Source organism: Pseudomonas sp. QL9 (assembly GCF_041409665.1).
GTDB lineage: Bacteria > Pseudomonadota > Gammaproteobacteria > Pseudomonadales > Pseudomonadaceae > Pseudomonas > Pseudomonas knackmussii.
On the sequence record NZ_CP166971.1, the window covers coordinates 2,024,670 to 2,078,568 of the forward strand.

General features: G+C 65.1%; 65 protein-coding genes (2 of these 65 only partly in view). 18 read left to right on the forward strand and 47 right to left on the reverse strand.

The annotated features are described in order from the left end of the window. The 8 genes from ACA097_RS09595 to ACA097_RS09630 all read right to left on the reverse strand — a co-directional run. Nucleotides 1-128, reverse strand: partial view of a P27 family phage terminase small subunit gene (locus ACA097_RS09595; protein ID WP_371369968.1) — the 5' end (the start) only. 397 nt of this gene lie to the left of the window's left edge; only the first 128 of its 525 coding nucleotides appear in the window; its start codon is at nt 126-128; its stop codon lies beyond the left edge, outside the window. A gap of 173 nt (nt 129-301) precedes the next feature. Continuing rightward, the gene (locus tag ACA097_RS09600; RefSeq protein ID WP_371369969.1) at nt 302-685 is read right to left on the reverse strand and encodes an HNH endonuclease; all 384 of its coding nucleotides are present in this window, start codon (nt 683-685) and stop codon (nt 302-304) included. Beyond that, the gene (locus ACA097_RS09605) at nt 660-998 is read right to left on the reverse strand and encodes a phage holin family protein (RefSeq protein ID WP_371370501.1); all 339 of its coding nucleotides are present in this window, start codon (nt 996-998) and stop codon (nt 660-662) included. The genes ACA097_RS09600 and ACA097_RS09605 overlap by 26 nt, the downstream gene beginning before the upstream one ends. Before the next feature lie 611 nt (nt 999-1,609). After that, nucleotides 1,610-1,984, reverse strand: a complete 375-nt coding sequence (locus ACA097_RS09610; protein ID WP_371369970.1) for a hypothetical protein — start codon at nt 1,982-1,984, stop codon at nt 1,610-1,612. Beyond that, nucleotides 1,981-4,203, reverse strand: a complete 2,223-nt coding sequence (locus tag ACA097_RS09615; RefSeq protein WP_371370502.1) for a VapE domain-containing protein — start codon at nt 4,201-4,203, stop codon at nt 1,981-1,983. The genes ACA097_RS09610 and ACA097_RS09615 overlap by 4 nt, the downstream gene beginning before the upstream one ends. Before the next feature lie 20 nt (nt 4,204-4,223). Then, the gene (locus ACA097_RS09620) at nt 4,224-4,433 is read right to left on the reverse strand and encodes a TraR/DksA C4-type zinc finger protein (RefSeq protein WP_371369971.1); all 210 of its coding nucleotides are present in this window, start codon (nt 4,431-4,433) and stop codon (nt 4,224-4,226) included. After that, a complete protein-coding gene (locus tag ACA097_RS09625) occupies nt 4,426-4,935 on the reverse strand; it encodes a phage regulatory CII family protein (RefSeq protein WP_371369972.1) in 510 nt (169 codons plus the stop codon). Before ACA097_RS09625 ends, ACA097_RS09620 begins: the two co-directional genes overlap by 8 nt. Nucleotides 4,936-5,218: 283 nt before the next feature. Beyond that, on the reverse strand, nt 5,219-5,446 hold the full coding sequence (locus ACA097_RS09630) for a transcriptional regulator (RefSeq protein WP_371369973.1): 228 nt from the start codon (nt 5,444-5,446) through the stop codon (nt 5,219-5,221). Between the two features lie 75 nt (nt 5,447-5,521). Between ACA097_RS09630 and ACA097_RS09635 the strand changes: the two genes are divergently transcribed. The 14 genes from ACA097_RS09635 (at nt 5,522) to ACA097_RS09700 (ending at nt 12,905) form a co-directional block, all read left to right on the forward strand. Then, complete coding sequence (locus tag ACA097_RS09635; RefSeq protein WP_371369974.1) at nt 5,522-6,316, forward strand: S24 family peptidase; 795 nt, start codon at nt 5,522-5,524, stop codon at nt 6,314-6,316. A gap of 233 nt (nt 6,317-6,549) precedes the next feature. After that, nucleotides 6,550-7,377, forward strand: coding sequence for a Bro-N domain-containing protein (locus tag ACA097_RS09640; protein ID WP_371369975.1), 828 nt, complete (start codon nt 6,550-6,552; stop codon nt 7,375-7,377). Next, nucleotides 7,374-7,967 (forward strand): hypothetical protein, encoded by a 594-nt coding sequence (locus ACA097_RS09645; protein WP_371369976.1) that lies wholly within the window; start codon nt 7,374-7,376, stop codon nt 7,965-7,967. The genes ACA097_RS09640 and ACA097_RS09645 overlap by 4 nt, the downstream gene beginning before the upstream one ends. An 8-nt stretch (nt 7,968-7,975) precedes the next feature. Continuing rightward, nucleotides 7,976-8,299: a hypothetical protein gene (locus tag ACA097_RS09650; protein ID WP_371369977.1), complete on the forward strand. Its 324-nt coding sequence runs from the start codon at nt 7,976-7,978 to the stop codon at nt 8,297-8,299. Nucleotides 8,300-8,307: 8 nt separating this feature from the next. Continuing rightward, a complete protein-coding gene (locus ACA097_RS09655) occupies nt 8,308-8,601 on the forward strand; it encodes a phage antirepressor KilAC domain-containing protein (RefSeq protein ID WP_371369978.1) in 294 nt (97 codons plus the stop codon). Next, nucleotides 8,591-8,794 carry a hypothetical protein gene (locus ACA097_RS09660; RefSeq protein ID WP_371369979.1) on the forward strand — a complete coding sequence of 68 codons (204 nt, stop codon included), beginning with the start codon at nt 8,591-8,593 and terminating at the stop codon, nt 8,792-8,794. The genes ACA097_RS09655 and ACA097_RS09660 overlap by 11 nt, the downstream gene beginning before the upstream one ends. Nucleotides 8,795-8,797: 3 nt before the next feature. Continuing rightward, the gene (locus ACA097_RS09665) at nt 8,798-9,250 is read left to right on the forward strand and encodes a hypothetical protein (protein WP_371369980.1); all 453 of its coding nucleotides are present in this window, start codon (nt 8,798-8,800) and stop codon (nt 9,248-9,250) included. Next, on the forward strand, nt 9,247-9,564 hold the full coding sequence (locus ACA097_RS09670; RefSeq protein ID WP_371369981.1) for a pyocin activator PrtN family protein: 318 nt from the start codon (nt 9,247-9,249) through the stop codon (nt 9,562-9,564). Before ACA097_RS09665 ends, ACA097_RS09670 begins: the two co-directional genes overlap by 4 nt. Before the next feature lie 66 nt (nt 9,565-9,630). After that, nucleotides 9,631-10,305, forward strand: a complete 675-nt coding sequence (locus tag ACA097_RS09675; protein WP_371369982.1) for a hypothetical protein — start codon at nt 9,631-9,633, stop codon at nt 10,303-10,305. Next, complete coding sequence (locus ACA097_RS09680; RefSeq protein WP_371369983.1) at nt 10,302-10,844, forward strand: phosphohydrolase; 543 nt, start codon at nt 10,302-10,304, stop codon at nt 10,842-10,844. Before ACA097_RS09675 ends, ACA097_RS09680 begins: the two co-directional genes overlap by 4 nt. A gap of 376 nt (nt 10,845-11,220) precedes the next feature. Beyond that, nucleotides 11,221-12,228, forward strand: coding sequence for a DNA cytosine methyltransferase (locus tag ACA097_RS09685; protein WP_371369984.1), 1,008 nt, complete (start codon nt 11,221-11,223; stop codon nt 12,226-12,228). Beyond that, on the forward strand, nt 12,225-12,578 hold the full coding sequence (locus ACA097_RS09690) for a hypothetical protein (RefSeq protein ID WP_371369985.1): 354 nt from the start codon (nt 12,225-12,227) through the stop codon (nt 12,576-12,578). Before ACA097_RS09685 ends, ACA097_RS09690 begins: the two co-directional genes overlap by 4 nt. Further along, nucleotides 12,571-12,693 (forward strand): hypothetical protein, encoded by a 123-nt coding sequence (locus tag ACA097_RS09695; protein WP_371369986.1) that lies wholly within the window; start codon nt 12,571-12,573, stop codon nt 12,691-12,693. The genes ACA097_RS09690 and ACA097_RS09695 overlap by 8 nt, the downstream gene beginning before the upstream one ends. Beyond that, nucleotides 12,690-12,905, forward strand: a complete 216-nt coding sequence (locus tag ACA097_RS09700; RefSeq protein ID WP_371369987.1) for a helix-turn-helix transcriptional regulator — start codon at nt 12,690-12,692, stop codon at nt 12,903-12,905. The genes ACA097_RS09695 and ACA097_RS09700 overlap by 4 nt, the downstream gene beginning before the upstream one ends. A gap of 335 nt (nt 12,906-13,240) precedes the next feature. Here the strand turns inward: ACA097_RS09700 and ACA097_RS09705 are convergent, their stop codons facing one another. The 26 genes from ACA097_RS09705 to ACA097_RS09830 form a co-directional block, all read right to left on the reverse strand. Continuing rightward, entirely contained in the window at nt 13,241-14,005 is a 765-nt protein-coding gene (locus tag ACA097_RS09705; RefSeq protein ID WP_371369988.1) for a hypothetical protein, read from the reverse strand. A 38-nt stretch (nt 14,006-14,043) separates the two neighbouring features. Continuing rightward, the gene (locus tag ACA097_RS09710) at nt 14,044-15,225 is read right to left on the reverse strand and encodes a tyrosine-type recombinase/integrase (protein ID WP_371369989.1); all 1,182 of its coding nucleotides are present in this window, start codon (nt 15,223-15,225) and stop codon (nt 14,044-14,046) included. A 585-nt stretch (nt 15,226-15,810) separates the two neighbouring features. Continuing rightward, the gene (locus ACA097_RS09715; protein ID WP_371369990.1) at nt 15,811-16,335 is read right to left on the reverse strand and encodes a hypothetical protein; all 525 of its coding nucleotides are present in this window, start codon (nt 16,333-16,335) and stop codon (nt 15,811-15,813) included. A gap of 92 nt (nt 16,336-16,427) precedes the next feature. Then, the gene (locus ACA097_RS09720; protein WP_371369991.1) at nt 16,428-17,870 is read right to left on the reverse strand and encodes a tail fiber domain-containing protein; all 1,443 of its coding nucleotides are present in this window, start codon (nt 17,868-17,870) and stop codon (nt 16,428-16,430) included. A 4-nt stretch (nt 17,871-17,874) separates the two neighbouring features. Continuing rightward, the gene (locus ACA097_RS09725) at nt 17,875-18,390 is read right to left on the reverse strand and encodes a hypothetical protein (RefSeq protein WP_371369992.1); all 516 of its coding nucleotides are present in this window, start codon (nt 18,388-18,390) and stop codon (nt 17,875-17,877) included. A 3-nt stretch (nt 18,391-18,393) separates the two neighbouring features. Next, a complete protein-coding gene (locus ACA097_RS09730; protein ID WP_371369993.1) occupies nt 18,394-18,927 on the reverse strand; it encodes a hypothetical protein in 534 nt (177 codons plus the stop codon). Nucleotides 18,928-18,934: 7 nt separating this feature from the next. Next, on the reverse strand, nt 18,935-19,507 hold the full coding sequence (locus tag ACA097_RS09735; protein ID WP_371369994.1) for a hypothetical protein: 573 nt from the start codon (nt 19,505-19,507) through the stop codon (nt 18,935-18,937). A gap of 110 nt (nt 19,508-19,617) precedes the next feature. After that, nucleotides 19,618-20,256 carry a glycoside hydrolase family 19 protein gene (locus ACA097_RS09740; protein WP_371369995.1) on the reverse strand — a complete coding sequence of 213 codons (639 nt, stop codon included), beginning with the start codon at nt 20,254-20,256 and terminating at the stop codon, nt 19,618-19,620. Between the two features lie 13 nt (nt 20,257-20,269). Continuing rightward, the gene (locus ACA097_RS09745) at nt 20,270-21,298 is read right to left on the reverse strand and encodes a phage late control D family protein (RefSeq protein ID WP_371369996.1); all 1,029 of its coding nucleotides are present in this window, start codon (nt 21,296-21,298) and stop codon (nt 20,270-20,272) included. Nucleotides 21,299-21,344: 46 nt separating this feature from the next. Next, nucleotides 21,345-21,554, reverse strand: coding sequence for a tail protein X (locus ACA097_RS09750; protein ID WP_371369997.1), 210 nt, complete (start codon nt 21,552-21,554; stop codon nt 21,345-21,347). Beyond that, nucleotides 21,538-22,386, reverse strand: coding sequence for a phage tail protein (locus tag ACA097_RS09755; protein ID WP_371369998.1), 849 nt, complete (start codon nt 22,384-22,386; stop codon nt 21,538-21,540). The genes ACA097_RS09750 and ACA097_RS09755 overlap by 17 nt, the downstream gene beginning before the upstream one ends. A 64-nt stretch (nt 22,387-22,450) precedes the next feature. Beyond that, nucleotides 22,451-24,418 carry a hypothetical protein gene (locus ACA097_RS09760; RefSeq protein ID WP_371369999.1) on the reverse strand — a complete coding sequence of 656 codons (1,968 nt, stop codon included), beginning with the start codon at nt 24,416-24,418 and terminating at the stop codon, nt 22,451-22,453. Between the two features lie 158 nt (nt 24,419-24,576). Then, nucleotides 24,577-24,888, reverse strand: a complete 312-nt coding sequence (locus tag ACA097_RS09765; RefSeq protein ID WP_371370000.1) for a phage tail assembly protein — start codon at nt 24,886-24,888, stop codon at nt 24,577-24,579. 10 nt (nt 24,889-24,898) lie between these two features. Further along, a complete protein-coding gene (locus tag ACA097_RS09770) occupies nt 24,899-25,402 on the reverse strand; it encodes a phage major tail tube protein (RefSeq protein WP_371370001.1) in 504 nt (167 codons plus the stop codon). A gap of 12 nt (nt 25,403-25,414) precedes the next feature. Continuing rightward, on the reverse strand, nt 25,415-26,572 hold the full coding sequence (locus ACA097_RS09775) for a phage tail sheath subtilisin-like domain-containing protein (RefSeq protein WP_371370002.1): 1,158 nt from the start codon (nt 26,570-26,572) through the stop codon (nt 25,415-25,417). Nucleotides 26,573-26,664: 92 nt separating this feature from the next. Continuing rightward, a complete protein-coding gene (locus ACA097_RS09780; RefSeq protein WP_371370003.1) occupies nt 26,665-27,186 on the reverse strand; it encodes a DUF4376 domain-containing protein in 522 nt (173 codons plus the stop codon). 2 nt (nt 27,187-27,188) lie between these two features. Beyond that, on the reverse strand, nt 27,189-28,757 hold the full coding sequence (locus tag ACA097_RS09785) for a phage tail protein (protein WP_371370004.1): 1,569 nt from the start codon (nt 28,755-28,757) through the stop codon (nt 27,189-27,191). After that, nucleotides 28,748-29,362, reverse strand: coding sequence for a phage tail protein I (locus tag ACA097_RS09790; protein ID WP_043248870.1), 615 nt, complete (start codon nt 29,360-29,362; stop codon nt 28,748-28,750). The genes ACA097_RS09785 and ACA097_RS09790 overlap by 10 nt, the downstream gene beginning before the upstream one ends. Next, a complete protein-coding gene (locus ACA097_RS09795) occupies nt 29,355-30,245 on the reverse strand; it encodes a baseplate J/gp47 family protein (protein WP_371370005.1) in 891 nt (296 codons plus the stop codon). Before ACA097_RS09795 ends, ACA097_RS09790 begins: the two co-directional genes overlap by 8 nt. Continuing rightward, nucleotides 30,242-30,568: a GPW/gp25 family protein gene (locus tag ACA097_RS09800; RefSeq protein WP_371370006.1), complete on the reverse strand. Its 327-nt coding sequence runs from the start codon at nt 30,566-30,568 to the stop codon at nt 30,242-30,244. Before ACA097_RS09800 ends, ACA097_RS09795 begins: the two co-directional genes overlap by 4 nt. Before the next feature lie 103 nt (nt 30,569-30,671). After that, nucleotides 30,672-31,235 carry a phage baseplate assembly protein V gene (locus tag ACA097_RS09805; RefSeq protein WP_371370007.1) on the reverse strand — a complete coding sequence of 188 codons (564 nt, stop codon included), beginning with the start codon at nt 31,233-31,235 and terminating at the stop codon, nt 30,672-30,674. Beyond that, nucleotides 31,232-31,762: a hypothetical protein gene (locus tag ACA097_RS09810; RefSeq protein ID WP_371370008.1), complete on the reverse strand. Its 531-nt coding sequence runs from the start codon at nt 31,760-31,762 to the stop codon at nt 31,232-31,234. Before ACA097_RS09810 ends, ACA097_RS09805 begins: the two co-directional genes overlap by 4 nt. A gap of 32 nt (nt 31,763-31,794) precedes the next feature. Beyond that, nucleotides 31,795-32,142 carry a phage holin family protein gene (locus ACA097_RS09815; protein ID WP_043248859.1) on the reverse strand — a complete coding sequence of 116 codons (348 nt, stop codon included), beginning with the start codon at nt 32,140-32,142 and terminating at the stop codon, nt 31,795-31,797. A 284-nt stretch (nt 32,143-32,426) separates the two neighbouring features. After that, nucleotides 32,427-32,909 (reverse strand): GNAT family N-acetyltransferase, encoded by a 483-nt coding sequence (locus ACA097_RS09820; protein WP_043256847.1) that lies wholly within the window; start codon nt 32,907-32,909, stop codon nt 32,427-32,429. 75 nt (nt 32,910-32,984) lie between these two features. Next, entirely contained in the window at nt 32,985-33,344 is a 360-nt protein-coding gene (locus ACA097_RS09825) for a hypothetical protein (protein ID WP_371370009.1), read from the reverse strand. An 18-nt stretch (nt 33,345-33,362) separates the two neighbouring features. Further along, nucleotides 33,363-33,572 (reverse strand): TraR/DksA family transcriptional regulator, encoded by a 210-nt coding sequence (locus ACA097_RS09830; RefSeq protein WP_371370010.1) that lies wholly within the window; start codon nt 33,570-33,572, stop codon nt 33,363-33,365. Between the two features lie 401 nt (nt 33,573-33,973). Here ACA097_RS09830 and ACA097_RS09835 point away from each other — a divergent pair, with 401 nt between their 5' ends. Both ACA097_RS09835 and ACA097_RS09840 read left to right on the forward strand, forming a co-directional pair. After that, nucleotides 33,974-34,744 (forward strand): XRE family transcriptional regulator, encoded by a 771-nt coding sequence (locus ACA097_RS09835; protein WP_371370011.1) that lies wholly within the window; start codon nt 33,974-33,976, stop codon nt 34,742-34,744. Nucleotides 34,745-34,875: 131 nt separating this feature from the next. Then, nucleotides 34,876-35,187: a pyocin activator PrtN family protein gene (locus tag ACA097_RS09840; RefSeq protein WP_371370012.1), complete on the forward strand. Its 312-nt coding sequence runs from the start codon at nt 34,876-34,878 to the stop codon at nt 35,185-35,187. 130 nt (nt 35,188-35,317) lie between these two features. On the opposite strand, the gene trpE is transcribed toward ACA097_RS09840, so the two are convergent. From trpE to ACA097_RS09890, 10 genes are all read right to left on the reverse strand, one after another. Next, nucleotides 35,318-36,811 (reverse strand): anthranilate synthase component I, encoded by a 1,494-nt coding sequence (gene trpE / locus ACA097_RS09845; RefSeq protein ID WP_371370013.1) that lies wholly within the window; start codon nt 36,809-36,811, stop codon nt 35,318-35,320. A gap of 71 nt (nt 36,812-36,882) precedes the next feature. Further along, nucleotides 36,883-37,707: a phosphoglycolate phosphatase gene (locus ACA097_RS09850; RefSeq protein ID WP_371370014.1), complete on the reverse strand. Its 825-nt coding sequence runs from the start codon at nt 37,705-37,707 to the stop codon at nt 36,883-36,885. Continuing rightward, nucleotides 37,707-38,381: a ribulose-phosphate 3-epimerase gene (gene rpe, locus ACA097_RS09855; protein WP_371370015.1), complete on the reverse strand. Its 675-nt coding sequence runs from the start codon at nt 38,379-38,381 to the stop codon at nt 37,707-37,709. Before rpe ends, ACA097_RS09850 begins: the two co-directional genes overlap by 1 nt. Nucleotides 38,382-38,535: 154 nt before the next feature. After that, complete coding sequence (locus ACA097_RS09860; protein ID WP_043248850.1) at nt 38,536-39,363, reverse strand: ABC transporter permease; 828 nt, start codon at nt 39,361-39,363, stop codon at nt 38,536-38,538. 13 nt (nt 39,364-39,376) lie between these two features. After that, nucleotides 39,377-40,624: an ABC transporter permease gene (locus ACA097_RS09865; RefSeq protein ID WP_043248848.1), complete on the reverse strand. Its 1,248-nt coding sequence runs from the start codon at nt 40,622-40,624 to the stop codon at nt 39,377-39,379. Nucleotides 40,625-40,801: 177 nt separating this feature from the next. Then, complete coding sequence (locus tag ACA097_RS09870; protein WP_052355156.1) at nt 40,802-41,860, reverse strand: ABC transporter substrate-binding protein; 1,059 nt, start codon at nt 41,858-41,860, stop codon at nt 40,802-40,804. A gap of 41 nt (nt 41,861-41,901) precedes the next feature. Beyond that, nucleotides 41,902-43,011, reverse strand: coding sequence for an ABC transporter ATP-binding protein (locus ACA097_RS09875; RefSeq protein ID WP_371370016.1), 1,110 nt, complete (start codon nt 43,009-43,011; stop codon nt 41,902-41,904). A gap of 202 nt (nt 43,012-43,213) precedes the next feature. Next, complete coding sequence (locus ACA097_RS09880) at nt 43,214-44,254, reverse strand: ABC transporter substrate-binding protein (RefSeq protein ID WP_371370017.1); 1,041 nt, start codon at nt 44,252-44,254, stop codon at nt 43,214-43,216. 128 nt (nt 44,255-44,382) lie between these two features. After that, entirely contained in the window at nt 44,383-45,012 is a 630-nt protein-coding gene (locus ACA097_RS09885) for a response regulator transcription factor (RefSeq protein ID WP_043248845.1), read from the reverse strand. A 52-nt stretch (nt 45,013-45,064) separates the two neighbouring features. Further along, a complete protein-coding gene (locus tag ACA097_RS09890) occupies nt 45,065-47,491 on the reverse strand; it encodes a PAS domain S-box protein (protein WP_371370018.1) in 2,427 nt (808 codons plus the stop codon). A 151-nt stretch (nt 47,492-47,642) separates the two neighbouring features. Here ACA097_RS09890 and ACA097_RS09895 point away from each other — a divergent pair, with 151 nt between their 5' ends. Beyond that, nucleotides 47,643-48,638, forward strand: a complete 996-nt coding sequence (locus ACA097_RS09895; RefSeq protein ID WP_371370019.1) for an alpha/beta hydrolase family protein — start codon at nt 47,643-47,645, stop codon at nt 48,636-48,638. 7 nt (nt 48,639-48,645) lie between these two features. Here ACA097_RS09895 and ACA097_RS09900 read toward each other — a convergent pair whose 3' ends face one another. Genes ACA097_RS09900 through ACA097_RS09910 form a run of 3 tightly spaced genes read right to left on the reverse strand, consistent with a single transcriptional unit; the run spans nt 48,646 to nt 51,092 of the window. Further along, on the reverse strand, nt 48,646-49,404 hold the full coding sequence (locus ACA097_RS09900) for a DnaJ domain-containing protein (protein ID WP_043248841.1): 759 nt from the start codon (nt 49,402-49,404) through the stop codon (nt 48,646-48,648). After that, nucleotides 49,405-50,079: an N-acetylmuramate alpha-1-phosphate uridylyltransferase MurU gene (gene murU / locus ACA097_RS09905; protein WP_043248839.1), complete on the reverse strand. Its 675-nt coding sequence runs from the start codon at nt 50,077-50,079 to the stop codon at nt 49,405-49,407. Beyond that, nucleotides 50,076-51,092, reverse strand: a complete 1,017-nt coding sequence (locus ACA097_RS09910; protein WP_043248837.1) for an aminoglycoside phosphotransferase family protein — start codon at nt 51,090-51,092, stop codon at nt 50,076-50,078. Before ACA097_RS09910 ends, murU begins: the two co-directional genes overlap by 4 nt. Before the next feature lie 128 nt (nt 51,093-51,220). Here ACA097_RS09910 and ACA097_RS09915 point away from each other — a divergent pair, with 128 nt between their 5' ends. Then, on the forward strand, nt 51,221-53,899 hold the 5' portion of the coding sequence (locus ACA097_RS09915) for an LPS-assembly protein LptD (protein ID WP_371370020.1). It continues 111 nt past the right edge of the window; the window shows 2,679 of its 2,790 coding nt (coding positions 1-2,679); the start codon lies at nt 51,221-51,223; its stop codon lies off the right edge, out of view.

Genomic DNA, 53,899 nt, shown 5'->3' on the forward strand with positions numbered 1-53,899 from the left:
TGTACCGGGATAGCCGGCGCCTGAGCCTCGGCCTGCAGCGCAGCCATGCCCCGCTTACTGGGGTCACCGCGCAGGATGTGGACCGTCGCCGGAAGGGCTGGCCGGCCCGAGTTGGCATTCCCAGCCATGGGCACCTCCTAGAAACGCAGAAGCCCGCGAAATACGCGGGCTCCAGGCTGGTTTAGATGGGTGAAATGAGGTAAAAAATTGAACCCCCACCCCCTCCATTTTTCCCGGCGATGCACACCGAGTTCCATACGTCGTTCGAGGGTGATGCGTCCTAGGAGTTTTTCACCCCCCCCTACCCCTGGCCCGCACGGTTCCAGTGGTGACCGGGGTCCAGCGGGCGGCCATCGCTCCCGCATCCCAGGACCCGACCGGACTTCTCCATCCGCTGCTTGGTCGAGTCGTGGCAGAGCTTGCACAGCGACTGCCAGTTGTTCCGATCCCAGAACAACCGCCGCGCCTGAGCGATTCGCTCGGGGTCCCCACTCACTATCGCGTCGCCCAGCCGGTGCGCGATCTTGTGGTCTACCAACACCGCCCGAGTCTGCCGCTGCTCCAGCAGGCAGAACACGCAGAGGGGATTACGCCGCAGGTGATCGGCCCTCGCCATCTTCCAGCGGTAGCCGTAACCCTTGGCCGCCGAGCTGAGCGGCTTAGCCTTCGGCGCTTGGCGGGACATCGCACACACCAATGCGCTTGGCAGCCCAGCGCTCATACAGACCGACCGCCACTTCCGCACCAGCGGCGGCAGTCAGACTGCCGATGGCCGCAGCCAGCAGCAGGGCGGCGCCCATGGCCATGGCCAGGAACATCACCGCCACGCCACAGGTGATCGATGCACCCGAACGCAGGGCTAGGCGCTTGATCAACGCCCAGCCACCGAGGCCCGCCTTGTCCGCGCGCCACATCTCGCCACTGATTCCGCCCGCAGCAGCGAGCAGGATCAGGACCCACACCGGCATCTCCGCCAGGGCCTGCTGTTCGTTCGGCATCATGCCACCTCGAAGAAAGCGCCCCGGCTCAGGGGCGGAACCGGTGGGCTATCAGCCGACCGGGGATAGGTGCCGGCTGACGCCGGCGCGGCACCGTTGACCTGGGCGGGGAACCCACGGCGCCAGAAACGAAAAACCCGGCGCAGTGGCCGGGTTCGGAGGAGGCTCGCTGCTCGCGCACCTCTGTGAAATTAGCGACTTTGTACCCCTGTTTTCGCATGGCAACAAGGCGCCCCGGCTGCCATACACGCAATGCGCAGGCAATGCAGCGGGAATGCACCGGCAATCCGCCGGCAATAGTTCAATCTGGCTTCCAGCGCCTCCGGCGCTGTGTCTCACCTGACTCACCAGTTTTTGCAGGTGAGTCACCCTCAAGCCCTACTCCCTCTAAGTGTGTCCCACCTACCCCACCTAAATGGAAGATTTGTATATATGCACGCGCGAGCGCGCGGACACACGCTGCGCGCACCTCTGCGCGCCTCAGGTGCGCCTAGCGCGCCGAGCTTGTGGACAAGTGAGGAGGTGGGACACAGCGAGGAATGACGCGGGGTTGCCGTGCCCCACGTCAAAAGCGCGGGTGAGGCAAGTGGGACACAAACAAAAAGCGCGCCTCATGCGGCGCGCTTCCGTTGGATCAGGTGCCCCTCGATGAGGAGGTGCGCCCGGTGGAGTCGTCGGTAGAACTGCGCGGCACTGCATCCGCACGCTTCCCACCGCTGTCGCTCCAGGCTGTCGTAGTTCGTGTAGCGTTCGATCACGACCTGGCGTTCCCTATCCGGCAAGAGCTTGAAGACGATCAGCTCGATCTCGGCCGACTCGTCTAGCAACACTCGGCTGCCGCGTGTGCTGCGAATCAGCTCACCACGGCAGGCGATCAGGGTAGCAAGCATGCTGCCGCCACCGCCACCCCCAAGCGCTTCCACTCCCTCCGGCGGATGCAGCTCGGCCGCCCACAGCTCAAGCGCTTCGTCGATGTACTTGATCATAGGACAGGCTCCCTTGCGGCCAGGGCCATCTGGCCCCTGGGCTTCCAGCTCTCCGGGCGAATGTAGGCGTAGGGCCGTACACCGTAGCGCCCCTGCGGTGCCATACGCCGACGCTTCCAGCCAAGGCGGTGCATCACCTGGCCGATCCGCGTCTGCTCCGGCTTGCCCCAGTGGCTTGCCTCGATGTTCAGCGCCTTCTCCAGCAGCACGTCGCCGCTGATGCTCTCGCACAGGTTGTCCTCCAGGTACTTCACGATGCGAGGCTCCCAGGCGTCGCCGGTGAAGCGCGCGTCCTGCTCGGCCTCGAACATCGCTTTCTCGCCGTCCTGCGGCCACCAGGGCTCGCCGTCCTGATACAGCGCATAGGCCTCCGCCCACAGCTGATCGCGCACCTCGCGTAGGCCAGCCAGATCCACCCGCGTGCAGAGGATCGGCCAGTACCGGCGGTTGCCGGTCGGGTCGCGCAGATACTCGTCCTGGTTGGTCGTACCCGCGAAAACACACTGGCGTGGCAGGCGGATTGTTCTCCGCCCATAGCTGGGCCGGAAGATGTCCACCGAGGCGCCGAAGAACGACTTGGCTTTGGTGCTCTCCACCTTGTTCAGCGCGTCCAGCTCGGCCAGCTCGACAATCCACATGCCCTGAATCGACTGATAGGCGTCCTTGTCGCCCAGCGGGATCGGGGTGTCCATGAACCATTCGCCGCCGAGCACGGCCAGCGAGCTGGACTTGCGCAGGCCCTGGTCGCCCTCAAGAATCAGCACGCAGTCCGCCTTGGCCCCCGGGTCCATGACCCGCGCAACCGCCGACACCAGGTAGCGCATCCCCATGATGTCAGGGTATTCCAGGCAGTCGGACAGCGTCTGCGCGCCCATGTAGTCCCGCAGCCAGGAGCCGAGGCGCGGCGTGCCGTCCCACTTAAGCCCCTTCAGGTAGTTCTGGACCGGGTGAAACTGGTTGTCGTGCGCTACGACCGATACGGCCTCCAGCACCTGCACGGACTTCACCAACAGCCCGTACTTCTCGGCCAGCCAGTTGGCCGTGCGCGTGTCGTCCAGATCGCTCCACTCGCCGACGCCACCCCCATAGGGCGTGGCCTTGCGCTTCATTGTGCGCGCAGCGAAGGTGTCCTCACCGATGACGCCAGCCCACTCTTCATCGTTCTGCAGGATCAGCGTGACGTTGTAGACGTGCGACATCAGGGCGCCCTTCGGCGTGCGCTGCAGGAAGAACATCCATTCAGCGTCCGCCGGCGGCTTCACCATCGCCATGACCTGGCGACGCACTGCGTCCAGGCCCTCGCTCACGTGCAGGTCGTTGAAGTCGGTCCACTTCTCGCCCCGCTCGCCCGAGAACACCGGCACCACCACACGGCCACCCACCAGGTGCGCGGCGTGCTCGGCCTTTTCCACGCCCGGGTTCCAGGGCTCGCCCTTGTGGTTGGTAGTCTTCCAGTCGTCGTCGGCGCAGAACACGAAGCGCCGCGCCGGGAAGCGCTCGCGCATGACTTCGGTCACCGGCAACAGGTTGCCGGCGTCGAAGCACACGACCACGCAAAGCCCCGTCGCCATGTGCAGGCTTGCGCCGGTGGCGTAGCCCTCACAGATCAGCAGCGTCTCACCCGGACCCGGCTCAGGGCCGAGCAGGTGGAAGGCGCCCTGCTTTTCCAGGCCAGGCGGCCAATAGCGCTTGGTCAGGCCGTCTTCATCCGGCTGGCCGAGCAGCACTTGCAGGCCGACCAGCTTGCCGGTCACCGTGACCATCGGGACGAGCGCGGTGTCAGGCTTGCGCCCGAAGCGCAGGCCCACCGCGACCACCTGCTTGCGCTCCAGGTAGCTGCATCGCCCACGCTCCGACAGCGTCTTCCAGATACCCTGTGCCCGGCGCGCGGCCGAGGCCTGACGGCGCGCACGCTTCGCCAGCTCGGCCTGTTGGGCCGCCTCGACCCGGGCGCGGATCACCTTGCGGTCGTCTTCGCTCATCCGCCCACCGACGGGCTTGAGCTTGTGGAAGGAGCCCTTCTCACCCTCGCGCCAGGACCCGAAGGCCCCGGCGTAGAAGGTGCGCCCCTCGTTGACGTGCTCGTAAATGACGTAGAAGCCGGTCTTGGCCTTGCCCTTGTCGCCAGCCGCACGACACCGGACGCGCTTTCCGGGGATCAGCGGCGTCTCCGGTTCAAGGCCTCCATCCACCAGCTGGGCAAGCACGTCATCCATCAACGTGTGCTTGTCCACCATGGTCACCTCCGCTGTGCTTCGAGGATGGTCTGGCACTCGACGCAGTGCACGCAGCCCTGCCCAGCCAAGGCAACCAGGCGGGCCGGCGGGATAGGATCGCCGCACTGGTGGCACTCTTCGGAGATCTCCACTACGGCAGGCTTGCGCGCGGCGAGCCGCTGCTCCTGCTGCTGCAGCACGTGGTCGTTAGCGATGTCAGCGATATCAGCCATGGGCGCAGTCCTCCGCATGCTTCTTGCGCACGGCGGCGCCGAGCTTGAACACGGCCTGCACCAGGCGCTCGGTCAGCGCCTCGAACTCGCCCAGTTCGTCATCGGTGAGCACATCGTCATCCAGGCTCTTCGAGAGGTGCTGGGTCAGCTCACCCTCTCGGCTGAGCATTTCACTGATGCCGGCCAGCAGGGCCTTCGGGGTGTCGGTTTCGCGCAGGTCAGAGACATCGATCCCCACCCAGCCGATGGGGTGCAGGATCGCCTCGACGATGCGCGCGTCGCGCGTCGCGTCCAGGATCAAGTCCAGGTCGCGGATGTTCGGTGTGTGGGTGGTGTTGGTCAGGCTGAGCTTGTGGCTCAAGGTGGTGGCACTGGTGCCGTCGATGGCGGCCAGGGCGGTGGCCCCGCCTGGGTAGCTGTTCGCCGCGTGGTACAGCGCTTGCGGGAGGGTCAACAGAGTCCGGCGCGCACGCTCGGTCTGTCCAAATCGGGCTCGGCCCATGGCAATCACTCCTAAAGTCTGCCAGTGACCGCGCCGCAGCCTGTTGCTACAGTTGCGGCGTGGTCACTCGTCAGGTGGTCACTTGCAGCGGTTGATCTGTGATGGAGAGACCGCCGCACCCCAGGCAAGGCCCTCGCTCCGCGAGCACCCTGCCGAAACAGCCTGCTTATCTGTGGTGGAGAGTCAGGCAACCCAGGACATCCGTGTCTTGGTTCGGGGAGGCAAGACCGGCTGGCAGTGATGTCAGCCGGTTTTGCTACCCCACCCTCGGTGGTGACGAGGGCTAAGCAGCTTGCGGAACCGGGAACAGGTCAGGCAGATCAGGGCGCAACTCATATGCCTGTACAGCGCCCCCGCAGGCCTTTACCACGGAAGGAACGCGCTCTACTGGAATGCCACGTTTCTTCCACTGAGAGATCGTCATGGGGCTTACCCCAAGCATTTGCGCCAGTGCCCGACCGCTCCCCACTGCGGCGATGGCTTTTTCGAGTGCTTGCGAGTCCATATACATACCGTTTAGCAAGGGAGTGCGAATAGACAATACGTTTATTTAAACGTCCTGTCTACGCCTGTAAACTTCTCGTTTATGGAAAACTCAGGAAAAAGACTGCGCGACGTCCTCGACGACCGCAGCATCCCCTACACCACATTCTCTTCAGCCCTAGGGATTGATCCTCAGCGCCTGAACAACTGGTTCAAGCGCGGCATCCCCAAGGAATTCCTTTTCCAAGCTGCCGATGAGCTCAACGTCAATGCGCGGTGGCTGTATGACGGCACACCTCCAGCGCCAGACGAGGCCGAAGTCGTCTATGAGGATCGCCTCCGCAAGGAGGACGTCCTGGCCGTGATGCGGCATGGCGAAGGGAACTCTCCCGGCATAATTCTGGAGCCTCTCCACCCGTGGGATGACTCCACCCCTCTTGACGAAGACGAGGTTGAACTGCCGTTGTACAAGGAAGTAGAGCTAGCAGCCGGGGACGGCCGGACAGCAGTGCAAGAAGTGCCCGGCCGAAAGCTGCGCTTCTCCTACGCAACGCTGAGGGCTGCCGGGGTAGATCCATCCGCCGCGGTGTGCGCCACGTTGACCGGGACGAGCATGTCCCCGTTGATCATTCCCGGCGCCACCATCGGCATAGATCGAAGCAGCACCAATATCATCGATAGCGAGATCTATGCCCTCGACCACGACGGCATGCTCCGCGTGAAGTTCGTCTATCGCTTGCCCGGCGGCGGCATCCGGCTGCGCAGCTACAACTCGGAAGAGCACCCGGACGAGGAGTACACGCGCGAAGAGATCCAACAGAAGTCCATCAAGATCCTTGGCTGGGTTTTCTGGTGGTCAACAGTTCGTCGAAAAGGACAGCTAAGCCTGGTCAGATAAACATTTTGTATTGACCGAGCTTTATACAAATGGTTTATTTGCCTCGACTCTCCACCACAGAGCGAGGCAATCATGCATACCAGCACCCTGCACGCACTCCCGTCGTGCACTCCTACCCGGGTCTTTGAACTCCGTCGCGCCGCCCTGGCCATGGGCGTCCGCTATATCCCTAGCAAGCCGCGCCTGACCAGCACTAAGGCCGCACCCTCCACCCCATTCGGAGGTGACGCGGCATGACTCTCCCCATCCAGTACGCCTTTGAAGGCACTCAGGTCCGCATCGTGATGGTCCAGGGCGAGCCGTGGTTCGTCGCTTCCGACGCGTGCGAAGCCCTTCAGCTCGACGGTCGCTCCCGCGACTATCTCCGCATGCTCGATGACGACGAGAAGGGGGCGCACATTGTGCGCACCCCTGGCGGTGATCAGCAGGTGCAGATCGTCAGCGAGTCCGGCCTCTACTCCCTGATCTTTAAAAGCCGCAAGGAGGAAGCCAAGCGCTTCAAGCGCTGGGTGACGCACGAGGTGCTGCCCGCAATTCGCAAGCACGGCGCCTACGTTATGCCGGAAGCCCAGTCGGAGGCACCAGCCCAGGAAGCACCGCTTGCCGCCCACGTCGAGGCCGACCAGATCGTCAGCGCAGGCCGCGCCTTCCGTGCCCTGTTCACCTCCGCGCGCGCCATGGGCATGGGCCGCCGCCTGGCCGCCACTCGCGCAAACCAGGCGGCCCTGCGCGCTACCGGCGTCGACCTGGTGGCCGAGCTGGGCGCGAGTAGCTGGCTGGACGGCGCCGACCTCCCCACCGCTACGCGCCGCCAGTACGACCTGCAGCAGCAGATCCGCGAGCACCTGGCCTCCCACGACTGGCCACAGGGCTTCACCAGCCAGCAACTGATCGAGGCCCTTGGCCTGGAACATACCAAGGCCGTCCAGACCGCCGCCGGCCAGTGCCTGCAGTTGCTCGGTTACCGCCGCGTGCGCATCAGCAGCGCAGAGAAAGGCGCAATCCGCCCTTACGTCTACGTGCTGCAGCAACGCGGCCTTTCCCTGGAGGCATCGGCATGAGCCAGGCATTCACCCTCTCCGACCAATCGCTCGCCCTCATGGCCGAGCAACTGAACTTCAGCGGCACCTTCAATCACACCTGCCGCTCGGCCTATAGCCGCCACCAGATCCAGCTGAAGATGAAGGTGGAGCGCGCCGTAGCCGAAACCGCGGTGACCATCACCATGGGCGGCGAGAAGCACAGCATCACGCTGACCACCGGCGCCGCCGGAAACTCGCAGACCCTCGCCGACTTCGTCGAAGCCATCGCCAACGGGCGCGTTGACTCAGCAGAGCCCACCCCGCCGCGCCTGCAGCTGGTTCAGTCCGAGCCCGAGTCGGCCCTGGACACCGCCCAGCAGACCGCCATCGCCCTGCTGACCCGCAAGGGCGGCCACCTCCAACTCGATGTCGGCTTGGAGAACCCAATTCATGTGGCCGTGCATCGCACCTACACCTGCGAAGGGATCACCGTGATCACCAGCATCGGCGAGCGCAAACCGCGCACGGCTTGCTGGACCGCACGCGGCGACCATCAGGAGGTAACCAAGCGCCTGCTGCAGTCCATCGAGCACCTGGTGCTGCTCGCCACCCCGAAGAAAGTCGCGTGAGGTGCGCCATGAAACGCAAACCGGTCACGAAACAGGCCGTCAAGAACGTCCTGGCATACATGGTGAAGCGGGAATGCCTGGCCGCACGGGAGGCGACCTCCGACTACTGCCGCGACAGCGCCGCCAACCGCGCACAAGGCGCAATCACGCTTGCCTACCTATCGGACGCCATTGACGACACGGCCTACAGCGCTCTTTGGGATCTGGCCTCGAACGCGCGCAGCCAGCGATCCACGGAAATGCTCTACGCCCAGCCGCCCTACACCGGCGCTGCCTTTGCGAAAGCGAAGCGCTACCCCGAGGCTGGCGACCCAGCCCCGGCAGCGGCGTGAGGTGAGCCATGAAGGACCTGACCCTGCAGGAAACCGCCAAGCAGCTGAAGACGACCCGCCCGAAGCTGATCGCCCTCATGCGCGACAAAGGGCTGCTGAACGACCAGAACCTGCCCACCCACCCGGTGCGCGACCGCCTTTACCTGAGCATCCACGAGGGCAGCTGGATGCACGACAAGCTCGGCATGCAGTACAGCCGCAGCACTCGTGTACGCCAGGCGGGGCTGCGCTGGCTGGAGGAGAAGCTGGGCATCCAGCGCGACCTGCCTCCACCAACGCCAGATCGCCGCGATGTTGCATAAGCCCTTCCTGGTGATCGACGGCGTGGCGCTCTACCCACGCCGTCCGAGGGAATACGTCGCCGCCATCATCCAGCTGAAGACGCTGGAGGAGCGCCGCGCCGCCCTCGCGGAATGCCCGGAAGAGTGGCAGGACCTGATCCGCACCCAGCTGGTGATTGCCTGGGACCACCCACAACGCAACAAAGCAGGCTGACCTATGAAGGACATCAAGCTACTCGACGACACCCTGATCTCGCTCCTGCGCATGCCCGAAGACCAGCGCACCGCCGAAGTGATCAAGGGCCACCTGACCCTCGCCACCGTCGCCGCCGGCCTGAAGCCGGAAGGCCTGACGGACCTGCAGCTGGAGCAGATGCAGCTGGCCAGCGCCACCGCCCTCCTCGCCAACCAGCTCGGCGACGGCTTCACCTACCGCACCAACCTGCGCATCGGCCCCGGCCTTGCCGGCGTGGAGCTGTTCGCCTCCATCGAGGCCGGCGACACCCGCTTCACCGGCTTCGGCTGTTCGGCGGCCGGCGTACTGGCCAGGCTGCGCGAAGCCATTGCCGCCCACGGCCTGGCCCCCGCCTCGAAGCTGAAGCCGCCGCGCGAAGCCAATCGCAGCCCGCTTCGACACCTCCCCCGCCATCGACATAAGGAGAATGCATGAGCCCACCCGACCAGCAACAGCTGCGCCTTCCAGTCCAAGCCCGGCAGGCAACTGTGGAACTACTGTTCCGCACCTTCGGCACGGTACTGATCCCCCTGGAAGACCTCCGCGCACGCTACTTCCGCAACCTCAACAGCGAGCGCTTCGAGCGCGTCATCGGCACCGAACGACTGCCCATCCCAGTCACCACCCTGGACGGCAGCACCAAGGCCCAACGCTTCGTCGAGATCCACCAGCTGGCCGCGCACATCGAGCAGTGCTCAAGCCAGGCCGACGCGGATCTGGAGCGACGCCTGAATAAGCAAGACGAGTAACGGACAACCACCTGACAACCGCAGCAGCTGCCACCACCAGCCAGCGGAACCATGAGGAGAACCACCATGGAATTCACCACCACGCAGATCATCGCCACGGCGATCATCCTGGCGTTTATCGCCATCGTTGCCGGCATCGCCTACTGGTCCGGCCACCGAGCCGGCAAAGAAACCGGATACAGCGAAGGTCGCACCACTGCCACCAACTACTGGCGCCCGCTGATCGCGACGAAGATCGCCCAGCGCGACGAGGCCCAGCGCCTGCTCGACTGCCGTAACCGCGAGCTGAAGGCCCTGCGCACCAACATCGAGATCGAGGCCGACGACCACGCCGAGGTCGTGCGCGGCCTGCAACACCGCCTGGCCGCCGCTACCACGCTGACGCCGGAGGACCGCGCCGTCCTGCAGGCCATCGCCTCGAAGTTGAACCTGGCGGCCGACACCTGGGCAGGCTTGCGCGCCAACGACCACGCAGGCGCCGCACGAGTTCAGGCCGAATACGCCGCCGCTCTGGCCGAGCGTGCCGGTACTGAACCTCAGGATCACCCTGACACCCTGCTGATCGAATGGCTGGACCTGGAAGCGACGGTCCATGCAGACCACGAGTGCGCCGAGCTGCGCTTCATGGTCTGCACCCGCCCCGCAGGAAATGCCCACGTGCGCGACATCATCCGCCTCGGTATGCAGCAGGCCGCCGATATCGAGCAGAACCACCAGGCAACCCTGGAGGCCTCGGCATGAGCTGGATTCTCACCCGCACCGGCCGCCGCTTCGACCTGCTCGAACCGGCCGCCCACATGATCGAGCCCGCCGACATCGCCCACAGCCTTGGCCGGCAGTGCCGCTTCAACGGCCACACCCTGACCCACTACAGCGTCGCCCAGCACTGCTACATCGTCGCGGACCTGGTGCCCGTCGAGCACCAGCTGGCCGCGCTGCTGCATGACGCGACCGAGGCTTACGTCGGCGATCTGGTCAGCCCGCTCAAGCAGGTGCTGCCGGAGTACCGCCAAATCGAGCTGCGGATCTGGCACGCCATCTGCGCTCGATTCGACCTCGACCCTGAGCTGCCACCCAGCGTGCACGACGCCGACCTGATCGCCCTGGCAACCGAGCGCCGCGACGTGATGCCAGCCCACGGCGACGCCTGGATCTGCCTCGCCGGCACCCAGCCGATGCAAGCCCGCATCCGGCCCTGGAGCGCCGAAGAGTCGTCCCAGCACTACTTCACGCGCCTGCAGGATCTGCTGGCCACCACCCACCGGAGGGCCGCCGCATGACCCCGCGCATCCCGGCTCGCCGCGTAGCGGCACAAGACCAGGGCGGCGCCCTGGCAGCCGCCACCCTGAGCACCCAAGCCCCGGCCGCGCGAAAGCGCGGCGGCGGCCTGGCACAGCGCGTCCTGCTGACACTGAGTCTCGCGGGCCGCCCCTCGATGCTCGAGGGTGGCGCCATAAAAAGCCTCTGCTGCGCAGCAGCAGGCATCATCCATCCCCAGCATCAAGCCCACGCAGGGGTCACATACCCCTCCGCATGCGTGCGCCGAGGCGCAAAAGATGCTGCATCGCTTCGCTCCCCCACTGCGCCGCACGCGCAGCCTGTCGAGGGGTATAAGCACCTGCGGCAGGCCGCGCACCAGGTAGCCGGGGGTGAAGCATGAAGGCCGCCTATTACAACGAGAATGAGGCCTATGCGGCCCAACACCTCCGCAATCTGATCGCAGCCGGCCATATCGCGCCAGGCGACGTCGACGAACGCTCGATCGAGGACGTACACCCCGATGACCTCCGCCCTTATACCCAGTGCCACTTCTTCGCAGGCGTTGGCGTCTGGTCCTATGCCCTTCGCCGCGCCGGCTGGCCAGATAGTCGACCTGTTTGGACCGGTTCCTGTCCTTGCCAACCTTTCTCCTCGGCAGGCGAAGGAGCTGGGTTTGATGACCCTCGCCACCTCTGGCCAGCGTTCGCCTGGCTCATCCGCGAGCGCCGCCCTGGAGAGCTGCTTGGTGAACAGGTTGCAAGCAAGGATGCAGAGCCTTGGCTCGACCTTGTACAGGCTGACCTGGAAGCGATGGGTTATGCCTTCGGGGCTGTCGCGTTCCCGTCTGCGGGCGTCGGTGCTCCGCATATCCGCGACCGGGCCTACTGGGTGGCCAACACCAACAGCAAACGCCAAGGATCAGCCGGAAACGCTTCGCGGACTCGAAACTCTCGCAGGCTGCTCGAAGCTGGCCGGCTGGACGACGCCTATGTCCCGCGACTGGCGGGGCACCGGAGAGGTGAAACCCAGAGTCGAGGGCCTGAACACCGTATTTGGACAGCGAGCGGACCAGTTGGGGAGGCAGGCAGTACTCGCGGGCTGGCCGACGCCAACGGCAACGGATGCGATCAAGCAGGGCAGCGTCTCACCTCGTGCGGGCTGTATGGGCTTGAGCGAGACGGTCTCGATGCTTCGGGGCAACCCGCAGCCGGCCCGGTTAACGGCCTCTGGCGAGATGCTGACTGGCTCCTCTGCCGGGATGGAAAGTGGCGGCCAGTTGAACCCGGCACATTCCCGTTGGTTGATGGGGCTACCGCACGAGTGGGACGACTGCGCGCCTATGGGAACGCCCTCAACGCTGAAGCAGCGACGCAGTTCGTAGGCGCGTATATGGAGGCAGCATGACCACCACCACCCAAACAATGGCTCAGGCATGGCTCGACGTGCTTGCAGAACGCCGCCGGCAGGTCGAGGCTGAGGGCTGGACCCTGCAGCATGACGACGAGCATCCCGCCGGCGATCTTGCAGCAGCGGCAAGCGCATACGCCCTGTTCGCCTCCGACGAGCTGAATCCAAAGTCCCTTGGCTCCTGCGAATACGACCAGGTTGCCCCGTTCATGTGGCCTTTCCACATCAAATGGTGGAAACCCAACCTGGTGCGCCGAGCGCTCGTGAAGGCCGCCGCGCTGCTGCTGGCCGAGATCGAACGCCTGGACCGCGCAAAGCTGCAGCGCAAGGAGGCGAGTGATGCTTAAAGCCCTGCTCTACACCGGCGGCGCCATCGCCCTGGTCTTCGCCGTGATCGGCCTCTGCATCATCGTGCCGGTGGTTCCGGCGTTCATGTACTGGGAATGGGGGTGCCACCTGTGAGCCAGCAAAATCAGCCCAACATCGACACCCTGATCAAGCTCCCCGAGGTCTGCCGTCAGGCAGGCTTCGGGAAGAGCGCGATCTACGACATGATCACGGCCGGCACCTTCCCCGAGCCCATCAAGCTGGGGTTCGCCTCCCGATGGTCGCAGCTGGAAGTGCAGGCCTGGATTGAGCGCCAGAAAGCGACGCGGAAACCTGAGGCGGCCTAGTAGCCGCCCTCGCTGGCAAGGGCAAGGTCATACGCCGCTATGACCGTTGCCTTTGCCGACGCCGAGTCATAAGAGTCGTTGTCGTAGATATAGGCCAACTCGGTGCTTGGATTGTTGTAGGTGCTCAAGGCGATAACATGGTCGTGCCCAGCTGCCTCCGCCATATCGTGCACTTGTCTGAGCAGAAGACGCACACTCAGTCGACCACCGCTGATTCCTGCGACTCCGTCCTGAAGCGCGCAATCAAGAACGTCCCCAGCCGCATCGGTGCACTTAAAAATTCGAACCACTGGTTAAATCCAAAGCTGATATAGCAGAAAATTAGGAAGGCCAGCCTAGTGGGCAGAATTTAGCAAAGGCTTACTTTCAAAGTCTATCGCACTCACAAATCTTGGCATTGTCTTCGTCTTCAACTCAAGATCATTGATCTGAGCAATCTTCAGCCGAAACCCCCTATTGGACGCAGGCTCCTTGAATTTAACAAGCACCGCCTGACCAGAGCTTATTCCAACAAGATACCAGTCCTTGTTATCCCCGGAAACAACTAGCGGCAAATAAGATTCACCACCCGAAATAATGGAGTCAGCATTAATTCTCGCCGTCATCTGCGGAAGATATAACAAAATCAAAACAAGCGTACCAAACCCAATAAAAATTGATCCAGTGTCAATTCCAGCGACAACCCGTTTTGCAAATACTACAACCCCAATCGTACAAACACCAAACATCCACCAAATACAGACACTTGAGAGTTTAAGCGTGAGTGACAAGTTAGACTCCAAACCCTTGTTCACTAGAGTATCGAGAGCAACAGCACTAGCAATACCGACGCCAAAGAGTATAAGCAATAACTTATCAATAAACAGATGCATTTTAGAAAGGAAATACAATGTAGCCGAAAATATCACCAAAATAACAATATCGCGCGCCCCAAATATGGCCATGGACGACACCGAAAGTTGCTCAACATACCATGCAACCCCAAAGCGGGCATAATAGATATATAAATAACTATATCCATAAAAGAAAGCCATCGCCGCAACGCATGCCACAGCAGCCGCAAGCTGCTCTAAATTCAGACGAAGATGATTCGAGCTCAACAAAAACTCCTCCTTGAATAGCAAACCAATTTACAAATTTAATTAGAAAACTCTCGGCATTGCTCAATCCAATCCGCCCAAACCTGCATCATCTCCCGGCGCTCTTCCAGGTAGACCGCATGGTTGTACGCGGCACGAGTCTTGTCCTTTTCCTTGTGCGCCAGCTGCACGTCGATAACTCGGGGACGAAATCGCCTCATCTCGTCCAGGTGCGTATTGGCGGTTGCACGGAAGTCGTGGCAGTGCCACCCCTTCAGCCCCATGTACTCCATCGCCCTGTTCAGGGTGGTCGGGCTAATAGGCCGCGCCGGATCCTTCAGCCCAGGGAACAACAGATCGCCTCCGGTTATCTCTCTCAGCGACCTCAGCAGAGCTACCGCCTGGGTAGACAATGGCACCAGGTGAATCCGCCGCATTTTCATGCGCTCAGCCGGAACGGTCCATATGGCCTCATCCAGGTCGAACTCAGACCAACGCGCCTCACGTAACTCGACGGTACGCGTGAACAACATGGGCAGCAGTCGTAACGCGATCACGGTGCCGCGAAATCCCTTGTATCGGTCAACGGCCATAAGGTAGGCGCCCAACTGCTCTCGCGACATCGGCTGACTGTGATTGATCTCACCGCGCTCCACGGCTCCCTTCACTGCAGCCGCAGGATCTGCATCCGCCCGAAGGGTCACCACGCCGTAGCAGAAGACGGCACTGATCCACTGCCGCACCTGCAGCGCGTACGCCGAAGCTCCGCGGCCATCCATGCGACGCATGATGTCCAGTATCTGGGCGGCAGTGATCTCGCGCATAGGAAGGCGGCCAATTGCCTGGTATACGTTGCCATCGAAGGCACGCCGGATCTGGTCGCGGTACTTCTCCGTTCGCTTCGACAGCCGCTGTTCGATCCACTCTTCCGCAACCGACTTGAAGGTATTCCGGTTCTCAGCGAGCTGCCGTGCCTTCTCGGTCTGCCGCACATGGGAAGGATGGCGCCCGGCCTTCACGTGGGCGCGCGCCGTATCACGCTCGGCGCGAGCATCGGCCAGGGTTACGGCGGGGTAGACGCCGATGGCGTAGACGTTCTCTTTACCGCCAATGCGGTAGCGATACCGCCATAGCTTCGAGCCGCCCGGCTTCACCTCCAGGTAAAGGCCGCCACTGTCGGACAGCTTGATGGGGGTATCGCCAGCCCTAGCCTGGCGGATCTTCACGTCGGTGAGAGGCATGCGGGTATGCGGGTATCGGCTGATTGATACCCACAACGATACCCGCAATTTTTCAGGATGTCAGCGCAACGACGCGGAAGGATGCGGACGGATAACCCCCGGCAGTACGGGCAATCCAGGGCAAGTCAGGGAGAAATGCGGAAGAATGCGGAAGGCCATGCTGCTTATCGATCATCAGCAGCATGTCTGCTCGAACCTCGTGATTGCACTGCTTTCGATTCGCGCCATCGGCGTGCCCGGTAAGGACCAGAGGGTAGCTGGTGCAGTCCGGCATTATGCCAGGGGACGGTGGAGACGCGGGAAAAGGACCGGCGCAAAGCCGGGAAAGAAGGAATCAGGCGCGCCAGCGCCAGCGGGCGAATGCCTTGAGGAGGGAGGTGATGATGCTGCGGAGGTGGATCACTGTAGCTGTCTCGTCTAGCTCTGGGCGGAACAGTAGCCCACCGGGCATGCCAGGCGCAACATCACGCCGTCTCCGGGCTCCAGGCGGTTGCAAAGGCTCACCGCACAGAACGTAAAAAAGGCCCACCGCCCTGGACGTACCCGGTGGCGGTGGGCCTTGCACTTCTATATGGATAAGGTTCGTCATTTGGCGGGTAAGGAACTCGCCAGCAGCTCGGTCTTCCGCGCGCTGTCCGAAGTCGTCCCGAACCAGAAGGCCATGACCACACCCCAGGCGGTGGAGAGGCTGCCCAGCATCAGCAGCAGTGCCTGCGAATCGGCGACATGCAGAACACCCAGCATCATGCCGGCCAGGATGGCGAAATAACCGAAGGTCACGATGATCGACAGCGCGGCAGGCACCCAGGAGCGCTGGGCGATCTGCATGGCCCTGGCGTCCTTGCGGTCGCCAGCGGCCAGTGCCTCCAGGTCGCTCACCTGCTTGAAACCGAGGGCCTGCATCTGCAACGCGAAGGCCTGGTCGGCCTGTTTCACAGCCAGAAGCTGATCGGGGGTTGCACCGGAAAGGGCATGCTTCACGGCATCCACAGTCCGGTCGGAAAGCCCCATTGCGCTCGCTGCTGCGTCGACTGCGAGGCCGCCGAGTGGGCCGCCGAGGGCGGTGCCGATCCAGGGGGCCAGTGTTTTCAGCACGGATTGCCAGTCCATATCTCCCCTCCTCTGGCTACACGGCATTGGGACAACAATTGCTCGAATCAGTAGGGCGGGCTGCTCATTTGGCCTATCCGCATAGGTAAGAGCTAATGGGCTCGTGCCTCAAGAGCAGTAACGCGCTCATCGATCAGACGCTGGTTTTCAAACAGACCACGCATGATGAACATCGACAGACCGTCGTAGCGAAGGGAGTAGCGGTCACTAGCCGGGATAGCAGGTCGAGCCACATTGCCATCCGGATCCAGCAACTCAGGCATACCTTCAAACACGTCCTGGCAGATGAACGAGTAACGGTGCCAATCGAGACCGGCTTCAGTGAACTTTTCGATCACCCATTGCACAGTTTGACCGCAGAACAGGCGCGCCCCATCGATGCCCTTCTCTTCGATTGATTCGAGCCACTGAAAGATGCCGATGTCCTTGGCAAGGACCTTCGCGACTGACAGCTCAGTTTCGTTCAGCGGACGTACGGGGGTCTTTTCTCGGGCATCCGACGTTTGGATTGCTCCGGTAACCGACCACACTGAGCTCCATCGCCCGTATACCCAACCGCATGGGGTAGTGTTGTCACCAGACGGGGAAAAAACCTGACCTCCGGAGGCTGCACCCAACAACACGATTCCGACACCAATTTGCGAGTCCGTAAAGCTGGCAAACTTGTTGTTGCTGGCGTCCACAGTGCGGTAGATGCTGATCTGCCCGGATGTCCCGGTTGTGCATTGAAGCGCACCTGAACAGCTGATGTTTCCCGTATCGCCAAAGGTATGAGTTATTGCCGATTCGGCTTGGTTCAGTACCTCCAGCCCATTGCCGCTGTTCACCCGAAAGGCCCGTCGCTGAGACGCCGACGAATTCTGCATACGCAGGTAGCCCGCGTATGTCGAGTTGGTGCTGATCGCCTTGAACGTACCATCCGTAGAGACCGCAGCACGCAGGGCTCCGTTGAGATAGAACCCGATATCACCTGGCGTTCCAGTGCCTACGACCGTATTGGAAATACGAGTCTCGGCCCCGACCTGCTGGAACTGGCCAATCGTGGAACTATCCGGATTGGACGAGCTATAGGCGTTGAGCCCGGAAGCCGAAGCAGTTCCGGTTGGAATAGTGCCGACTACGGTGTTGCTGTTCGCAGCCGAGCTCTGCAACAGCGTTCGCGAGGAGTGCGTCGCGTTGATGAAGTCACCGTAGATGCGGCCACCAGTTCCCCAGCTCGCTGTTGCAAGGGCGTTCAGGTTGGTGATGTCGGCGTTGCTGCCTGACGCCGCCTTCCCGTTCAGCTGGGCCTGCAATTTGCCCAGCGCCACCAGCACGCTGTCAGTAGCCGCGACAGCCGTGCTCACGGCAGTGCTCAGTCCTGTCAACACCACTGTGCGCACTGCTGTCGCAAGGTCCTGCCAGGTCTTGTCGCCCTGCCAGAACTGAGCCGTCGTGCCCGCGGTGATGGGCGGCTCGGCGCCAGCGAGGGTGTCACCGCTTGGCAGTTCGGCGGGCGTGCCGCCGTTGCTGTAGAGGGGTCTGCGCTGGGCCATGTCGTTACGCCAGGATGATGGGTTGACCGAGCTCGACGTTCACCGAAGTGGCCGCCACCGCAACACCGACTTTCTGTTGAATGTTGCCTGTCGCCGTAGGCGGAGTAGCCACGCCCTTGCCGGGAGTGGCGGCGCTCAGCCAGACGTCACCCGGTGTCATCCCGCTGACTTGAGTATTGGTGCCCTCGAAGTACACGGTCGCGGCCGTGCCAGAAGTCACGGCGGCCAGAACGAAGCCATGCGCCTGCTTGGCGACGCCGCCCGAGGCATCGGCCTTGCGCACTGCAAAGGCCGATGCGTTCGACCAGATGTTGACGTAGTCGCCAGCGGCCAGCGCTTCGCTTGCGGTGACCACTGCGGTATCGGCGCCCAGGCCGACCGGCATCATCGAGGTGTCGAGCCGGCCGCTGGCATCCAGCGCCGGGATGTCCCCGGCGTTCGCGGCGCCGGCGGAGATCTGGGTGGCAGCGACCTCTTGCAGGTTGCCGTTGTTGTTCATCAGGAATTTGTCACCAGCCATCTTTTAAGCCTCCAGCGTGATCGCCACGCCCATGTCGAGAAAAACAGTCGTCGCATTCATGGCGAAGCCGACGACCAGGGAAAATGCCGCGTCCTGCGGCAGGGATTGGGTGAGTTGGCCGTCGTGCCCGAGAAATACCGGCCCGTCGTTCCACGACCAGCCCTCGAACAGCACCTCGCCGGAGCGCTGGATATCCACCGGATCACCGGCTTCTGCCGCCCCCAGCGTCATGCCTAGCGTGTTGCCGCGATTGGCCAACTGGCCGCAATCGGCGTACGTGACAGCGGCGCCATCGGTCGAGAAGACGAGACGGTGGCCACTCAGCGCAACCGCCGCGACCTTCTGCAGCGCACTTCCGCCGGCAGGCCCGGGAATGCCTTTCGGCCCAGGTGGCCCCTGCTCACCCACAGTCACCACGAGCGCTTCTGCGCCAGCAGCAACCGTCACCGCGTACTCATTGATCTGCTCGAGCACGAGCGCGGGCGCGTTGCCTTCGACGGCCACCGCCCAGGGCTCGATCTGCTCCACGTCGCTCATGCTCACCTCACTGTTCGACCGTTACCGGCCCGCGGAAGAACCGCGACACCGAGCCATCCGGGAAGGTGACGTCCAGGTGGTACCAGCCCGCGGTCCAGCTGAATGCCGTGGTGTCCTCGGCATCCAGTTCCACCAACAGGGTTCCTGGCGCGCCGGCACTGATGCCGTGGCCCGTAGCGAGGCTGAGCAGCTCGTTGCCGCCGTCCTCGCGCTCGCGGATCACCAGGCGCGCCGTGGCGCCGCTGAGGTCCACCGGCGGCTGGTAGATCAGCTGCCCGCCGGCTGGCGAGAGGCCAATGCCGCTCAGGCTGTTGATCTCCAGCGTGTCCGCGTCGATCACCTCGGCACGGTGGGCGAGCTGGCGACCGGGTACGCGATTGAGGTCCGGGAATCCGGAAACCCCGGCGACCCAGACCAGCCAGTCGCCGAGCAATTGGTGCCCCGGCACGGTGAGGCGCAGGGGCGCGCTCGGGGCGATGGCTGAGATGTCGCGGTACTCACGACGAGGCTGCATGAAGCGCCGGGTGTCGCGGTAGGTCGCCCCACGGATCAGGTTCAACGGCATCAGGGCCGGTTGCATATCGGTTGACTCCTCGAGTGAAGGGCTGCGCCACGGGCGAGCACGGCCGCCGGCGTCACCCTTCGGTGGCCGGTTCGTGATCGCGGATTGCGCAGCGGAAGATTCGTTGCCTAACGCGCTGGTGCCGGCGGGATCGCCAGCAGCTCTTGCGCTCTTTTCCACAACTTCAGGCGCTCCGCCTGGCCGGTCAGGCCGCCATTGATGCGCCGGGTGATGTCCTCGAAACGCCCGCCGTCAGCCAGCTCATTGAGCCCGGCAGCGGACCACCACCAGGCCGCCGACTCGCAGGCCCAGCGCGGCTCCGCGAGCAGTTGCGGCGCGGCCTCGAACGGCTGGCCCAGGCCATCGCCGACGCGCCGGTAGTTGGCCCGGCCGGTGACCTGCAGCAGGCCGCGACCGCGGTAACGCCAGCCGTCGCCGGAGGCTTCGTCGCCGTTGCCGTTGCGCCCGGCGTACACCTGGTTGGCGATGGCTGGCGGCTGATACGCCAGTTGATTGGCCAGGGCCGTCGGCTTGCCGGCGGCGTTGCGAAAACGCCGCGGCCAGGTGTCGGCCAGGCCCTGGGCGCTATAGGCGAGGCTTTCCACCCAGCGCGTCAGGCCGGCGCTTTCGCGGCCGACCTGGGCGAGGAAGGCGGCCTGGCGGATCGCCGTGTCCACTCCCCTTGCCTGCATTGCCGGCAGCAGCCAGGGCAGCAGTGGCGTCGCCTTGGGGAAGAGTTGAAGCAGTTGCTCCGCGGTAATGCTCATGCGTTCGCCTCCCTCATTGGCCGCTCGCCTGTTTCGGCCGGGTCGCGCCCGCCAGCGCCTTGCCATCGGCGCCGCCGTTGCAGGTGACGCTGGTGCGCCAGCCGCCGCCGTCGAACTGGTGCTCCACCGACTCGCAGAGGTAGTCGCCGTCCAAGCCGTTCTTGAAGGCGCTGAGCCGCAGCTTGCGCTCGGCGAACAGGTCGGCGCGTCCGGGCATCTGCAACTGCACGCTGGCGCTGGCGCGATTCAGCGCCGCGAGGCGGGATTTCGCGGCCTGTACGGCAGCGGCGCGATCGGCGTAGGGATGGCGCTCGGTGTAGATGGCCGTGACGTCCTCGGGCACCTTGGGGTTCTTCAGCTCGAATTGGCGCGTACCCCCGCTGGCCAGGTCCGGATAGAGGGTGCGCACCGCCTTGTAGACGCTGCGGTCGTCGAAGCGGATGGAATAGCTGCTGACATCCATCGGCATCAGCACCAAGGGTTCGATCGGCTGGCCGCTGGCGCTTTGCCCGGACTCGCGGGGCAGGACCAGCAGCTGGCCGTCGGCAACCTTGGCGGTGCAGTCGTACTGCTTGGCCAGGCGGGTGATGAAGTTGTAGTCCGACTCGATCAACTGCTCGGCACGGGCGATGGACACCTGTACCGGGCAATGCGCGCCCCAGCCGTTGCGCGCAGCCAGTTCGCTGACGATGTACGCCAGGCTCACGTCCTCCCAGGCGGCGCAGCGGCCGCTCTTGGCCTCGCCACGCATGTCGCTGGCGCGGCCGCTGAGGGTCAGTTTCCTGGGCGGCCCCGAGCAGGCGACAGTGTCGACCTTGTAGCGACCCATGGGCGTCAGCTCCTGGCGCTGGTAGCCGAGGAGTACATCGAGCAGCGCGCCGCGCCGGGGCAGCTCGATCTTGCCGTCGCGGTCATCCAGGACCAACTCCAGGGTGTCGGACGTCTGGCCCGTCTTGTCGCTCAGCGTGAGGCTGAGCAGGCGCGCACTGAGCAGCTTGGTGATGTCGTTGCCGTCGGCGATCAGGCGAAAGGTCGGTTGCACGTTCGGGCCTCCGGAAAGAAAAGACCCCGCCGGGGCGGGGTCGGGGTCAATCCCACAGGCGTACCTGTGGACTGCTGGGTGCGGCGGGCAACTCGGGCAGCTGGATCAGCAACCCGGCGCGCAGCGGTTGCGGCTCCTCGGCCAAGCCGGGGTTGGCGTCCAGCGTCGCCTCCACCGTGCCGAGCAGATGGCCGTAATGCTGCTGGCAGAGGCTGTCGAGGCAGTCGCCGTCAGCGGTTCTACAGATCGTCGCCATAGCGGGTGAACTCCAAGGTGAATTCCTGGCTGCGCGGCGTGCCGTCGTTCAGCAGGCTGCTCTGGTTCTCGGTGATACGGGTGATGCACCAGTTGCCCAGCAACTGCTCCGAGTTGCCGTTGCTGGTGCGCGACAGGCTCAACGGCACGCTGAGCGTCGCCATGTCGCGCAGCTTCTGAACCTGCCCGACGCCGGCGCCCAACAAAGGCGCGATGGTGCCGCTCAGGGTCAGGGTTTCCGCGCCCTGTCCGGTGAACTGCAAGGCCGGGCTCAAGCCCAGGCGCGGCTGGGCAGCCCAGCTGTATTGGGTGTCGCGCACCAGCTTGTCGAAGGCCGCAGTACTCAGGTTGAAGTAGAAAGCGCTGGCGGTGGGCGCGAGCGGACGCATCACCAGCAGGTGCGGGCTCGCCGTGATCGCCGCCGGCTCCGGGACGCTTGCACCCGCCAGCCAGGCACTGGGAATGATGTCGCCCATTGCCGGGCTGATCGCCCCGGCCAGCTTGTTGATCGCCTTGCCGACGAGCTGCGCCTGGTTCTTCAGCTTGTCGATGCGCTCGTCGATGGCTTCCAGCTTGCGCTCGGCCGTGCCGAAGGCGCCCACCACCTTTTCCAGCTTGGCATTGGCCCGGTCGATGCCGCGCATCACGCGCTGCAGTGCGCTCGATACGTCCGGCGGCAGGCCGAGCTGCTTTTCCAGCTCGGCGGTTGCCGCCTGCAGGTCGCCGATGGCCAAATCCACCGGGTCTACCGTCTTGTTCAGCTCCTGGCGCCCACCCTCGATGGCCGCGCCGATGGATTTCAGCGCGGCCTGTAGTTGCTCCGTGTAAGCCATGTCGGCTCCTCTTGGTCAGTCGGCCTGCCCCAGCTCCGAACGTTTCCCGGCATGCCGGGAAAGTTCAGGCCAAGGGCAGGTCCCACAGGCTGTCGTTGCGCTGCCGGGCGCTGAAGTCGTCCAGCAGCCGGCGCAGTTGTGGCAGCAGTTGCTCGGCCAGCATGTGCGGCTCGAACAGGCCGCCGTCGACGTTCACGCTGATCTGCGGGGCGAAGTTCCAGTTCTGCACCGGTGGCGAGGTCGGTGGTGCAGTCGGTTGCGAGACGCCGGCTGCAGCGGAATCGCCGTGCTTATCGATCCAGCCACCGATCAGGCTGCCGCCCCAACTGCCGACCCGTTCGCCGAGCATGCCGCCAAGGGCGCCCCCGACCGCCGTGCCAAAACCCGGGGTGAGCAGTGCCGAACCCAACGCAGCGCCCAGCGCCGTGCCGATCACGCCGCCGGCCGCTTCGCCGTAGCCTTCGCCTTTCTGCTGCGCATTGCCGTCGCTGGCGTAGGTTTGCGCGGCGCCCAGCAGGGCGAGCCCGACGCCGAGCGGTCCCGTGCCATGGCGCAGCAAGCGACTGGCACGAGCGAGACCAGCGCCACCCTTGCCAGCGGCATCCAGCACGGCCGGCATGGCGCCGCCAAGGCTCCCCGCCGATGGCCCCGTACGCAGGGCGATCTCCGGAAGCAATGAGCCGACCTTGCCGTTCCGCCAACCGAGCACGCCGCCCCGAACCAGGTCGAACGCACCGCGGCCCAGACCGTAAAGCGCTTTGCCCCCCTTGTAGGCAGCAAAGGCTCCGACCAAACCCTCTACCACCCGCGGGTGCTCATCGACCACACCCTTGGCCTGATGGAGTAGGTCCGTACCTTTGTCGAGCGCTTTGCCGAACAGCGGGTCGTCGGTGAAAGCGCTACCAATGCTGCCGAGCAGCTCTTCGCTCGCCTGGCTAGCTGCATCGATCCGGGCAGCGATGGTCGCGTTGCGCAGCGCCAGCACCTTGTCGACCGTTGCATCGGCTTGCGTTGTGCTCGTCAGGAATGCCTGGAACTGCTCTGTCGCGTCTTTGCCCCGTGCATGGGAGGCCAGACTCCCGGTAGTCGGATCGACCTTGAGCCAATCCGTAACCTTGGCGACAGCCCCCTCGGGCGTCGCGCCCTGGCGGACCTGCAGCTCCAGCATGGCGCCCAGGCGCGCGACCGCCTGCAGCCCCTCCCCCTTCTTCGGCCGGACCTTCTCCAGCAACTGCGGCAGTTGCCGAGCCAGGCCCGCCGCCTCGAACTCGCCGCTCTTCCCGAGGTTGCTCAGCGCATCCAGGGCCTTGCCGATCTCGCCCGGCGTACCGAGCTCCGCCCGCACCTGCAGGCCACGCAGCAAGGTGGCGGTGTCGCCGATGTCGGCGCCCTGGCTACGGACGAACTTGGCGGCCAGCGGCAGCAGGTTCTGCGCATCGCTCTGCCGCATGCCACTGCCCATCAGCGCTTCCAGCAGCGAGGCGCTGTCGTCGCGGCTCATGCCGCTCTGCCGGGCGCTCGCTTCGACGCCCTGGGAGAGTTGCCGCTCCTGGTCGGTCCCGGCGATACCGGCACGGATCGCCAGGCCACGGATGCGGTCCTGGTAGTTGGCGGCTATGCCGATCGGCACGGCCATGGTTTTGGCGAACGTGCCCAGCTCGCCGGCTCGCCGGCCAGCCCGCTCCAGTTGCTGCCAGCCGCGTTCCCGCAATTCGCTGCCACGCACGCTTTCGCCCAGGCGGTCGTAGAGCTTGGACAGGTTGCGCACCTCCAGGCCCTGGCGCTTGAGCAGCGCAAGATTGCTCTCCAGGTTCCGCAGCGTAGTGCTCGCACCGGCATCGCCGATGCGGTGCAACTGCAAGTATTCCTGCTGCAGTCGCCGCGTCTCGCCGACAAAACCCTGCAGGTTGAAAGCGCGTTCGCTGTCACGCCGCAGCTCTTCAATGCGGTCCTTGGCATCCGCCACGACCGCTCCGAAACTGGCGTCGAGCACGCCGCCGAGCACGACAGAGATCTTCTGTTCTTCGCTCATCGCTCATTCCATCCTTCAAAGGAAAAGCGGCGCCCGCGCGCCGCTCTCCATGCCCTCAGGCACCGTCCTCGCCGAGCCACCAGAGCAGGTCGCCCTGGTGCATGCCGTCGAGGTCGGCGGCGCCGAAACCCAGCTCGCGGGCCAGGCGCCGCGCCAGCTCACGCATCCGCGCCGGGCTCGTCGCCGTCTTCGCGCACCAGGCGAAAGTAGGCGTTCTGCAGCCGCTGGTAGTCGCTGAGCTTGAGGCCCTCCAGGTCCTGCGCGCTGACCTGCGCCAGCGAGGCGAACAGCTGCAGCTCGCGCTCCTCGGCATCGCCGCCAACGCGGGTGGCCAGGCGGATATCGCGCACGGTCGGCGCGCGCAGGGTCAGGCTGTCGACGCTCACGCCGTTGCATTGCGCGGGGCGCGACAGGCGCACGGTCGCGGCGTCGGTGCCGAGGCTGAGCCAGACCGGTTGTGCTTGAGTCATGGCGTGCTCCTCAGATGCCCAGGTGGCCGCGCATGGCCGCCAGCTGGTCGACACCGTTGATCCGGCGGACCGCGTTCAGCGGATCGATTGCAAAGACCTCGCGGCCGTCGACTTCCAGCTTGTAGTAGCTGACCACCACGTTGAACTTGAACTCGGCCAGCTCGCCGATCTTCCAGTCGCCCGGGTCGACTTCCTGGAGCATGCCGTTGATGGTCGCGATCACCGGCACGGCTTCGCCCTTCTGGCCCTTGAAGGAGCCACGGAACACGCCCTTGAAGCCGTTCTGGTCGGCCAGGCCGAAGAAGTTCAGCGCCTCGCGACGGGCACCGTTGGTGGAGAACTTCGCCTCCATCTTCTCCAGGCCCATGTCCAGGGCGATCGGCGCGTCCATGCCGCCGGCCTGGTAGTCCTGGGTCTTGATGCTCAGCTTGGGCAGGGACAGCGAAGGCACGTCGCCGGCGAAGCTGACGCCGTCGATGAACAGGTTGGTGTTGCTCAGGGTTTGCGGAATCATGGATTGCTCTCCTTAGGCGTCGAGGACTTCGGTCAGCCACTGGTCGGTGACTTCCACGCGGAAGTTGGGGTTTTCGGCAGGCGGGACGTCGGTGAAGCGAATGTTCCAGTACACCTTGCCCTGGGCCAGCTGGCTGCTGGTGTTGAGGTCGGGGTCGGCGTAGACCTCGAAGTCGATCAGCGCACCCTGGTTCTTCAGGTCGCGCATGAAGGCGTTCAGGCCTTCGGTGACGTCCTTCACGTAGGTCTTGGTAATGCCGCGGTCCACCGCCCACTTGTGCCCGGCGAGGATGGCGTCCATCACCAGGTCGAGGGTCCGCACGCGGGTGACGAAGGCCCACTTGGCGTCGCTGGACAGGGTGCGGTTGCCCCACAGGCGGTAGCCGTCGTCGCGGATGATGGTGGCGATGTTGGCGTTGTTCAGCAGGTTGGCGCGGCAGGTCGCGTCGCCATCGAGGAACTCGATCGGCCGGCCGGTGCCGGTGATGCCGGAGAACGCCTTGTTCGACGGCGAGGACCAGAAGCCGTACTCGGCGTCGGTCCAGGCGAACAGCCCGGCGGTGTAGGCGGAGGCCGGGGCGTCGGTGGTTTCGCTGAACTCGGTGTCCCAGTACTGCACGCCCGGATCGACCATGAAGACGCGCTTGCTGCCGAACTCGCCGGCGTAATCGACGGCGTCTTCGTCGGTGGTGTTGGGCCCGTCGACGATGGCGATGGCGCGCAGCTTCTCGGCCAGGCTATCCATGGCGGTAGCCACTGCCTGGGTGGACGAATGCCCGGGCGCCACCAGCAGGCGCGGCTGGGCGTTGAAGCGCGACTTGCCGTCGAGCAGTGCCTGCAGACCGGTGCGCTGCCCCGAAGCGGTGACGGTACCGATGACCGCGGATGCCTGCATTTCCGGGGTTTCGGCGAGCTTGACGCCGACCGCTACCACCACGGCAGCAGACTGGGTGTAGATCGCCACGCAGGACTTGTAGATCGCCGAGTCAACGCCGAAGGCCGCCGCGGCCTCGCGCAGACTGGTGATCAGCACCGGCACGTCAGCCTGCGCGCTGACCGACGCCCCCGGGGCGAAGGTATCCACCAGGCCGATGATCGAGGACGACGGCAGCGCGATGGTCCGCGCGCCGATGTCGACGTTGGTCACGGTAACGCCGTGAAAGAAGCTCATAGGGTTTTCTCCAGACATAAAAAAACCGCCGGTAGGCGGTTGCTTGATTGGCCCGGGCCGCGGGTGCGGAGGGCTGGATTGCGGGTGTCGGCTCAGGCCGGCCAGCCCTGGTCGAGCATGGAGTCTTCGTAGGTACCGGCTTCGAGATGGGCCAGCAGTTCGGCCTCGCGGTCGAAGCAAGCTTGGACGTGGGAGCGAATGGCGCCGGCAATAGTCTTGATCTGCACTGCATTGAGCTCGACGAAGCCGCCAGAGGTCTTCCAGCAGCAGCGGTAGTTGGGATTTTGCATGGCCGTTAACAGCGCCCCATTGATCGATGCTTGGCTATCACGCGAAGTCGAAAACTCTGTCCCTTCAAATTCAATGCTCGACGTTTCCACCAGGAATCGACGAGAAGAAATTTGATTACCGATATTCTTGATGGTAGGTGGAGGAGGGTCCAGAAGAATCGGCCGGCCATCGTCGCTCGAACCAATGCGCTTGCCTTCTGACTGTCCCTGAAGAAGTTTTCGATACTCCTCAATCGAGATCTCGATCGCAGCAGCCGGAATGCTCCCCCCATGAATTTCAGAAGTCAGGAAACTCAACGTTTCGGCAGAAAAATACAGTTCCATGCTTAATACCCCCACACAAGAACTCGGCCAGCAATACCCGAACTTAGAGTCGGCCCGGCGGTTCCCTGAATGTCTCTAACTCTGGCCAATATCGTTGACTTAGTGCATGCAGCTTGATCCAAAGCCCAAACGGTTGTTCGTGCGGCGTTCCAGCCGCCAGGGTTCTGCTCACACGCAACGCCGCCCAACACTGCGTTAGGGAATTGAATTGGAAGAGTAAGTGTCATCACTCCATTGGCATCTGAACTTCCACTGAGCCACTGCATTATCAGGCCGCTAGGCAGTAGCTGATATCCAGTGCTCGCCTTCGACGCGCCGAATAAAGATGAACCGAATCCATCAGCCACTACAAACCAACTAGAGGTAGCGCCGTTCGACACAACTGCCAGGTTTTGCCCGGCTAGAACCGAATAGGTGTTACTACCTGCGCCAGCGCCATAATTGATGCTTTCTGTACCGCTCCCCTTTAGGGTAAAACCTACGGCGGCCTTGATCGTGTATGTCGTCAACCCACTTTGGGTAGTCGACAAGGCGGGCAATGTAACTGTGATGCCAGCTGCCTGCACTTCGAACCATTTGCCAGACTGCGCGGTAACAAGCGAAGTACTAGTGGCAAGTGGAATCCCGGTGCCACTTGGGAAATGAAGCCCTGCTGCCTGAACAAATGCGGTAGTTGCGACGGAGGTATCGTTATCAAATTGTGCAGGCGTAGGCGCAGCGGGATTACCGGTAAACACCGGTGAAGCCAAAGGAGCCAACCCGGTAGTGATGTTCTGGAACACCAGCGAAGTGGTCCCCAGCACAATGACCCCATTGCTGGTCAGCTGCCAGATGCTGTCAGCCTGCGCAGTGCCCTCCTCCACCGTAACCGTCAGGCCAGGCGTAACCTCGACGCTTTCGTCAGCATCCCCCGCCCGCTTCCACGCCCCCGTGGCCGCCACATAGATTCCGTTATCCGGCGCATTGGTCTGGTTCTTCACCAGCACCCGGTCCCCCGCTACGAGCGCCACGCCGTCCAGCGTCTGCAGCCCGCTCAAGGTGATGTTGGCCGTGGTCGCTGTGCGTACCGATTGCTTCTGGTCGAGCTTGTTCATTGCGCTGACGATGGCGCTGTCGACGTACTCGCGGGTCGCCAGCACCACGCTCGGGTCGATCTTCAGTTCCACCGAGGCGGTGTTGCTGACGATCAGCACCATGCGCACGGTCTGGGTGCGGCCGCTGCCTTCGGCCAGTTGCGGTTTGTACGACGGGGCGCAGTTGGCGTAGGCGATCAGCGCGCCGCTGTCGTCGTACAGGCCCATCTCGCGGATCCACCAGCCGCCGACATCCTCGGGGATGACCTGTTCGGCGATGATCTGCGCGGCGTTGGCCGGGTCGACGCTCAGCTGGTTCAGCGGTGCGCGGCGGACTTCGTTGACCAGCGCGGTGCGGCTGGCGTCCGGGGTCGGCAGGTTGCCGCCGCCGTCGCCGACGGCGAGCTGGGTGATCTTCAGGGTGGTGCCGAGGGCGCTGGCGTTCGCCAGCTTGCTCGCACCTATGGTGGTGAGGAGTGCGTAGTAGGTCACGGCCATGGGTAGACGCTCAGTTGGTCGATGGTGTGTTCCCGGCCGGGCAGACCGAAGCTGCCGCGGGTTTCGATGACGTCCGGGAGGTACGGGTAGACGGTGACGATGTCGCCGTCGTATTGCCCCGAGCCGATGGTGATCCGGCCCTGGGTTTCCAGGCTGATGTCCAGCCCGATGAGGTGGCGGGTCAGCGGTTTCGCGTCGTCGATCAGGCGCTCCACTTCCTCGTACATCTCTTCGCTGATGCCGCTGTCGAGCACGCCGATGCGCAGGCGGAAGGTGCCCGGCTCGACTTCCCCGCCGACTTGCCACCACTCGATGACCTCGATCAGGTAGCCCAGCGGCTCGATCACCCGGCGCAGCGCGGCGATGGTTCCCTTGTGCTGGTGGATGCGGAATGCCGCGAGCACCGCCTTGCGCTTCACCGCCTCCGGCCAGGTCGGGTCCCAGCGGTCCACCGACCAGGCCCAGGCGAGGTAGGGCAGCAGCGCCAGCGGGCAGTGCTGCGGGTCCATCAGTTCACGCAGCGGCACCGGCAGATCGGCCGACTGCACGTCGGCCAGGGCGCGCTCCAGCGGCGTGGCGTTGCTCGGCAGCAGGCGGCTACTCATCGGAGCCACCGACGCTGACGTCGTAGCCGCTGCAGTACGCCGCCTGGGTGGCATCGAGCACCACGTCGGCGGCCGGTTGCGCCAGTTCGACCCGCTGCACACCTTCGACGTGCAACGCGGCGAACAGCGCCGAGCGACGGATGTCACGGCCGAGGCGGCGCTGGGTGGCGATGTAGGTCTGCAGCGAACTCTCCGCGGCCTGCTGGATCAGCTCGGCCTCCGGCCCCGGGTAGATGTAGAGCACCGCCTGCACCTGGTACTCGACGATGCTGGCCGACTGCACGGTGACGCGGTCGCCGACCGGCCGCACGTCCTCGTCCGACAGCGCGGCACGCACCGCATCCAGGATGTCCTCGCCGGCACTGCCATCTCCCTCACGGGCGAGCACACTGATCAGCGCCTCGCAGGGAGCCGGGCTGGTCGCCGAAACGTCGGCGATGCGCCCGTCCGCCCCCAGCGCGAAGGCGATGTAGGCGTTGCGTGGCCCAGCCACCGAGAGCTGGTCGAAAGCCAGCTGAGTGCGGTTGCGCAGCGAGTCATCGCTCTCCAGCACTGCCTCCTGCGGCGGCACGGCCGTCGGGTTGGCCGGCTGAATCACCAGACGCGCCACGTTGTAGCCGGCGGCCAGTTGATCGAGGTCGCTGCCGATCGCGTAGGCGAGCATCACCGAGCGCGCGGCATCGTTGATCCGGGCACGCAGCAGCAGCTCGCGATAGGCCGCCAGCTCGAGCAGCTTGAGCACCGGGTCGGACTCCAGCGCGGCGTTCCAGCCCTCGCCCATGGCGGCGCGGAAGGCGGCCAGCAGATCCTGGTAAAGCGCTTCGAAATCGAGGCTCTCGACCACCTCGGGGGCCGGCAGCTGCGACAGGTCGATGACGCTCATGGCTGCACCTCCAGCTGTACGTCGTTGTTCTGGTAGATGCCGCGCAACAGCAGCGTCACGTTACCGCCGAGGACGGCCACCACCTTCACCGACTGCAGGCGGATGCGCGGCTCCCAGCGCCCGAGGGCATATGCCACCTCGGCCTGCACCGCGCTCTTCCAGCCCTCGGTAAGCGGCAGGTCGACCATGCGTCGCAGGCGGCTGCCGTACTCCGGGCGCATGCGCCGGCTGCCCAGCGGCGTGCTCAGGATGTCCTCGATGGACTGTTTCAGATGCGCCAGGCCGCTCAGCGGCTGGCCGGTGCGCCTGTCCATGCCGATCATGGCTGCGCCCTCCGCCGTGGCGGGCGTGCGCGAGTGCTTCTGCCCATGCTGTTCTCCAGAAACGAAGAGGCCCGCGCGCGGCGGGCCTGTGGATGAAAAGGATTCAGTGCGTGTGGTGGTTGCTGTTGCCGGTGGTGTCGATGATCGAGCCGGTGCTGCTGACGTTGCCCTGCACCGTCAGGTTGCCCTGGATGCTTACCGCACCCTTCAGGCTGATCTGCCCGGCCTGCACGCTGACGGCGCTGTCGCTCACCGCCACCTTCGCCGAGCCCACCTGCACGTTCACCGTGCCGCTGGGGAGACTGATGCTGTAGCTGTGCGCCGCCCAGTCGTAAACCAGCGTGCCGCCATCGGCGAAGCGCCAGGTCTGCACGTGGTCGCGGTTGTCCGCCGGCACGCCGGCATCGCCGAACAGCCCGGGGATGAAAGTCCCCATTGCCAGCACACCCGACGGGCTGAGCAACACGCCCTGCTCGCCGATGCTCGGTGCGCGCCAGTGACGGGCCAGGCCGGCGGCCTGGTCGTGCCAGCGCACCCAGGCACTGGTCCAGTCGCCGGACTGCACCCGCACCCGCGCGGCAGCCAGGTCGACGGCCACCACCACGCAGGGCAGGACCAGTGCGGCCAACCGGCGGTCATGCTCAGCGCTTACATAGGCCTGGCTCATTCCAGATCCTCTGGCGCGAAGTAGTCGGGCTCGTGCCCGGAGCCGGTCTGTGGGTCGATGCCGAGCAGCAGCGAGCCGGGCGGCAGGTCTTCCCAGGGCCATTCGGGCTCGCCAAGCAGCAGCGGCTGCCGCCACTCGACGAGCCAGCAGCGGTACGCGCTCAACGCCGGATTATCGCTCGCCGGCTGCGCCTGGATGAAAGTCGGCGGCTGCACGTCGAGGCCCCAGGTCTGGCTACGCAGCAACAGCGCCAGGCGCGCCACGCAGCGCAGTGCCAGGGCCTCCGCTGCAGCATCATCGAGGGGCACCAGCAGCCGCGCCTGAAACGCGCAGATAACGGCCGTCTCGCCGGTGCCGGGGTCTCGATCGGGCTGCAGTTGCGCCAGGTCCAGCAACAATGCCGGCGGGGTCGGCGCTATGTCGCCGAGCGGCCCGCGCAGAATCTGCTCGATCTCCGTCAGCTGCGCGGCCAGGGTCTGCTCGACGGCCGTGAGCAGCGCGTCGAGCGTCATGGGTTGCTCGGACATGAAACCTCCAGTGGATGGGGTGAAGCGGCGTCTCAGTGGCGCTGCTGATCGTTGTGTTCGGGCACCTCGCAAACGCCGAGGCGCCGCGCTGCCCAGCGCTCGTAGAGGCCGACGGCGATTTCTGCGCCGGCCGCCGCGGTCAGGCTGCCGACCGCGGCGCTGAGCAGCAGCGAGGCGCCGCAGGACATCGCCAGCAGCATCACCGCGACGCCACAGACGATGGAGGCGCCGGAGCGCAAGGCGAGCCGCCGCAGCAGCACCCAGCCGCCGAGGCCGGCCTTGTCCGCCCGCCACATCTCGCCGCTGACGCCACCGAGCGCGGCAAGCAGGATCAGCACCCACAGCGGCATCTCGGCCAGGGTCTGAGGTTCGTTGCCCATGGGCTCTCCTCGAATAGAAACGCCCGCGAGTGCGAGCGGAACCGGCGACTATCAGCCGACCGGGGATCACTGCCGGCGCCTGCGAAATGGCGGCGGTACAAACGACAGAGCCCGGCGCTAAGGCCGGGCTCTATGGGGGTTTCAGCGGCGCTCCCTGGGGACGCACCTTTACAAGAATGACTACTTTTTACCCCCCGATTCCCGGCCGAACAAGGCCTCGCCGGCGATACACCGCAATAGGGGGGTAATGCACCGGCAATACACCGGAGAGATGCGGCGACAGGTCAGAGCGTCTTGCTCAGCAGCACAGTAGTGAAGCCGCTGTGCCACTCCTCGTCCGGGTAAAAATCGATCTCGGCATAGCCGTGCTTGCCATAGAAGGTGCGCGCCTGGTGATTGAAGGTGTCGGTCTCCAGGCGCACGCAGGCGTGACCGGCAGCGGCGATGCACGACTCGGCGAAGCGCAGCAGCGCGCTGCCGGCACCGCTGCGCTGCCAGAGCGGGGAAACGTGGAGGGATTCGATGAAGTCGCCGCGCCAGTCCACTAGGCCGATCACCCGATCGGCGAGGCAGGCCAGGTGGAAATCGCCCAGGCGCTCGGCGACATAGGCGCCGCTGCGGCCGGCGCTTTCGAAGCGCTCACGGGCGGTCTCGGCGAGCTGGGGCTTCCAGGTGTTTTCGTAGGTTTCGCCGAGCACGCGCAGGATGGCCTCGGCGTCGGCCGGCGTAGCGCGGCGAATTTGCAGGAAGAGCGTATTGCTGGGCATGCCGGCGAGCATAGACCGGCCCGCGGAAAATACAGAGCCCGGCGCGGAGCCGGGCTCGTCGTTAGCGGAAAAGACTCAGGCGACGCGGCGCATCAGCCGGGCCTGGATGGACTGGTGCGCCACATGCAGGCGCAGGTAGAAGGTGTTGCGGCTGCAGCGGCAGTGACGGTACTTCTGCGCCGGCTCGCTGTCGCGGTTCAGGTAGTGCTCGGTGACCACCTCTTTCTGCTGTTCGGGCAGACCATTGACGATCAGGTCGAGCTCGCCGACCCGGTCGAGCAGGACGCGGCTGCCACGGGTGCCGCGAATCATCTCGCCCTTGTTGGCCATCATCATCGCCAGCAGGTTGCCGCCGGCGTAGCCACCGCCGGCCACGCCGGGGTCGTGCATTTCCTCGGCCCAGAGCTTGAGCATTTCGTCGATCGGCTTGATCACGGGTTCCTCCTTCGCGCTTCAGCGGCGGCGTTCGAGTTCTTCCAGGGCCTGGCAATCCAGGCAGCGGTCGCAACCGGGCACTGCCTGGCGGCGCGCCTCGGGGATGGGCTCGCCGCAAACCTGGCAGTCCTCGGCGGCGCCATTCGCGGTGTTCGAGCGGCGCGCCGCGAGCAGGGCGTCCAGGCGCTCCAGCATCAGGTCGTTGGCGTAGTCGGCGAGGTCAGCCATGGCGGGCCTCCCGGGTTTTCGAGGTTGGGTATCGCATCTGGGTTTTCTCCTGGCGAAGACCCTCCCTTCGCGTGCCTTCGGGAGGCCGCGTTGCCAGGTCGTTCGCTATCTGCTTGGTGCTACGGTTGTGTCGTTCGTGTCGCGGAGACGGCGCCCTCCCTTCGGCCCTCTCCGCCCGCCAGCCTGCGTAGCCGCAGGCAACCCATGGTTTCCTTGCCATGTCATCGAAGCGCGCCGCCGGGGCGATCCGCGCTTGCGTCGCTCCGCACCGTGCGGAGCCCTGGTCCGACGGCCGCATCTGCGGCCCACCGGGTAGGCGAGAAAAAACTTACAACTAAAGCTATTAATTCGTCAACACCAAAGCTATTTACAGCCTACAACCCTGGAGGTAGAGTGCCGCCATGAACAGCACACCCAGTCCCTCCACGCTCGCCGAGCGCCTCAAGCAGGCCATGGCTGCGCGCAACCTGAAGCAGGAGACCCTCGCCGAGGCGGCGGGGGTTTCGCAGAACACCATTCACAAGCTGACCTCCGGCAAGGCGCAGAGCACCCGCAAGCTGATCGAGATCGCTACCGCGCTGGGTGTCTCGCCGATCTGGCTGGGCACCGGCGAAGGCGCGCCCGCGCTGGCCCCCGAAGCCTCGAAGGCGCCGGCGGACGCCAGCCCGCTGCGCCTGGAGCCGCTGCTCCCGTGGGACAGCAGCACGCCGCTGGACGAGGACGAAGTGGAGCTGCCCTTGTACAAGGAAGTGGAAATGGCTGCCGGCGCCGGACGCACGGCGGTGCGCCAGATCGAGGGGCGCAAGCTGCGCTTCTCCTACGCCACGCTGCGCGCCGCGGGCGTCGATCCGGCCGCGGCGATCTGCGCCCAGCTCACCGGCAACAGCATGGAGCCGCTGATCATGGACGGCTCCACCATCGGTATCGACACCGCCACCACGCACATCACCGACGGCGAGATCTACGCGCTGGAACACGACGGCATGCTGCGGGTGAAGTTCCTCTACCGCCTTCCTGGCGGCGGTATCCGCCTGCGCAGCTTCAACCGCGACGAATACCAGGACGAGGAGTACGCCGCGGAGGAAATCCACGCCAGTCAGATCAGCATCATCGGCTGGGTGTTCTGGTGGTCCACCGTACGCCACAGACGCGCGCCGACGCTGGTCCGCTGAAGCTCGCAGAACCCCGCCCCGGCGGGGTTTCTTTTGCCTGCGGAAAGTTCGTCGGGAAGCGATTGCCAGAAAATACAACAAAAGCTATATTCCCCCGCATCAACTCCACCACCTCGAGCAGGAGGATCTCCATGCTGCCATCGAGCCTCGACACCCCGCCGGCGCCTCGCCAGGAAACCGTGGCGCTGGTCTACCAGATCTTCGGCGACGTACTCGTGCCCCTGGAGCAGGTCCGCGAGCGCTGGTTTCGCAACCTCAACCGGGAGAACTTCGGCAAGGCCCTGGCCTGCGGGCGCATCGCCCTGCCGGTGACGACGCTGGACGACAGCCACAAGGCCATGCAGTACGTCGCTGTCGGCCACCTGGCCGCGTATGTGGAGCAGCGCGCCAGCCTGGCGGATGCCGCCCTCGCCCGCCGCCGGGCTGAAGGTGCGGCCTTATAGGAGCGAGCTTGCTCGCTAACCCGCTCGGCAGCTCGACCGTTCGCGAGCAAGCTCGCTCCTATGAAGAGCTCAAACGAAAACGCCGATTCCCCTCACAGAGAATCGGCGTTTTGCATTGGCGCAAACGGGATCAGTTGTCGCCGTGCAGCCGCGCGGTGTGCTCAGCCAGCGCCACGGCGCGGAACATCGCGCGGCGCTTGTTGATGGTTTCTTCCCACTCCGCTGCCGGCACCGAGTCGGCGACGATACCGCCGCCGGCTTGCACGTGCAGTTCGCCGTTCTTGATCACTGCGGTGCGGATGGCGATGGCGGTGTCCATGTTGCCGTTCCACGCCAGGTAGCCCACGGCACCGCCGTAGACACCGCGCTTGACCGGCTCCAGTTCGTCGATGATCTCCATCGCACGGATCTTTGGCGCGCCGGACAGGGTGCCAGCCGGGAGGATCGCGCGCAGGGCGTCCATGGCGCTCAGCTCGGGCTTGAGCTGGCCATTGACGTTGGAAACGATGTGCATGACGTTCGAGTAGCGCTCGATGACCATCTGTTCGGTGACCTTCACCGAACCGGTCTGCGAGACGCGGCCCACGTCGTTGCGGCCGAGGTCGATGAGCATCAGGTGCTCGGCGATTTCCTTGGCGTCGGAGAGCAGGTCGACTTCCAGCGCGTGGTCGGCTTCTTCGGTCGCGCCGCGCGGACGGGTGCCGGCGATCGGGCGTACGGTGACTTCGCCGTCTTCGACGCGGACCAGCACTTCCGGCGAGCTGCCCACCACGTGGAAGTCGCCGAAGTTGAAGAAGTACATGTACGGCGTCGGGTTGAAGCAACGCAGCGCGCGGTACAGGTCGATAGGCGCGGCCTTGAAGTCGATCGACATGCGCTGCGACGGCACCACCTGCATGCAGTCGCCGGCGAGGATGTATTCCTTGATGGTGCCCACCGCGCGCTCGTAGTCCTCGCGGGTGAAGCTGGCGCGGAACTGTGGCTCGGGCGCGTTGACCGCGCTGAAGTCCAGGCCCTTGCGCGGAGTGATCGGCTGGCGCAGGCGCTCCAGCAGCTCTTCCAGGCGCGCCTCGGCCTTGCCGTAGGCGTCGTCTTCGGCCGGGTCGGCGAGGACGATGGCGTGCAGCTTGCCGGCCAGGTTATCGAACACCACCACCGCGTCGGAGACCATCAGCAGGATGTCCGGGTTGTTCAGCGGGTCGGGGTTCGGGCACTGCGCCAGGCGCTGCTCGACGTAGCGCACGCAGTCATAGCCGAAGTAGCCGACCAGGCCGCCGTTGAAGCGCGGCAGGCCCGGCAGGGTCGGAACGCGGTAGCGCTCCTTGAACTCCTCGACGAAGGCCAGCGGGTCTTCGCTGTCGAAGCGCTCGGTTTCCACGCCGTCGACGCTGATGCTCACGCTGTGGCCGTAGACGCGCAGCACGGTGCGGCACTGCAGGCCGATGATGGAGTAACGCCCCCACTTCTCGCCGCCCTGGACGGATTCGAGCAGGTAGGTGTTCGGACCGTCGGCGAGCTTCAGGTAGATCGACAGCGGGGTGTCGAAGTCGGCGAGGGTTTCGCAGGTCAGGGGGATGCGGTTGTAGCCTTCGGCGGCCAGCCGCTGGAATGCTTCACGGTTCATGATCGACCTCGTGGAGAGAGGGAGGAAACGGGCTTGTGGCAAACGCGCCGGGATGACCGGCCAGGCAGATGTCAGGCGCGCCAGCGCCAACGGGCCAGGGCCTTGATGACCTTCATCCAGAGTTTGCGGGGAGCCGAGTCCAGCACGATGCGATCTCGTTGAGCGGGGGTTGAAACAGAGTCCGGCAACACTATCGCTTTGCCCTGATCGAAGCAAGGCAGCAGTTGGCGCAGGTCGTCCACCACCAGAGTCGGCTGTTCTTCGTCGATCGGCCGGCCGTGGTTGTAGCCGTAGGTCAGGCCGACGCTGCGAACGCCAGCGGCCTTCGCCGCCAGAACGTCGTTGCGCGAATCGCCGACGAACAGGGCATCGTCCGCATCCACGCCGGCGGCCTTCATCACGAACAGCAGCGCTGCCGGATCGGGCTTCTGCTGCGGGAGCGTGTCGCCGCCGACGATCCAGCGGAAGAACTTGCCCAGGCCCATCTCGTCCAGCAGCGGGCCAACGAAACGCTCGGGCTTGTTGGTGATCAGCGCCAGCTCGACGTCGCGCTTCTTCAGCCACTTCAGGGTATCGACGACACCGGGATAGACCTCGGTGAGCGCGTGGCTGTCGGCGTAGGCGTCCATGAACAGGGCCAGGGCGCGCTCGGTATCTTCCTCGCTCACGCCCTCGTGCTCGATGTCCCCGGCCAGCGCGCGGCGCACCAGCACACGGGCGCCGTTGCCGACCCAGTGGCGCACGGCCTCCAGGCCCGCGGCCGGGCGATCGAGCTGCAGCAGCATCTTGTCCACCGCTGCAGCCAGGTCCGGAACCGAGTCCACCAGGGTGCCATCGAGGTCGAACATCACCAGACGCGGCAGCTTCCCGGCGAACAACGGTTGCGCGGCGCTCATCACTTGCCGGCCTGTGCCAGCTCGGCGCGCATGGTGCGGATGACTTCGGCGTAGTCCGGCGCGTTGAAGATGGCCGAGCCGGCGACGAAGGTGTCGGCGCCCGCCGCGGCGATCTCGCGGATGTTCTTCACGTTGACGCCGCCGTCGATCTCCAGGCGGATGTCACGGCCGGAGGCGTCGATCAGCGCGCGGGCTTCGCGCAGCTTGTCAAGGGTGCCGGGGATGAACTTCTGCCCGCCGAAGCCGGGGTTCACGCTCATCAGCAGGACCATGTCGATCTTGTCCATCACGTACTTGAGCGCGTCCAGCGAGGTGGCCGGGTTGAACACCAGGCCTGCCTTGCAGCCGCCGTCCTTGATCAGTTGCAGCGAGCGGTCGATGTGCTGCGAGGCTTCCGGGTGGAAGGTGATGTAGGTGGCGCCGGCTTCGATGAAGTCACCGATGATGCGGTCCACCGGGGAGACCATCAGGTGCACGTCGATGGGCGCGGTGACGCCGTACTTGCGCAGCGCCGAGCAGACCATCGGGCCGATGGTCAGGTTCGGCACGTAGTGGTTGTCCATCACGTCGAAGTGGACGATGTCGGCGCCGGCGGCGAGCACCTTGTCCACATCCTCGCCCAGGCGGGCGAAGTCGGCGGAGAGGATCGACGGGGCGATGGCGTAGGGTTGCATGGCGCACCTCTGTGGGCGGAATCACGGATGGCGCGCATTGTAGCCGCTGACAGCGGCGAGGTGGGATCGGCCCGATGGCCGAGTGCCAGGCAAAAAAAAGATCGCGGAACAGGCCCGCCGCCGAGGCGACGGACCTGCCGCGATCCACTGTGGATCAGGCAGTCGGTGCGGTACGCATCTTCTCGCTGCGGCCGCGCAGCCATTCCAGGGTCAGCAGCAGCAGGACGGAGAAGCCGATCAGCAGGGTCGCCGCGGCGGCGATGGTCGGGCTGAGGTTCTCGCGGATACCGCTGAACATCTGGCGCGGCAGGGTGGCCTGCTCGGGGCCGGCGAGGAACAGCGTCACCACCACTTCGTCGAACGAGGTGGCGAAGGCGAAGAGCGCACCCGAGATCACCCCGGGGGCGATCAGCGGCAGGGTCACCTTGAAGAAGGTCAGCACCGGCGGCGCGCCAAGGCTGGCGGCAGCACGCACCAGGTTCTGGTTGAAGCCCTGCAGGGTCGCCGACACCGTGATGATCACGAAGGGCACGCCGAGCACGGCGTGCACGATGATCAGCGAGATGTAGCTGTTGCCCAGGCCGAAGGGCGCGAAGAACAGGTAGCTCGCCACACCGATGATCACCACCGGGACCACCATCGGCGAGATCACCAGGCTCATCACCAGGGCTTTGCCACGGAACTCGCCGCGGGTCAGGCCGATCGACGCCAGGGTGCCGAAGACCATCGCCAGCACGGTCGCGGCCGGGGCCACGATCATGCTGTTGGTCAGCGAACGCATCCACTCGGCGGAGTGGAAGAAGTCGGCGTACCAGCGCAGCGAGAAGCCCTGCAGCGGGTAGACCAGGAAGGTGCCGGAGTTGAACGACAGCGGAATGATCACCAGCACCGGCAACACCAGGAACAGCAGCACCAGGCCGCAGAGGATGCGCAGGGTGTAGAACCACACGCGCTCGACCGGGGACATGTAGGGACTCAGCATTTTCTTCTTCTCCTCAGCCCAGGCGCAGGCGGCTCGCGCCCACCAGCCAGCCGTAGATCACGTACAGCACCAGGGTGGCGAACAGCAGCAGGCCGCCCAGGGCCGTGGCCATGCCCCAGTTGATGGTGGTGTTGGTGTAGAAGGCGACGAAGTAGCTGACCATCTGGTCGTTCGGGCTGCCCAGCAGCGCCGGGGTGATGTAGTAGCCGATAGACAGGATGAACACCAGCAGGCAACCGGCGCCGACGCCGGCCACGGTCTGCGGGAAGTAGACCTTCCAGAACGCGCCGAACGGGTGGCTGCCCAGGGAGATAGCCGCACGCATGTAGCTCGGCGAGATGCTCTTCATCACGCTGAAGATCGGCAGGATCATGAACGGCAGCATGATATGCACCATGGCGATGTACACGCCGGTGCGGTTGAACACGAGCTGCAGCGGCTGGTCGATCAGTCCCAGCTTGAGCAGCGCGCCGTTGATCAGGCCGCCGGACTGCAGCAGCACGATCCACGCCGCCACGCGCACCAGGATGGAGGTCCAGAACGGCAGCAGGACCAGGATCATCAGCAGGTTGCTCTTGCGCGTCGGCAAGTTGGCCAGCAGGTACGCCAGCGGATAGGCGAACAGCAGGCAGATCACGGTGATCACCGCGCCCATCCAGAAAGTGCGCGCGAAGATGTCCAGGTAGATGGACTGGTCGGGCGTGGCCTGGGCCAGTTCGCCGAGGTCGTCGATACGATGATCGAGCGCGGCGAGCAGGTAATAGGGGGTGATGCTGCTGGCGTTGCGGCGGATCACCTGCCAGTAGGCCGGGTCGCCCCAGCGCTCGTCGAGCGCTTCCATGGCGTCTTTATAAGAGGCCGGCGGCTGCTGGAACGGCAGGGCACGGGCGGTCTTGGCCATCAGGCTGCGGTAGCCGGCCAGCTCCATGTTCAGGCGCTTGGAGAGGTCACCGATGGTCTGGTTCTTGCGCGCAGCGACCAGGTCTTCGCTCAGCGCCTGGTACACCGGCTCAGGCGGCAGCGACTTGCCGTCCCATACGGTGATGGCGTTGACGGTCTTCGGCAGCGAGCCGACCACCTCGGGGTTGTTCACGCTCTTCATGAGCAGCGCGGCAATCGGCACCAGGAACACCAGCAGGAGGAACAGCAGCAGCGGCAGGATCAGCGCCTGGGATTTCAGACGGTTCATCCGCTCTGCACGCGCCAGGCGCTGCTTGAGGGTGGGGCCGGCGACCTCGTTCAAGGACACAGCGGTGGCCATAGCGAACTCCGGTAAAACGAGCCGCCCGCGAAGGCGGCTTAAGTGTGGTATTTCGGACGTTTCGGAACGAACGCCGCCGGACCGGGAGAGCCTCCCGGCCGCTGCGGACCGCAAACTGCGCGGTTCGTGGCGGCGTCGCCACAGGCGCCGCCGAGAGCCGGCGGCGCGGGGCCAGCCTTACTTGGCGGCCCAGGCGTTGAAGCGCTGTTCCAGCTGCTCGCCGTAGTCAGCCCAGAAGCCGACGTTCATGCCCACCTGGCCTTCGATGTTGGCCGGGGTGGTCGGCATGTTGGTCAGAACGCCCTTGTCCAGCAGGTTCACGGTGTTCTTGTTCACCGGACCGTAGGCGATGTTCTCGGCGTAGATCTTCTGCTGCTCGGGCTTGACCGAGAAGGCGATGAACTTCAGCGCGTCGTCCTTCTTCTTGGCGCCTTTCGGGATGGCCCAGGCGTCGAAGTCGTAGATGCCGCCGTTCCACACGACCTTCAGGTTGCTTTCCTTCTGTACCGAGGCGATACGGCCGTTGTAGGCCGAGCTCATGACCACGTCACCGGAAGCGAGGTACTGCGGCGGCTGGGCGCCGGCTTCCCACCACTGGATGTTCGGCTTGATCTCGTCGAGTTTCTTGAACGCGCGATCCTGGCCTTCCTTGGTGGCGAGTACCTTGTAGACGTCCTTCGGCGCAACGCCGTCGGCCATCAGGGCGAATTCCAGGGTGTACTTGGCGCCCTTGCGCAGTGCGCGCTTGCCGGGGAATTTCTTCACGTCCCAGAAGTCGGCCCAGCCGGTCGGAGCGGTCTTCAGCTTGTCGGCGTTGTAGGCCAGCACGGTGGACCACACGAAGAAGCCGACGCCGCAGTTGCTCACCGCGCCCGGAACGTAGTCTTCGGCCTTGCCGAGGATGGCCGGGTCGATTTCCTCGAACATGCCTTCGTCACAGCCGCGCGCCAGTTCCGGCGACTCCACCTCGACCAGGTCCCAGGTCACGCTCTTGGTGTCGACCATGGCCTTCACCTTGGCCATCTCGCCGTTGTACTCGCCGGCGACGATCTTGTTGCCGGTGGCTTTCTCGAAGGGCTGGTAGAAGGCCTTGACCTGGGCGTCCTTGTTGGCGCCGCCGAAGGAGATCACGGTCAGATCGGTAGCGGCCATGCTCTGCGCGGCGGCAGCCAGACCCAGGCTCAGTGCGGCGAGCTGCAGACCGGCTTTCAACGGATGGGACGGGAACTTCGACATTATTCTTCTCTCCACAGTGTGCAGGTTTGTTTTTCTTCGACTCAGGCCGCCGGGAGCGGGTCGAGGGCACGCACGTGCTCCACGGCCCAACCCAGCGGTACCACATCCCCGACCGCCAACGCGGAGTCCAGCTCGGCGATCGGCTGCTTGACGAAGAAGTCGGTGCGGCCGCAAACCTCGAGGCGGATGCGCACGTGGTCGCCAAGGTAGATGAACTCGGCCACGCGGCCGGAGAATCGGTTGGCACAGTGCTCGCTGTGGCCGTTCAGGCGGATCCGCTCGGGGCGGATCGACAGGCTCACCGGCTGGCCCGGCTCACCGACGTTGACCGCCAGCGCCTCGACCTTCTCGCCCCGCGCCAGGCTGACCACGCAACGGTCGCCGTCGCGGCTCTGCAGTTGGCCGGCGATGCGGTTGTTCTCGCCGATGAAGTTGGCCACGAAGGAGTTGCGCGGGTGCTCGTAGAGTTCCGCCGGCGGGGCGATCTGCTGGATCTCGCCCTGGTGGAATACCGCCACGCGGTCGGACATGGTCAGCGCCTCGCCCTGGTCGTGGGTCACGTAGACCACGGTCACGCCCAGGCGCTGGTGGATGTGCTTGATCTCCATCTGCATGTGCTCGCGCAATTGCTTGTCGAGCGCACCCAGGGGTTCGTCCATCAGCACCAGTTGCGGCTCGAAGACCAGCGCACGGGCCAGGGCCACGCGCTGCTGCTGGCCGCCGGAAAGCTGCGCCGGATAACGGCCGCCGAAGGCGTCGAGCTGGACCATCGAGAGCGCGCGCTTGACCCGCTCGGCGACGTCGGTCTTGCTCATGCCGCGCACGGAGAGCGGGAACGCCAGGTTCTCGGCCACGGTCATGTGCGGGAACAGGGCATAGTTCTGGAACACCATGCCGATGTCGCGCTTGTGCGGGGGGACGTTGTTGATCGCGCGGCCGGCCAGGAGGATCTCGCCGGACGTGGGGGTTTCGAAACCGGCCAGCATCATCAGGCTGGTGGTCTTGCCGGAACCGGACGGCCCCAGCAGGGTCAGGAATTCGCCTTTGCGAATATCCAGATTGAGGTCTTTGACGATGAGGGTTTCGCCATCGTAGCTCTTCTGTACGCCACGAAAGCTGACCAGCACATCGCTCGCCTGAGTCTCGGCCATAACCGCACCTTTGTATTTATGTAAGTAATGCCGTACAGCAAGACTAGAGAAGCCTGCAGCGCGCGCAAATCGGGCGGGAAGAGAACTTGCTATAAGGGTAGAAGAGGATCGTCTGTAGGGCGATTCCTACAAAGCCGGCGCACTAGCAGCGCCGAAAAATCGGTGCCGCACGATTGCGACACCGACCGTTCCGAGAGCGACCTCAGCGCTTGGCCCAGGCCTCGAAACGCTTCTCCAGGGCGTCGCCGTGCTCGCTCCAGAAGGCCACGTTCATGCCCAGCGCATTGCTCATGTTCTTCGGCGCGGTGGGCAGATTGGCCGCCACCTGCGGGTCCAGCTGCTCCACCGCCTTGCGGTTGGCGGGGCCGTAGGCGATGTTCTGCGAGTACACCTTCTGTTGCGCCGGCTGGCTGGCGAAGGCGATGAAGCGCTCGGCATCGGCCTTCTTCCATACCCCGGAAGGCATCGCCCAGTAGTCGAAGTCGTAGATGCCGCCGCTCCAGACCATCCGGTAGCCCTTCTGCTCACCCTGCGCCGCAGCGATCCGGCCGTTGTAGGCCGAGCTCATGACCACGCTGCCGTCGGCCAAATCACGCACCGGGTCCTGGCCGGATTTCCACCAGCGGATGTAGGGCTTGAGCTCATCGAGCTTGTGGAAGGCGCGGTCGACACCGGCCGGCGTCGCCAGCACCTGATAGACCTCATTGGGCGCCACGCCGTCGGCCATCAGGGCGAACTCCAAACTGTACTTGGCGCCCCAGCGCAGGCCGCGCTTGCCCGGGTACTTCTTCACGTCCCAGAAGTCGGCCCAGCCCGCCGGCTGTCCCTGCACCTTGTCCTGGCTGTAGGCCAGCAGCGTGGTCCAGACGAAGATGCCCACGCCGCACGGCTGCACCGCACCCGGCACGTAGTCCGCGGCATTGCCGACCAGCTTCGGATCGAGTTTCTCGAACAGGCCTTCCTGGCAGCCGCGCGCCAACTCCGGCGCCTCCACCTCGACCACGTCCCAGGACACATGGCTGATCTGCACCATCTGCTTGAGCTTGTCGAGATCGCCGTTATAGGAGCCATGCACCACCGCCGTGCCGGTGCTGTCCTTGAACGGCTTGTAGAACGCCTTCTCCTGCGCGGCCATGTTGGCCCCGCCGAAGGAAATCACCGTCACGTACTCCGCCAGCGCCGGGGTGGCGACTGCGCCCAGCAGGCCGAACACCAGCCCCCGCTTTACCGCTCGCAACAACATCCTTTTCTCCTTGTTCTGATGAGGCAGCTCACTGCGCCGGCCATCATTCACTGTCGCCGGTGCGCGAGATAGACGGGCTTTGCAAAAAGCGGAAGGGACGCACATTCGGCGCGTCCGCGCGTCGCGGATCAGACCAGTTTGTGCTCGACGGCGTACTTCACCAGGTCTGCCACCGAGTGAGCGTTGAGCTTCTGCATCAGCCGCGCCTTGTGGGTGCTCACGGTCTTGTTGCTGACCGCCAGGTGCTGGGCGATCTCGTTCACGCCCTCGCCCTTCACCAGGCGCTCGAACACCGAGAACTCGCGCTCCGAGAGCAATGCGTGGGAAGGCCGCGAGTCGGTCAGGCCGACCTCGAAGACCATGCGGTCGGCCAGTGCCGGGTCGATGTAGCGACCGCCGCTGGCAACTTTGCGGATGGCGGTGAGCAGCAGTGCGGGGTCGCTGTCCTTGGTGGCGTAGCCGGCCGCGCCGATCTTCAGCGCGCGAGCCGCCATCTGCACTTCATCGTGCATCGACAGCATGAGAATGGCGGGCGGATTGGCCAGCGCGCGGATCCGCGGGATCGCCTCCAAGCCGTTCACCCCTGGCATGGAGATGTCCAGCAGGACCACCTCGCAAGGCACCTGGCGCAACGTCTCGATCAGCTGCTCGCCATTGGTGGCCTCGCCGACCACCTGCAGGTCCTTGGCCATACCGATCAGTTGCTTGATGCCCTCGCGGACGATGGTGTGGTCTTCGGCCACCAGTACTCGGATCACTGCACTTCTCCCCGTAAAACGCTCTAACGCGCCGAGTATTTCTGTGAACACCTCAGGCGCTTTGCTCCACGACCTCGTCGGCCCCCAGCGGCACCCGCACACGCAGGTTGCTGCCCTCGCCCGGCTGGCTGTGGATTTCCAGGCTGCCGCCGAGCATGAGCACACGTTCGCGCATACCGACCAGGCCGAAGGAGCTGCCGCGCCAAGCCGCCTCCGTGTCGAAGCCGCGGCCATCGTCGCCGATGCTCAGGCACAACTCACCGTTCTCGACCGTCAGCTCAAGCTCCACAGTATGCGCCTGCGCGTGGCGCATGACATTGGTCAGCGCCTCCTGGAGGATGCGGAACAGCCCGATGGCCTTGGCGTCGGCCAGCCGCGGCGAATGCTCCGGCACCGTCACCAGGCAGGGGATGCCGGTGCGCGCCTCGAAACGCCGCGCCTGCCACTCCAGCGCCGAGCCGATGCCGGCATCGAGGATCGGCGGACGCAAGGCCGTGGCCACGTCGCGCACCAACTGGAACAGCTGGGCGATGAGCTTCTTCATGTTGCCCAGGCGGTCGTGCAATCCCGGATCCAGCTCGCCATAGGCGAGTTCGCACATCGACGTCTCCAGCTTGAGCACCGTCAGCACCTGGCCGAGCTCGTCGTGCACCTCGCGGGCGATGCGCGCCTTTTCTTCTTCGCGAACGCTCTCGAGGTGCGCGGAAAGCTCACGTAGCTGGGCGCGGGACTCGGCCAGCTCCAGCTCGATCTGCTTGTTCTCGGTGATGTCCCAGACCACGCCGTCCCAGGCGCGGCGGCCGTCTTCCAGGCGCCGCGCGGTGGCTTTGATATCGACCCAGCGCGGCTCGCCGCTGCGGGTGAGGATGCGCCCCTGCCAATGCCAGTTGGTGCCGTTGAAGACTGCCTGTTCCTGGCTGGCGAGATAGCCGCCGCGCTCATTCGGATGCACCAGGCCCATGATGCCCAGGCCGCTTTCGCGCAGGTAACCGGGGCTGTAGCCGAGCGAGGCTTCGCTACCACCACTGATGAAGCTGAGGTGCGCGAAGTCCGAGTCGTCGCCCGGTGCGCTCGGCTCCAGGCGGAACACCAGCCCCGGCACGTTGCCGGCGATGCCCTGCAGGCGCGCCTCGCTTTCTTCCAGGGCCGCGTGCGCGCGCCGCCGCTCGGTGGCGTCGCTGACGAAAACCAGCAGGTATTCCGAACCGCCGAAGCGCAGGAAACTCAGCGAGACTTCGGCCGGCAGCCAGCTACCGTCGGCGCGGCGCAGACCGGTCTCGAAGCTCAATGGTCCCTCGTCGCTGTTGCGCGCTCGGCGCCACAGGTTCAGCCAGTTGTCCATGTTCAGCGTCGGCTCGAAATCCGCCAGCGGGCGCTCGGCCAGCGCGCCGGCCGCCTCGCCGAGCATTTCCTCGGCCGCTCGGTTGGCGTAGCGGATATGGCTGTCCCAGTTGACCCAGAGGATGCCGACCGTGCTGCTGTCGATGGCGAACTGGGTCAGGCGCAGCGCTTCCTCCGCCGCCTGGCGCAGCTCGATGTCACGCCGCGCCGCGAGCAGCCGCTGCTCCAGGGCACCGCGCTGACGACGCAGCCAGACCACAGTCGCCAGGGCCAGCACGAGCAGCAGCCCGAGCAGAATGCAAAGGTTCTTCCAGAAGCTCGGCGACTCGACCAGGCGCGGATACTGCGGCTGCAGCCAGCGCTGGTGGATCTGGTCGAGTTCCTTGGCCGGAACGGCGCGCAAGGCGGCATCGAGGATGGCGGCCAGCTCCGGCAAGTCGCGCCGCGTGGCCAGGCGCAGCAGCTGCGGATAGCCGATGTCGGCGACCACGCGGAAGCCGCCGAACTCGCCCTCGCGGCTCAGGCGCGCCAGGCTCGCTTCGTCGACCACCGCATAGCTGGCGGTCTGATCGAGCACCCGCCGCAGCGCCTCGCGGTCGCTTCCGGTCAGTTGCAGGCGCGCCCCGTAATAAGTGCCGTGCAGGTAGTCCGAAACCGGGCCGGGCCCCCGCAACGCCACCGGCTCGTCGCTACCGAGGTGCTCCAGCTCCACCGTGCCCGCTTCGGCCTGGAAGCCGACCAGCAGGCGCGGTACGCGCAGGTAGGGATCGGAGAACAGCCACTCGCGCAGCGTGTCGGGCGTTTGCGCAAGGCCCGGCGCCATATCGATCTCGCCAGCGCGGGCCGCGCGCTCCAGCAGGTTCTGATCGGAATAGACCTGCCATTGCAGGTTGACCCCGAGGCTTCCGGCGATCCACTCCAGCAGTTCGACGTTAGCCCCTGAGAGCTGTTGCAGGCGACGGTCCTGCTGGGCATAGGGCGCTTCCAGCACGACGCCGACACGCAGCTGCGGATGCGCCTGCAGCCAGTCGCGCTGAGTTGCGTCCAGCCCCGCAGCCAACTGCGCCGCCTGCGCCTGCGCCCAGAGCGGAAGGAACAGAAGAAGCGCCACCAGGGCCTTGCGCAACAGAGGTCTCATGCCGACAGCACCACGCACTAAATTGAAAGCGCCGCTACCTTACCGCAGTGTGCTGGCCAGCTGCCAAGCCACGGCCTGACAAAGCGGGCACAACCGATTAGGCTGGCGCCTTTCGCGCCCGCACGCCAGCCGAACCTCCGGGAATCGCCCGATGCCACGCTCCTCGTCACCTACACGCCTCGCCCTCTGCATCGCCCTCTGCCTGCTGCCTGGCGCACCAGGCTGGGCGGAAGACAAGCCCGCCGCCGCTCCAGCCGAAACCGCCGCCCCGGCAGAACCCAAGCGACCGGCCGTGGAAGAGCGCAGCCAGGCCGAGGCCAGCGGCCTGATACAGCACCTGCCCGATCGCCAGCAACAGACCCTGCAGGCCGGCGACGAAAGCTTCCTCGCCCTCTGGCTGCCCGCCAATGCGCCCCAGGCCGAAGGTGTGGTGATCATCGTGCCCGGAGATGGCGAGAGCCCCGACTGGCCCAAGGCGGTCGGCCCTCTGCGGCACAAACTGCCCGACGCCGGCTGGCAGACCCTCAGCCTGAGCCTGCCCGACCGCATGGACAGCCTGGCGCAGACGCGCCCGGTGGACGCTGTCGCTAGCGACGACAAGGAAAAAGACAAGGAGGCGACCAAGGCCGATGCGCCGGCGCCCTCAGGCGACACGCCTTCCGCCAGCGAGGCCGCGCCCGCGCAGGACCCTGCCATCGAACGGCGCAAGGCCTATTCCGACCGGGTCATGGCGCGTATCCAGGCCGGCGTCGACTTCGCCCTGCAGGGCAAGCCGAAGAGCATCATCCTCCTCGGCCACGGCACGGGCGCCTACTGGGCCGCCCGCTACCTGGCCGAACGCGAACCGACCGACATCCGCAACCTGCTGCTGGTCGCAGCGCAAATGCCCAATGAATTCCGCCCGCCACTGGAAGACATGGTGCCGCGCCTGGCGCTGGCCACCGGCGACTTCTTCTACCGCGACCGCGATACGGACCGGAAAGCGGCGCAGCTGCGCCTGCAGGCGAGCAAACGCGAAACCGGCAAGACCTACGTACAGATCGGCATGAACGCCCTTCCCGGCGACCCCGTCAGCGAGCAGGACCAGCTCTATCGTCGGGTGCGCGGCTGGCTTTCAATGCACATCAAGCAGGCCGACAGCCCCTGAGGGCAATTCAACGGAAGCCGTGGCGCTCGCGGATCAGCGAGTAGGCTTCCTGGATCTCGCGGGTTTTCTCGGTGGCCGCGGCGATGCGTGCTTCGCCGGCGCCGACCAGCTTGTCCGGATGGTGCTGGCTGATCAGCCGGCGGTAGGCACGCTTGATCTCCGCCGGTTCGGCACCCTCCTCGACGCCGAGCAGGCGCAGGGCACGGGTGTAGCTCTCGGCGCGGGTCAGCGGTGCGCGGACTTTCTCCGCACCCGATGCAAGCGCCAGCACGGTAGCCCGCGGCAATCCCAGCGTTTCACCCCAACGCAGGATCAGCGCCTTCTCTGCAGCGGTCGGCACCCCGGCGGCCCAGGCCATGCGCCAGCAGGCCTGCAGCAGGCCATCTGCGGTCGGACGCTGGCCATGGCGTTGCTCCAGCCCCTCGTCGAGCAGCGGACCACCCTGCTTGCCGCGCCCGAAGGCATCTATGGCGCGCAAGCGTGCCGGCTCATCCAGACCGAGACGCAGCATCTCGGCCCGCGCCTGCTGGATATGCGCGTCCTGCACCCGCCCGCGAATCTTCGCCAGGCGGCCTAGCAGCATGAACAGCAGCTCGTCGTCCGGCACCCGCCCGCTTCCGCGAAGCTGTTCGAACAAGCCGCGCCAGGTGCGCTGGCGCATGCGCCGGTCGAGCACCTGGCCGAGCACCCCGCCGAGCATGGCGCCGGGAATGCTCGCCAGCGCCCAGCCGGCGAGGATGCCTATCAGGGTGCCAGGCCAGAACATTCAGCGCGCCGCCAACAAGCGCTCGACCTCGGCCAGGCGCTCATGGGTACCGACATCGACCCAGCGCCCCTCATGCAGCTCACCGCTGACGCGCCCGGCCGCCATGGCCTCGCGCAGCAGCGGGGCAAGCTTGAAGGCACCGTCCTGGCTGGCGGCGAACAGCGCCGGGTGCAGCACCGCGATACCGCTATAGGTGAAGCTCGGCTCGCCTTCGCGGTAATCGCTCACGCGCCCTTCGCGCAGGCAGAAATCGCCACGGCCGTTGTGCTCGGGATTGGCGACCAGCACCAGATGCGCGAGGTCACCGTCGGCCAGCGCGTTGTGCAGATGGGCGTAGTCGAAGTCGGTCCAGATGTCGCCATTGGCCACGGCGAAAGGCTCCGACCCCAGCAGCGGCAGCGCGCGGAAGATGCCGCCGCCGGTTTCCAGCGGCTCGCCCTCGGCCGAGTAGCGAATGCTCACGTCGAAGCGTGCGCCATCGCCGAGGTAATCCTCGATCTGCTGGCCGAGCCAGGCGTGATTGATCACCAACTCGTCGAAACCGGCACGGCGAAGGGACAACAGCTGGTGCTCGATCAACGGCAGGCCGCCGGCCTGCACAAGCGGCTTGGGCGTGTGCAGGGTCAGCGGACGCAGTCGCTCGCCCTTGCCGGCTGCGAGAATCATCACTTTCATGGGGCCACCGGCTGCGGCAGGTCGGCGAGCAGGGCGCGCAGGTCGGCCAGTTCGGGACGTCGCGCAATCACGCTTTCCAGGTAGCGGAAGAAGCGCGGCACGTCGCCGAGGTAGCGCGGCTTGCCGTCGCGATGGCAGATGCGCGCGAAGATGCCGATCACCTTGAGGTGGCGCTGCGCGCCCATCAGGTCGCTGGCGCGGAAGAACTCGTCGAAGGTAGGCGGCAGGGGAATGCCTGCCGCCTGTGCCTTGCGCCAGTAACGGCTGAGTCCGTCGTGGATGCGCGGCTCCGGCCAGCTGAGGAAGGCGTCCTTGTACAGGCAGGTGACGTCGTAGGTAACCGGGCCGTACACCGCGTCCTGGAAGTCGAGCACGCCCGGGTTGGGCTCGCTGAGCATCAGGTTGCGTGGCATGTAATCACGGTGCACCAGCACGCGAGGCTGCTCCAGGGCACTGGCTACCAGCAGGTCGCAGGTGCGCTGCCAGCGCGCCAGTTGTTCGCCCTCGAGGACGACGCCCAGGTGCTTGCCCAGGTACCACTCGGGGAACAGCTGCAGCTCGCGGCGCAGCAGGGCCTCGTCGTAAGGCGGCAGGCGCTCTTCAACCGGCACCTGCTGGAAGGCAACCAGGGCGTCGAGGGCATCCTCGAACAGCTCCTCCGCGTTCTGCGCATTGAGCACATCGAGATAGGTCTGCCGGCCGAGATCGCTGAGCAGCAGGAAACCCTGCTCCAGGTCCTGGGCCAGGATGCGCGGCACATGCACACCAGCTTCGGCGAGCAGGCCGGCGACTTTGACGAAGGGACGGCAGTCCTCTTGCGGTGGCGGCGCATCCATGACAATCAGCGTGCGGTCTCCGGCCTGCCAGCGGAAGTAGCGGCGGAAGCTGGCGTCGCTGCTTGCGGGAGTCAGCTCGGCTGGCGGAACCGCCCCCCAGCCTTCGGCGGCGAACACAGCGGGCATACACGAGTCCAGCCAGCCATTCAATTGCTGGTAACGGGCATCATCTGACATCTTCAGGGGTTCTCCACGGCCCTAGCCGTTGCGCGGGTCATGCTTTATTATCCAGCATCTTTTTGAGCCCATCGAGAGGCGCGCAGCCCGATCGGGTTGCTGGCTCGCAGGAAGCCCGGATTAACAAGATGGCAGTTAACTTCCCCGTGTTCCGTAGAAAGTTTCCCTTACTGGTGACCGGTGGCCTGCTGGCTATACAGCCGCTCGCTTCCTCGACCGCTTCCGCGGCCGAACAATTCAGCTGCGCGCCCTCCGGCGGTAGCTGGGACTGCTCCAGCCAACAACCGGCCGCCGCCCTCCCGCCGCGCCCGCAGCACAGCGCAAACGCCGTGAGTGCAGGCGGCAGCGAAGCCGCCGAGCAAACCTCCGGCGAAGCCAAGGAGCAACTGGTAACCGAAAGCTCGGGCCGCGCCCTCAAGTCGCGCAGCGCCGACTATAGCCACCTGGACTGGGTACCGCGGGAGAAGCTGACCGCCGCACAACTCGCGGAAGTCGGCCCGTACTGCAGCGGCGAATACGTCGAGCCGGTCCGTCCAGGCATGAACGACAAGACCCCGCGCGACGAGGCACCGACCTACGTTTCGGCCAAGGCCTCCCGCTACGAGCAGGAAAGCCAGGTCGCGACGCTGGCCGGCAACGTCGTGCTGCGCCAGGGCAGCATGCAGGTCGAGGCCGACGAGGCCAACCTGCACCAGGCGGAGAACCGCGGCGAGCTGTCCGGCAACGTGCGCCTGCGCGACAACGGCGCGCTGATCGTCGGCGACCACGCCGACCTGCAACTGGACAACGGCGAGGCGAAGATCGACAACGCCGAATACGTCATGCACCAGGCCCAGGTCCGTGGCAGCGCGCTCTACGCCAAGCGCCAGGAAGACGCCATCATCCAGCTCAAGGACGGTACCTACACCCGTTGCGAGCCGGGCAGCAACTCCTGGTACGTCAAGGGCAACAACATCAAGCTGAACCCGGCCACCGGCTTCGGCACCGCGACCAACGCGACCCTGCGGGTGAAGGACATTCCGGTGTTCTATACCCCCTACATCTATTTCCCGATCGACGACCGTCGCCAGTCCGGCTTCCTGCCGCCGACCCTGTCGAGCACCTCGGACACCGGCTTCACACTGGTCACGCCGTACTACTTCAACCTGGCGCCGAACTATGACGCCACGTTGTATCCGCGCTACATGGCCAAGCGCGGCCTGATGATGGAAGGCGACTTCCGTTACCTGACCCACAGCAGCGAAGGTCAGTTCACCGCCGCCTACCTGAACGACAGCGACGACAGTCGCAGCAACCAGCCGCACTACACCGACCAACGTTGGCTGTACGGCTGGAAGAACACCAGCGGCCTGGATTCCCGCTGGCTGGCGCAGGTCGACTACACCCGCATCAGCGATCCGTACTACTTCCAGGACCTGGACACCTCGCTGGGCCTCGGTTCGCCGACCTACGTGAACCAGCAGGGCGCACTGACCTATCGCGGCGATGACTTCACCGCTCGCCTCAACGCTCAGGCGTACCAACTGGCCACCGTCACCGACGTGACCCCGTATGACCGCCTGCCGCAGCTGACCCTCGACGGCCACCTGCCGTACAACCCGGGCGGCCTGAATTTCACCTACGGCAGCGAACTGGTGCGCTTCGACCGCAACCTGGACGAGGACGTCTACTTCGATACCGATGGCAACGTCATCGGCCAGCGCCCGGACGTCAACATTTCCGGCCTGGCCCGCGCCACCGGCGACCGCATGCACCTCGAGCCGGGCGTGAGCCTGCCGATGGCGAGCAGCTACGGCTTCGTCACCCCGACGCTGAAGGCGATGTACACCAAGTACAACCTGGACCTGGACAGCACCGGCCAGGCACAGCTGAAAGGTCTCGACCCGGCGCATCCGAACTATGCCGGCATCAGCTTCGACGACAGCCCGGATCGTTCGCTGGGCCTGGCCAAGCTCGACAGCGGCCTGTACTTCGACCGCGACACCAGCTTCGCTGGCACCAAGTTCCGCCAGACCCTGGAACCGCGCGCCATGTACCTGTACGTGCCGTACAAGAACCAGGACGACCTGCCGACCTTCGACACCGGCGAATTCACCTTCAGCTACGACTCGCTGTGGCGTGAGAACCGCTTCACCGGCAAGGACCGCATTGGCGATGCCAACCAGCTTTCCCTCGGCGCGACCTCGCGCTTCATCGAGGACAACGGCTTCGAGCGGGCGTCCATCAGCGCAGGCCAGATCTACTACTTCTCCGATCGCCGCGTGCAGCTCCCCGGCCTGACCGAGGACTACATCCGCAACTACAACCTGGCCAACCCGAACAACCAGATTTCCAATCCGGATGCGGACGCCTGGCGCTCGCCCTATGCACTGCAAGGCATCTATCGCTTCAACCACGATTGGCGCCTGAACTCCGACTACAACTGGAACCCGAACACTCACCACACCGACAACGGCAGCGTGATGTTCCACTACCAGCCGGAAGCGGAACCGCAGAAGGTGTTCAACGCGGGCTATCGCTATCGCGCGAACAGCAAGGTGTTCGACCCGAACCTGGGCCAGTTCACCTACAACAGCGACCAGTACAAGATCAACCAGCACGACTTCTCGGTCATCTGGCCGGTCGTTCCGCAGTGGAGCGCCATCGCGCGCTGGCAGTTCGACTACAACCAGAGCCGTACCCTCGAAGCACTCGGCGGCTTCGAGTACGACAGCTGCTGCTGGAAGCTGCGTCTGGTCAACCGCTATTGGCTGAAGTACGACGACAACGAGTTCATTACTGCGAACTCGAAAGCTGACCGCGGCATC

Bases quoted from the DNA above. Each gene is read 5' to 3' on its own strand.
- ACA097_RS09600 (WP_371369969.1), bottom strand. From the start codon at position 685: ATGTCCCGCCAAGCGCCGAAGGCTAAGCCGCTCAGCTCGGCGGCCAAG.
- ACA097_RS09605 (WP_371370501.1), bottom strand. From the start codon at position 998: ATGCCGAACGAACAGCAGGCCCTGGCGGAGATGCCGGTGTGGGTCCTG.
- ACA097_RS09610 (WP_371369970.1), bottom strand. From the start codon at position 1,984: ATGATCAAGTACATCGACGAAGCGCTTGAGCTGTGGGCGGCCGAGCTG.
- ACA097_RS09620 (WP_371369971.1), bottom strand. From the start codon at position 4,433: ATGGCTGATATCGCTGACATCGCTAACGACCACGTGCTGCAGCAGCAG.
- ACA097_RS09625 (WP_371369972.1), bottom strand. From the start codon at position 4,935: ATGGGCCGAGCCCGATTTGGACAGACCGAGCGTGCGCGCCGGACTCTG.
- ACA097_RS09630 (WP_371369973.1), bottom strand. From the start codon at position 5,446: ATGTATATGGACTCGCAAGCACTCGAAAAAGCCATCGCCGCAGTGGGG.
- ACA097_RS09635 (WP_371369974.1), top strand. From the start codon at position 5,522: ATGGAAAACTCAGGAAAAAGACTGCGCGACGTCCTCGACGACCGCAGC.
- ACA097_RS09640 (WP_371369975.1), top strand. From the start codon at position 6,550: ATGACTCTCCCCATCCAGTACGCCTTTGAAGGCACTCAGGTCCGCATC.
- ACA097_RS09645 (WP_371369976.1), top strand. From the start codon at position 7,374: ATGAGCCAGGCATTCACCCTCTCCGACCAATCGCTCGCCCTCATGGCC.
- ACA097_RS09650 (WP_371369977.1), top strand. From the start codon at position 7,976: ATGAAACGCAAACCGGTCACGAAACAGGCCGTCAAGAACGTCCTGGCA.
- ACA097_RS09655 (WP_371369978.1), top strand. From the start codon at position 8,308: ATGAAGGACCTGACCCTGCAGGAAACCGCCAAGCAGCTGAAGACGACC.
- ACA097_RS09660 (WP_371369979.1), top strand. From the start codon at position 8,591: ATGTTGCATAAGCCCTTCCTGGTGATCGACGGCGTGGCGCTCTACCCA.
- ACA097_RS09665 (WP_371369980.1), top strand. From the start codon at position 8,798: ATGAAGGACATCAAGCTACTCGACGACACCCTGATCTCGCTCCTGCGC.
- ACA097_RS09670 (WP_371369981.1), top strand. From the start codon at position 9,247: ATGAGCCCACCCGACCAGCAACAGCTGCGCCTTCCAGTCCAAGCCCGG.
- ACA097_RS09675 (WP_371369982.1), top strand. From the start codon at position 9,631: ATGGAATTCACCACCACGCAGATCATCGCCACGGCGATCATCCTGGCG.
- ACA097_RS09680 (WP_371369983.1), top strand. From the start codon at position 10,302: ATGAGCTGGATTCTCACCCGCACCGGCCGCCGCTTCGACCTGCTCGAA.
- ACA097_RS09685 (WP_371369984.1), top strand. From the start codon at position 11,221: ATGAAGGCCGCCTATTACAACGAGAATGAGGCCTATGCGGCCCAACAC.
- ACA097_RS09690 (WP_371369985.1), top strand. From the start codon at position 12,225: ATGACCACCACCACCCAAACAATGGCTCAGGCATGGCTCGACGTGCTT.
- ACA097_RS09695 (WP_371369986.1), top strand. From the start codon at position 12,571: ATGCTTAAAGCCCTGCTCTACACCGGCGGCGCCATCGCCCTGGTCTTC.
- ACA097_RS09710 (WP_371369989.1), bottom strand. From the start codon at position 15,225: ATGCCTCTCACCGACGTGAAGATCCGCCAGGCTAGGGCTGGCGATACC.
- ACA097_RS09715 (WP_371369990.1), bottom strand. From the start codon at position 16,335: ATGGACTGGCAATCCGTGCTGAAAACACTGGCCCCCTGGATCGGCACC.
- ACA097_RS09720 (WP_371369991.1), bottom strand. From the start codon at position 17,870: ATGGCCCAGCGCAGACCCCTCTACAGCAACGGCGGCACGCCCGCCGAA.
- ACA097_RS09725 (WP_371369992.1), bottom strand. From the start codon at position 18,390: ATGGCTGGTGACAAATTCCTGATGAACAACAACGGCAACCTGCAAGAG.
- ACA097_RS09730 (WP_371369993.1), bottom strand. From the start codon at position 18,927: ATGAGCGACGTGGAGCAGATCGAGCCCTGGGCGGTGGCCGTCGAAGGC.
- ACA097_RS09735 (WP_371369994.1), bottom strand. From the start codon at position 19,507: ATGCAACCGGCCCTGATGCCGTTGAACCTGATCCGTGGGGCGACCTAC.
- ACA097_RS09740 (WP_371369995.1), bottom strand. From the start codon at position 20,256: ATGAGCATTACCGCGGAGCAACTGCTTCAACTCTTCCCCAAGGCGACG.
- ACA097_RS09750 (WP_371369997.1), bottom strand. From the start codon at position 21,554: ATGGCGACGATCTGTAGAACCGCTGACGGCGACTGCCTCGACAGCCTC.
- ACA097_RS09755 (WP_371369998.1), bottom strand. From the start codon at position 22,386: ATGGCTTACACGGAGCAACTACAGGCCGCGCTGAAATCCATCGGCGCG.
- ACA097_RS09760 (WP_371369999.1), bottom strand. From the start codon at position 24,418: ATGAGCGAAGAACAGAAGATCTCTGTCGTGCTCGGCGGCGTGCTCGAC.
- ACA097_RS09765 (WP_371370000.1), bottom strand. From the start codon at position 24,888: ATGACTCAAGCACAACCGGTCTGGCTCAGCCTCGGCACCGACGCCGCG.
- ACA097_RS09770 (WP_371370001.1), bottom strand. From the start codon at position 25,402: ATGATTCCGCAAACCCTGAGCAACACCAACCTGTTCATCGACGGCGTC.
- ACA097_RS09775 (WP_371370002.1), bottom strand. From the start codon at position 26,572: ATGAGCTTCTTTCACGGCGTTACCGTGACCAACGTCGACATCGGCGCG.
- ACA097_RS09780 (WP_371370003.1), bottom strand. From the start codon at position 27,186: ATGGAACTGTATTTTTCTGCCGAAACGTTGAGTTTCCTGACTTCTGAA.
- ACA097_RS09785 (WP_371370004.1), bottom strand. From the start codon at position 28,757: ATGGCCGTGACCTACTACGCACTCCTCACCACCATAGGTGCGAGCAAG.
- ACA097_RS09790 (WP_043248870.1), bottom strand. From the start codon at position 29,362: ATGAGTAGCCGCCTGCTGCCGAGCAACGCCACGCCGCTGGAGCGCGCC.
- ACA097_RS09795 (WP_371370005.1), bottom strand. From the start codon at position 30,245: ATGAGCGTCATCGACCTGTCGCAGCTGCCGGCCCCCGAGGTGGTCGAG.
- ACA097_RS09800 (WP_371370006.1), bottom strand. From the start codon at position 30,568: ATGATCGGCATGGACAGGCGCACCGGCCAGCCGCTGAGCGGCCTGGCG.
- ACA097_RS09805 (WP_371370007.1), bottom strand. From the start codon at position 31,235: ATGAGCCAGGCCTATGTAAGCGCTGAGCATGACCGCCGGTTGGCCGCA.
- ACA097_RS09810 (WP_371370008.1), bottom strand. From the start codon at position 31,762: ATGTCCGAGCAACCCATGACGCTCGACGCGCTGCTCACGGCCGTCGAG.
- ACA097_RS09815 (WP_043248859.1), bottom strand. From the start codon at position 32,142: ATGGGCAACGAACCTCAGACCCTGGCCGAGATGCCGCTGTGGGTGCTG.
- ACA097_RS09820 (WP_043256847.1), bottom strand. From the start codon at position 32,909: ATGCCCAGCAATACGCTCTTCCTGCAAATTCGCCGCGCTACGCCGGCC.
- ACA097_RS09830 (WP_371370010.1), bottom strand. From the start codon at position 33,572: ATGGCTGACCTCGCCGACTACGCCAACGACCTGATGCTGGAGCGCCTG.
- ACA097_RS09835 (WP_371370011.1), top strand. From the start codon at position 33,974: ATGAACAGCACACCCAGTCCCTCCACGCTCGCCGAGCGCCTCAAGCAG.
- ACA097_RS09840 (WP_371370012.1), top strand. From the start codon at position 34,876: ATGCTGCCATCGAGCCTCGACACCCCGCCGGCGCCTCGCCAGGAAACC.
- trpE (WP_371370013.1), bottom strand. From the start codon at position 36,811: ATGAACCGTGAAGCATTCCAGCGGCTGGCCGCCGAAGGCTACAACCGC.
- ACA097_RS09850 (WP_371370014.1), bottom strand. From the start codon at position 37,707: ATGAGCGCCGCGCAACCGTTGTTCGCCGGGAAGCTGCCGCGTCTGGTG.
- rpe (WP_371370015.1), bottom strand. From the start codon at position 38,381: ATGCAACCCTACGCCATCGCCCCGTCGATCCTCTCCGCCGACTTCGCC.
- ACA097_RS09860 (WP_043248850.1), bottom strand. From the start codon at position 39,363: ATGCTGAGTCCCTACATGTCCCCGGTCGAGCGCGTGTGGTTCTACACC.
- ACA097_RS09865 (WP_043248848.1), bottom strand. From the start codon at position 40,624: ATGGCCACCGCTGTGTCCTTGAACGAGGTCGCCGGCCCCACCCTCAAG.
- ACA097_RS09870 (WP_052355156.1), bottom strand. From the start codon at position 41,860: ATGTCGAAGTTCCCGTCCCATCCGTTGAAAGCCGGTCTGCAGCTCGCC.
- ACA097_RS09875 (WP_371370016.1), bottom strand. From the start codon at position 43,011: ATGGCCGAGACTCAGGCGAGCGATGTGCTGGTCAGCTTTCGTGGCGTA.
- ACA097_RS09880 (WP_371370017.1), bottom strand. From the start codon at position 44,254: ATGTTGTTGCGAGCGGTAAAGCGGGGGCTGGTGTTCGGCCTGCTGGGC.
- ACA097_RS09890 (WP_371370018.1), bottom strand. From the start codon at position 47,491: ATGAGACCTCTGTTGCGCAAGGCCCTGGTGGCGCTTCTTCTGTTCCTT.
- ACA097_RS09895 (WP_371370019.1), top strand. From the start codon at position 47,643: ATGCCACGCTCCTCGTCACCTACACGCCTCGCCCTCTGCATCGCCCTC.
- ACA097_RS09900 (WP_043248841.1), bottom strand. From the start codon at position 49,404: ATGTTCTGGCCTGGCACCCTGATAGGCATCCTCGCCGGCTGGGCGCTG.
- murU (WP_043248839.1), bottom strand. From the start codon at position 50,079: ATGAAAGTGATGATTCTCGCAGCCGGCAAGGGCGAGCGACTGCGTCCG.
- ACA097_RS09910 (WP_043248837.1), bottom strand. From the start codon at position 51,092: ATGTCAGATGATGCCCGTTACCAGCAATTGAATGGCTGGCTGGACTCG.